Here is a 57,671-nt window from a genome sequence, read left to right on the forward strand (position 1 = left end):
TGGCCAGGAAGGCAGCGGCCTGGGCTACGGCATCTACGCCCAGCGCTACAACTCGGCCGGCGTCGCCCAAGGTGGCGAAGTCCACGTCAACACGGCGACGGCGGGCAACCAGCGCTTCCCGACCACGGCCGCGCTTGAAAACGGCGGCTATGTCATCGCCTGGCAGGACAGCACCTCGACCGAGATCCAGTTCCAGCGCTACAATTCCAGCGGTGTGGCCCAGGGAACCAATACGGTGGCCAGCGCCAGTGCGCCGGGCAACCAGTCGGATCCGGCGATCGCAGGCTTAAGCACCGGCGGCTTCGTCGTCGTCTGGACCAGCAGTGACGATGGCGGTGGTTCCGGTATCTACGCCCAGCGCTTCACCGCCAGCGGCACGGCTGACGGCAGCACCATCCTGATCAACACCACCACCTCGGGTGAACAGGTCGCCGCTTCGGTCAGCACCCTGGTCAATGGCAGCTTCGTGGTCACCTGGACCTCGGCCGACGCCGCCAACAACGGCATCTTCCAGAAGATCATCGAAGCCAATACGGTTCCGTATCTCAGCGGCGCCCAGGCCGAACTGTCGGCCGGCAGCGAAGATCATAACTATCAAGTTACGCCTTCGACCCTGCTCCAGGGCGTCACCGACGATGAAGGCCACAGCCTGACGGTCACCGGCATCACCGGCAGCAACTTCACCGCCGGCTACAATGATGATGACGAGGTCTGGGTCATCACACCCACCCACAACTACAATGGCCCTCTGGTCCTGAACTACACGGTCTCCGACGGCCACGGCGGCACCCTGAACCTGACCCAGGAACTGACGATCAACGCCGTCAACGACGCCCCGATCCTGACCGGCACCCTCAGCGCCTCGGCGACCGAAGGCGGCTCGTCCGTCACCGTCGACGCCCTGAGCAATGCCAGCGACGTCGAAAACAGCAGCCTGTCGGTCTCGGCCACCGGCCTGCCCTACGGCGTCACCAAATCGGGCAGCGTCTTCACCTTCGATCCGACCAACAGCGCCTACGACTACCTGGCGGCCGGCGAGACCGCGAGCGTGACCGTCGGCTACGTGGTCACCGACGGCAATCTGGGAACCAGCGCCTCGTTCACCATCACCGTCACAGGCACCAACGACGCCCCGGTGTTCGAGGTCAGCGGCGATACCTCCGCCAGCCTCACCGAAGACACAGTCGCCACCAGCCTGACCTCTTCCCCGCCGGTGCTGGAAGAGCTGACAGCCACGGGTTCCATCGACTTTACGGATGTCGACCTGCTCGACACCCATACAGTTACGGTCACCCCGGGCAATGTCATCTCCAGCGTCACCGAGTACTATGGCGCGCTTACCGCCGAGGTCAGCCCCGACTCGACCGGCGACGGCAGCGGCACGGTCAACTGGAGCTTCAGTGTCGATAACGCCGACATTCAGTTCCTGGCCGCCGGCCAGACCTGGACCCAGACCTACACGATCCAGATCAGCGACGGTCATAGCGGCTACGACACTGAAGTCGTCACCATCACCCTGCACGGCACCAATGACGCGCCGACCCTGAGCAGCAGCCAGGCCACGCTGGGCAGCGGAACGGAAGACCAGACCTATACGGTAACGCTGGCGCAACTGCTGACCGGCTTCTCGGATGTCGACACCCTCGACGAACTGGCGGTGTCGAGCGTCACCTCCAACCATGGCTCCGTGAACAACAACGGCAACGGCACCTGGACTGTCACCCATACGGCCAACTATAACGGCAGCGTCACCCTCAGCTATACGGTCTCGGACGGCGAAGGCGGTTCCCTGCCGGCGACGATCTCCTACAGCCTGACGGCGGTCAACGACGCCCCGATCGGCAACGACAGCGTCTCGATCAGCGGCACCGAAGATCAACCCAGCAACATCGACATCGCCGACCTGATCTCGGACGTCGATCATACCGATGCCCAGTTGACCCTTTCAGGCACCAGTGCCAACGGCACGGTCACGGCCAACGGTACGGTCCTGACCTTCACCCCGACGGCGAACTTCCAGGGCTCGACCACCATCAACTATACGGTTTCCGACGGTACCCTGTCCGATACCGGCACGCTGTACATCTTTGTCGCCAACGTCAACGACGCGCCGACCGCCGATAGCTTCAATGGCGGCACGACCGACGAAGAAACGCAGATCGTCATCGATGTCGCCGGCCATATCGCTGACATCGACCCGTCCGAATCCCTGACCATCAGCGCCGCTGTCAGCGACCAGGGCTCGGTGTCGATCAGCGGGACCAACCTGACCTTCACCCCGGCGAGCAACTTCTACGGCAACGCCACCATCACCTATACGGTGAGCGATGGCGACACCACGACCCAGGGCACGATCACGGTCGCGGTCACCAACACCTACGACGCCCCGACCGTCATTCCGGGCGCCACGATCCACATGCAGGAAGACACGGTCAAGACTCTCCATGTTTCGGATCTCCTTGCCGGCGTTGAAAACCCCGACGATGCCGATATCACGGTCTCGGACGTCTTCGCCTCCGAAGGCACCATCACCCTCAACCCGAACGGCACCTACCGCTACAATCCGCCGAACGACTACTACGGCCCCGTCACCATCAACTTCACGGTATCCGACGGCACCACCGACGTCCTGTCCGAGATCACGATCATCATCGAGAACGTCAACGACGCTCCGATCGCGCCGACCAGCCCAGGTTCGCTCGGCTCGGTGAACGAAGACGCCGTCTTCACCGGATCGGATGAGGCCCTGCTGACCGGCTGGACCGATATCGACTTCGAACGCGACGAGGACAACGTCCTGCCGGACCTGGTCGTGTCGGATATCTCGGTCAACCACGGTACGGTCGTCCGCGACGGCCACGGCGGCTTCACCATCACGCCGGACGCCAACTATAACGGCACAGTCACCGTCACCTACAAGGTGTCGGACGGCACGACGCAGGTCACCGCCACCCGCAGCCTGACCGTTACGCCGCAACCCGATGCTCCGGACCTGACCGGCGAACCGGCCGACCTGACCGGCGCCCTGGAAGACCAGACCTTCAACATCACCACCGCCAGCCTGCTGCAGGGCGTTACCGATCCGGACGGCGGCAGCCCCAGCTTCACCATCACCGCGATCGAGGTCGATGAAGGCGCCATCAACCTCGTCAGCGGCAACTATGTCTATACTCCGGATGCCGACTTCAATGGCGATGTCACCATCACCTACACCGTCTCCGACGGCAGCCTGACGCGTGTCCTGACCAACACCTTTACCGTCGGTGCCGTCAATGACGCGCCGCGTGGCACCGCTATGACCTTCGATCCCATAATGGAAGACGGCATGGTGGCGTTCGAAGTCAGTGACTTGCTGGCCAACATCGTCGACCCGGAGGACGACCTGAACACCTCGGGTTGGTCCTTGAACCTCTACAACTCCGAAAACGGCACCTTCACAGTTAATACCAATACCCTGCTGTATGAATTCCGGCCCAATGCCGACTTCTACGGCGTGGCGAGCTTCCGCTACACCGTCAGCGACTTTTACGGTGGCACGACGGAATTCACCGGTTCAATCACAGTTACGGCCGTCAACGACGCGCCGACCGGTACGGCGGGGACCATCACCGGCGCCAGCGAAGACACGGTGACGAACATCAGCCGCGACACCCTGCTGTCGGGTATCAGCGATGTCGACAACCCGACCAAGTCGGGCTGGACCATCCACTGCCTGAGCGCGACCAACGGCACCTTTGCTTCGGATGGCAGCGGCGGCTTCACCTTCACGCCGACCGCCAACTATAACGGCAGCGCCTCGATCACCTACAAGGTATCGGACGGTTCGGGTGGCTCGACCATCTTCACCAGCACCTTCTCGGTCGCCGCGGTCAATGACAACCCGACGGCGCCGGAAGATCCCATCGACCTGGGTACCGCCACGGAAGATCAGCCGATCACCATCGACGCGGAGGACCTGCTGGCCGGCTGGACCGATGTCGACGGACCGACCACCTTCACGGTCCACAACCTGGATGCCGGCGACGGCTTCACGGTGGTCGACAACCACGACGGTACCTTCACGGTGACCACGCCGGACGACTACACCGGTGAGATCGCCTTCACCTACGAAGTCCACGACGCCACCACCGGCGTCGGCTACGGCGAAGCCACCATCGAGGTCCAAAACGTCTATGACGCGCCGGAACTGGATACCCCGGTCGAACTGGACAGCATCGACGAAGACACCTCCACCACGGTGTCCACTGAGGAACTTCTTCAGGGCTGGAGCAGTGCCGACGGCCTGAGCCTCACGATCTACTCGATTAGCGCCAGCCATGCCTCGGTCACCGAGGAGGATGGTATTTACACCGTCACCCCGGACGCAGATTACAATGGCACCGTGGTTTTAACATACTGGATCTCTGACGGCGAAACCGCCACCCCAACGACTCTGGAGGTAACGGTCAACTCGGTCATCGACCTGATCTGTTCCAGCACCTCCACCACCCTGGCGGCGGGCAAGGACAATCTGAAGCTGACCGGCAGCGACGACATCGACGGTACCGGCAACAGCCTGAACAACGTACTGACCGGCAATTCGGGCATGAACCGCCTCAACGGCAGCACCGGCGCCGACACCATGTACGGCAAGGGCGAGGATGACCTCTACATCGTCGACAACATCGGTGACGTGGCATCGGAGCAAAGTGTGACAGGCATCGACGACGGCGGCTTCGACACCGTCCGATCCTCGGTCTCCTACACCATCGGCGCCTTTATCGAAAACCTGCGCCTGACCGGCACGGGCAACATCAACGCCACCGGCAACTCGCTGGCCAACTACCTCTACGGCACGTCGGGCGCCAACATCCTCGACGGTTCGTATGGCGGCGACATCATGGACGGCGGCGCCGGCAACGACACCTACTATGTCAATGTCGCCACCGACGAAGTCATCGAATATGTCGGCGGCGGCACGGCCGACACTGTTATCTCCCAGGTCAGCTACACCCTGGCCGACAACCTGGAGAACGTCGAACTGGCCAGCTGGGGTACAGCAGCGACCAATGCCTGGGGCAACGCGGTGGCCAACCACGTCACCGGCGGCCGCGGTTCCAACCAGCTCTACGGCATGGACGGCAACGACACCATCTCTGGCGGTGAAGGCAACGACACCCTCGACGGCGGTGCGGGCGCCGACTCCATGGCCGGCGGCCTCGGCTCCGACGTCTACTATGTCAACGACACCAACGACGTCGTCTTCGAAGACACCGGCACCGGCACAGGTACGGACACGGTCATCTCGACCGTCACCCGTACCCTGGCCGCCAACGTCGAGAAGCTGGAACTGTCCGGTTCGGGCGCCATCGACGGCACCGGCAACACGCTGAACAACACCATCACCGGCAATATCGGGGCCAATGCCCTGGACGGCGGTGCGGGTGCCGACACCATCTCCGGCGGCGCGGGCATCGACCGCATCACCGGCGGTACGGGCAACGACAACCTGACCGGCGGTACCGAAGCGGATACCTTCGTCTTCGCCAAGTCGGGCGGTGGCACCGACCACGCCACGGACTTCCAGGTCGGCATCGACCACCTGGCGTTCAACGCGTCGGAGTTCACCAACAGCCTGGCCAACACCCTGTTCACCAGCAACGCCAACGGTACGGCGGTCGGCAATGTCGGTCAGTTCATCTACAACACCACGACCCACACCCTGGTCTGGGACAGCAACGGCACGGGCAGCGGCGGCGTTACGGCCACCGTCGTCTTCGACAACAATGTCACCATCACCAAGTCCGACCTCGTCTTCCAGTAACACCGGCCAAACCCGGAAAAATCAAGGTTCAAATCAGCCTTCGTGCGCCATCACATCCGTGCGGCCATATGGAGCCGGGACGGAACTTGACCTCGCGGCGCGAAGCAGCACATAGGATTTGCAACCTTGATCCGGGATGGCAGGTTTTCGCAGCATGGACACCGCCCTTTCGGAGGCGCTAAACCGGATCGTCGGCCTCGGCCAGGCTGGCCGCTTCGCCGAAGCGCAAGCCCTGGCGCAGAGCCTGACGGCTGATCGCCCCGATGACGCCGCGCCCCACCATCTGCTCGGGCTGGCATTGCAGCAGGGTGGGGAGCCCGAAGCGGCGCTCCTCCCGCTTCGCCGGGCGATGGACCTGGAACCGCAGACGGCGGTCTTCCATATGCATTTCGGGATCGCAGCGGCCCAGGCGGGTCAACTGGACGCAGCCGAGTCCAGCCTGCAGCGGGCACTGGACCTGGCGCCCGGTCATGTCGAGGCCCGTTACAATCTCGCCCTGATCCTCGAACGGCAGGGCCGTCTTGCCGATGCGGCCGAGGTTTTGACCGCACTGGTCGCCGCCGCGCCCGACCACGTCGCGGCCCGGATCCGCCTCGGCACCCTTCACCGCAAGAACGGCCGGCTGCCTGAATCTCTCGACATGATCGAAGGCGCTCTGCAACTGGCGCCGGGCCATGCGGACGGCCATTTCGCCCGCGCCATGACCCTGGTCGCGCTGGAGCGCAAGGATGAGGCCGAAGCGGCCTACCGTCAGGCGATTCGGCTGCAGCCCAACCTGCAGATGGCGATCAACAATCTCGGTATCCTGCTGGAAGGTCGCGGCCAACCCAGGGAGGCCATGGCGGTCTATGAGGCCGCCGTGGCGCGTGACCCGACCCAGTCCGCGCCGCGGCTCAACCTGGCCCGGCTATTGGCCGACAGCCGCGAAACCCGCCGTGCCATCGATCACTACCGCTTTCTGCTGGCGCGCGACCCCGACAACCTGGCCGTCCTCGATTCTCTGGTCTTTCACCTGCGCGAACTGGCCGACTGGAGTGAGATCGACACCCTGATGGACCGCCTGGTCAAGGGCATTGAGGCGCGTGCCGCCGCCGGTGAAGAGGTCGCGGTGCCGCCGTTCAGCGCCCTGTCCCTGCCCCTGACGTCACAGGTCCAGCAGGCCGTTGCGCGTTCGCACGTCCGCAAGCTGGCCGGCAACATCGCGCCCTTGGCACCGCGCCCCCTCTCCGCGTCGGGGCCGCTGCGCATCGGCTACCTGTCGGCGGATTTCCGCGAACATCCGGTCGCTCATCTGGTCGCAGGGCTGATGTCCGCCCACGATCGCCACCAGGTGTCCGTCACTGCCTACGCTCTGGGGCCGGCGGACGACAGCCAGTGGCGCCAGCGGGTCATTGCCGGCTGCGATCGCTTCGTCGCCCTGAAATCCGGCCAACCCCATGCCTCAGCCCAGCGTATCCGCGACGACGGGATCGACATACTGGTCGATCTGACCGGCTACACCCGGTTTGGCGAGCCCGAGATCCTGGCGCATCGGCCGGCGCCGGTTCAGGTCAACTGGCTGGGCTTTCCCGGCACCTTCGGTGCACCATGGGTCGACTTTGTCCTGGCCGATCCGGTCGTGGTGCCACCGCAGGACGATGTCTGGTTCGATGAGACGGTGATACGCCTGCCGGGCTGTTATCTGATTCACGACCGCAACCAGCCGCTGGCGGAGTGGACGCCGACGCGCGCCGAACTTGGGCTGCCGGAACATGGCTTCGTGTTCTCGTGCTTCAACAACGCCTACAAGATCACGCCCGAGGTTTTTGCCGACTGGATGGCGATCCTTGCCGCAGCTCCGGACAGCGTGCTGTGGCTGCTGAAGGGCCCTGATGAATCCCTGACCCATTTCCGCATGTATGCGCAGGAACACGGCATCGACCCCGACCGGCTGATTTTTGCCAGCCATGAGCCCAAACCTCGCCACCTCGCGCGTTACCGGCAGGCTGACCTCATCCTCGACACCCCGATCTACAATGCCCACATCACCGCCAGCGACGGCATCTGGGGTGGCGTTCCGGTCCTGACCCGACCGGGCGACACCTTTGCCGGCCGGGTGGCAGCCAGCCTGGCGCGCAGTGTCGGCCTCGACGACATGATCGTCTCAAGCCGCGCGGACTATGTCGCGCGCGCCGTCGCCCTGGCGAAGGACCCTGACGCCTATGGCGAGGTCCGCCGACGGATAAGCCAGGCCCGCTTCAACAGTCCCTTATTCGACGTCCAGACTTTCGCCCGCCATCTTGAGGCGGCCTTTCGCGACATGCGCGCGGCCAGAGGTGGATGACCTGACGTGAAGGCCATGCGCGCCATTCTCAAGGCGGTCCTCCCCGGGCCGGCGGATCCGATCCGGATTGTCGATATTGGCGCCAGCCCGATCGACGGTGACCCGCCCTACGCGCCGCTTCTGGCCATGGGACGGGCGCAGGTTACGGGCTTCGAACCCGATGCCGCGGCGTTGGCGGCGCTCAACCTCAAAAGGGGCCCGGCGGAAACCTATCTGCCGCATGCGGTGGGCGATGGGGGGCGTCATATCCTGCATATCTGCAAGGCCCCAGGCATGACCTCGCTCCTGGAGCCGAACATGCCGCTGCTGGAACTATTTCATGGTTTTGGCGCCTGGGGCAGGGTCATCGCCACCGAGGCGGTCGACACCGTGCGGCTCGACGACGTACCGGAGGTTCGAGGCGTGGAATACCTCAAGATCGACATCCAGGGCGGCGAACTCATGGCCCTGCAAAACGCCATGCAATGCCTGCAAACGGCGCTTCTCATCCATACTGAGGTCGAATTCCTGCCCATGTATGTCGACCAGCCACTCTACGCCGATGTCGACCGCTTCCTGCGCACCCAGGGCTTCATGATCCACCGGTTCGCCCCGCTCACCAGCCGGGCGATCAAGCCGCTCATGATCGGCAACGATCCCCGTGCGGGTTTCAGCCAGGTTCTGTGGGCGGATGCCGTATTTGTGCGCGACATCACGCGCCTGGACCTGATGACGGCGGACCAACTGCTGCGGCTCGCCGAGATACTGCACGATGTCTACCGTTCGTACGACGTCTCGCTGCACCTGCTGAAGGCCTATGACCGGCGTTGCGGTACTGCGTGTGGCGACATCTATTTGCAGGCCGTAACGGCCCGGCAGCCGTCATAGGTCAAAGCGCCACCACCGCCTCGGGTCGCGCCTGGCGCAGGATCGAGTCGGGCAGGGACGGCCCCTGACCCATCGAGTGTTCGAAGAAGACCGAACTGCTGGCTTGATTGAACGGAATGTTCAGCGCCTGGCGTACCTCCGCCTCGATCCGGTCGCGCAGGCTCACCAACTGGTCTGAACTGAGATAGTCGGTGAAGACGAACGACTGATAGCCGCCACCGGGGATGCCCTTGTAGTAGTCGGCCGTCACGGCGTAGTCGACGGTGCGGGCATGCAGCCGGTCGCCGGTCTTCGGGTGGCTATAGGTCCAGACATCGGGCAGGCTGTCGTGCGGCACGGCCAGGTCGTGATAGGGCGTACCTGGATAGGGCGTGATCAGGGTGACGTCGAAGTCGTCGACCCGATGCCCGATCAGCCAGTCGCGGATGGCCAGCGCCGTCTCTTCACTGTCACCCGGATGGCCCATCGACATCAGTGCCTTGACCTTGAGCCCGTGGCGTCTGGCGATCGCCATCGCGCGGTTATTGTCGTCCAGCGTGGCGCGCTTGTCGATATTGGTCAGAATGCGCGGCGCCGCGGCTTCGAAGCCGCACAGCAGCCAGCGGAAACCGGCCCGGTACATGGCCGCCGCCTGAGCATCGCTGAACAGCTCCGCCTTGATGAAGCCGCGCAGCCGGAACTCGACGCCCAGCCGTTCCTGCAGGGCCGTGAGTTGGTCCATCAACTCGACCAGGCGCGGATTGACGTTCAGTTCGTCGTCATAAAACATGAAGCCGCAATAGCCGTACTCACGGTGCAGGAACTCGATTTCCTGCACCACGGACTCGCTGGACCGGGTGCGGATCAGGCGCAGGCTGCGGCTGTTGCGGCCGCCGCAAAAGCCACAGTTGAACGGGCATCCCAGCTGGGCAATCAGGTTGGTCGCCGGCCGGCCTTCGATCTGGTAGCGGTAGCTCTTCATGTCGATCAGGTGCCGCGCGGGGAGCGGACTGGCCTCATAGTCGGCATTGGACATGAACAGCGGGCTGTGATGGTCGTCGCCGTCGATATACTTCGGCGGCGCCTTCGCCATGGCGGCAAAGATGGCGCTTTCGCCGTCGCCGGCGCACAGCACGTCGAAGGCGGTTTCCAGCAGGTCGACGCCGCGTGCGCCGCGTCCGCCGACGGTTCCGCGTTTCTGTTCCACCTTGCGCGCCGCGTACATCAAGGTGGTGTGGGGCCCGCCCAGGATCAGCCGCGCCTGGGGCCAGCGATTGCGCAGAACCTCGCGGACCTTCATCACGGCGGGTAGTTGCGGTGTTGTCGCGGTCAGGCCGACGACATCATGCGTCGTGCCGCTGCAATAGTGCTCCAGCACATCGAGATAGTTCTGCACGCCGGACAGATCGACAAAATCGACGGTGCAGCCGGCGGCTTCGAGCACGGCGGCGACCTTCAACAGACCCAGATTAACGAACACCCGTTCATCCAGCAGGAAGGCCGACGGCGGGTTTATCAGGCATATTCGCGTGAAGTGAGGCGCCATCGCTCTTGGGTACCGCAGGGTGATCGGGAGGTCGCGATTCGACCGGACTATTCCTACCACGCGCCGCTGGCCTCTCAAAACCCGTGGCTTACAGATCGCGCCGCCGGTGTTAGACGATGACGGGCCTGCGCCGTGATTCTGCCCGCGGCCGCCGCAAAAAGGGAACCGCCCCATGAGCCTGTCTCGCAAACGCGTCCTGGTAACGGGCGGCGCCGGATTTCTCGGATCGCACCTGTGCGAGCGGCTGCTGGCGCGCGGCGATGACGTGCTGTGCGTCGACAACTACTTTACCGGCCGCAAGGACAATATCACTCACCTGCTGGGGCTGCCGCAGTTCGAGGCCCTGCGCCACGACGTCACCCTGCCGTTGTTTGTCGAGGTCGACGAGATCTACAACCTGGCCTGTCCGGCCTCGCCGGTCCATTATCAGTTCGACCCCGTACAGACGATCAAGACCTCCGTTGTCGGCGCCATCAACATGCTGGGCCTGGCGCGGCGGCTGAAGGTGAAGATCCTGCAGGCCAGCACCAGCGAGGTCTATGGCGATCCGGACGTTCACCCGCAACCGGAAAGCTATCGCGGCAATGTCAACGTCCTGGGGCCGCGGGCCTGTTACGACGAAGGCAAGCGGGCCGCCGAAACCCTCTTCTTCGACTATCACCGCCAGCACAAGGTCGCGATCAGGGTCGCGCGCATCTTCAACACCTATGGTCCGCGCATGCAGCCCAATGACGGGCGTGTCGTGTCCAGTTTTGTCGTTCAGGCCCTGCGCGGTGAGCCCATCACCCTCTACGGCGACGGCAGCCAGACCCGGGCCTTCTGCTACGTCGACGACATGGTCGAGGGGCTTATCCGCCTGATGGACACGGGCCCCGAGGTGACGGGCCCGGTCAATATCGGCAATCCGCATGAGGTCGAGGTGCGCGACCTGGCCCAGCGCATTATCCGCCTGACGGGGTCGTCGTCCCCGCTCGTCTATCGGGACTTGCCGCAGGATGATCCGGCCCGCCGCTGTCCCGACATATCCCTGGCCCGGCAGGTGCTGGAGTGGCAGCCGGCTGTCTCGCTGGATGAGGGGTTGCGCGCCACCATCGCGCATTTCCAGAGCCGCCTGGCGGCTGGGCGCGAGCCGGCAGCCGGGTGAGAAAATACGAGGTCAATCAACGTATTTGTGCGCAGGCCCGGCGGGGCGCAGACGGAAATCGTTAACCTTACCCATGATATCACAACCAACGGTAAGGGCTGACTTTTCATGATCGATGCGGCTGAGCGTAGGCGAGCTGTGTCCGGCAACGCGACCGCGTCCGGATCGTCCGCACCTGTGCTCCCGATTCAGGTTCAGGCGACCGGCGACATGGCGGCCGTGTTGCAGGAGCTCGGCATAGCCCTGGCCGTCGCCAGCTACCAGGCGTCCCGTGTCATCGTCATTTCGGCCGATACCGCCGGCCTCACGGTCCTGCCACGCAGCTTCGACAAGCCGATGAGCCTGGCCAGTACCGACGGCCGGCTCGCTATCGCGACCCGCAACGAACTGGTCGTTCTGTCGGCATCAGACGCTTTGGCGGCCGGTTACCCCCGCGCGCCGGACACCTATGCCCGCCTGTGGTTGCCGCGCAGCGTGCGCTTTACCGGCGAAATCGATCTGCACGACATCGCCTTTGCCGGCGACACGGTTGTGGGCGCCGCCACGCGCTTTTCATGCCTGGCCAGGCTGGACGACAGGGCCAGCTTCACGCCGCTCTGGCGTCCGCCCTTCGTCTCGGACCTGGTCCCCGATGACCGCTGCCATCTCAACGGCATGGCGCTGGATGCCGCCGGTGCCCCGCGCTTCGCCACCGCCCTGGGCGCGACCGATACGGCCGAGGGCTGGCGCGCCGGGCGCACCGGGGGCGGCGTGCTGATATCCGTCCCCGATGGCGGCATCGTCCTCGACGGGCTGTGCATGCCGCATTCACCGCGATTGTTCGGCGGTGTCCTGCATGTGCTGAATTCCGGCGCCGGCGAGGTCATTCGTGTCGAAAGCGCGGGCCGTGCGACGGTCCTGGCGCGCCTGTCCGGCTATACCCGGGGTCTGGTGGCGCAGCGGGATATCCTGTTCGTCGGCCTGTCGCGTCTGCGCGATCGCCACGGCGCCGGGCGCGATCCCCTGCCCGTGGAGGCCGACACCGTGTCGTGCGGCGTCGTCGCGCTTGAGGCCACAACCGGCCATGTCCTTGGCCGTCTCGATTTCGCCGGTGGCATCGATGAGATTTCCGATCTCGCCGTGCTTTCCGGCGCCGGCCGTCACGGCATTCTGAACCACAGCGAGCCCGGCCACCGTGCCGCGCTTGCCCTACCTGAACAGGGCTTCTGGGCCCAACCCGGCCCTGGCGGCCAGGCCTTACCATCGGATAACACCCCATGAGCGACAACGCTAAGACTCACCTCGACAAGGCCCTGCTGGCCAACAACGGCGACGGTGATTTCGGTATTGCGGCGGATGGCGCCGGCCGCGGTCAGGTCTACCTCCAGGCCCTGGCCACGCCCGACCTGATGCCGGTCCAGGCCTCGGGTCCGGTGGTTGCCGGCGACGGCGATACCGGGGGGAAGTTCGCCGCCTACGGCTTCGAAAGCGTCTCCGCCGGCAGTGGCCTGATGCAAGCCGCGCCGACAGGGGAGTTCCAGGTCAACACCTACACGACGGGGACCCAGGCGAGACCTTCTGTCGCGGCCGATTCCGACGGCGACTTTGTCGTCGTCTGGCATTCCAACCTCCAGGACGGCAATGGCAACGGCATCTTTGGCCAGCGCTTCAATGCGTCCGGCGTCGCGCAGGGCTCGGAATTCCGCGCTAACACCTACACGACCAGCGCCCAGCAAAATCCGGATGCCGCCATGGACTCGGACGGCGATTTCGTCGTGGTCTGGGATGCCGCCGGCAATCAGGACGGCAACGGCGTCGGTACCTATTTCCAGCGTTATAACGCTTCAGGCGTGGCGCAGGGAGGCGAGACCAAGGTCAACACCTACACGACCGGCGCCCAGGGGGCGCCATCGGTCGCCATGGACACGGATGGCGACTTTGTGGTGGTGTGGCAGTCGAACGGCCAGGATCTCAGCGGCTATGGTGTTTTCGGACAGCGTTACAACGCCTCCGGCGCTGCCCAGGGCGCCGAGTTCCAGATCAATACCTATACGACCGGCGCCCAGAGCAATGTCCAGATCGCCATGGCCGATAACGGCGACTTCGTCGTCACCTGGACTTCCAACCTCCAGGACGGCGACAGTTCGGGCGTCTTCGGACAGCGCTATAATGCTTCAGGCGCCACGCAAGGCAGCGAATTCCAGGTCAACACCTACACCACCGGCGTGCAGAACAACGCCAAGGTCGCCATGGACGCGGACGGCGATTTCGTTGTGGTATGGCAGTCGAACGGCCAGGATGGCGACAACAACGGTGTTTACGGCCAGCGCTTCAATGCTTCCGGCGTCGCACAAGGCTCGGAATTCAAGGTCAATACCTATACCACCTCGGGCCAGGGATCTCCGTCAGTCGCCATGGATGCGGACGGCGATTTCGTCGTGACCTGGGCCTCCAACTTCCAGGACGGTGATGTGTACGGCGTTTACGGCCAGTATTACACCGCCGCCGGCGTCGCAGTCGGCAGCGAGTTCCTTGTCAATACCTACACCACCAACACCCAGATACGCACCGATGTGCGCATGGATGACGATGGCGATTTCATTGTGGCCTGGGACTCCGCAGGTCAGGATGGCAACGGCACCGGCATCTATGCCCGCATAATCTCGGCGCCGTCCACGGCGCCGGTCCTCGCCAACCTGGCCGGCGACAGCTTCGCCCTGGCGTCGGCAGGCCAATTTACCGCGCTCGACGGGGGCACGGCCGCAACCATAACCTCCGCCGCGCTCACGACCGCCACGCTCGCCGTCAACCGGGTCAAGGCCGGGGTCGCTGACGGCAACGCGCACGACACTTACAGCCTGCTGAGCAGCAGCCTGTTCAGCGTCGATATCAGCGGCGGGGCGTTCGGCGGCGTTTCGGCGGGCGCCCTTGCCGGCGCCACCGGCGACGTCACCGGCACGCTGGTCAGCACGGCCAGCGGTCTGGCTTTCGCGCGCTATACCTATGTCTACGCGACCGGCACCCTGACCATCGCGTTCGGCGCCGCGTCGGGCGACAGCGGCGTCACCGGCACCCCGACCGAGGCGCTAATCGCGGATGTCCTGGCCCATATCGGCTACGGCAGCGCCAGGCCCTATGGCGACGGCACCCTGCGCGTCACCCTGCATGACAGCGGCGGCGATGCGACGGCCGATGTCACCTTTACCAGCGCCAACATCTATGTCGACCGCAGCGATGACGACGCCGGCGGCGACGCCTCCGACGGCTTCTCTCTGCGCGAGGCCCTGGCGCGCGGTGTTGCGCAATCCGGCGCCGATACGATCCATCTGGGACAGCTGACGGCCGACACCACGGTGACCCTGGCCGGCAGCACCGCGACCCTGGGCGCGGGCGATACGCTCAAGGCCGACACCAACAACCTGACCATCGCCGGCAGCACGGGCGGCGGACTGGTCCTGGGCGGCGCGGCAACCGTCGAGACCGCAAACGGTGCGGTGCTGACCGTGACCGCCGCCCTGTCGGGTGGAAACGTTCTGCTGACCAAGACCGGTTCCGGCACGCTGGTGTTGACTGGTAACAATTCCGGCCTGACGGGTGGAATGACGATTTCCGAGGGCACGCTTTCGGTGGCAGGCGATGTCAACCTGAGCACCGGTTCGCTGAGCATGGGCGCCGGTACGACGCTGGAGGCGACGGGATCGACAACCATCGACAATGACATGGCCATGGGCGTAGGCGGTGAATTCACGGTCGAGGTCGGGGCGGACGTGGAGTTGACCCTGACCGGAGAGACGACGGGAACCTGGTTCAGCTATATCAAAACCGGCGCCGGCACCCTGGTGCTGAACGGCAATGGAGAAGCGGCGAGCTCTTCCATGATCGTCGAAGCGGGTACGGTCGAGATCGATACCACCGTCAACCTGGGTTCGGGCGCCGTCACCATGAAAGATGGCACGACGCTTGTCGTGACAGGTGACACCACCATTGAGAAGGAGTTTTACCTGGAAGGCGCAACCACGATCAGCGTGGACCAGGACGTAACCATAACGATGATCCTAACCAGTAGTTCGGGCCTGACCAAGGCCGGCGCGGGTACGCTGACCGTGAGCGCTCCCGATCTGACTGGAGACCTGATCGTGTCCACGGGGACTCTGGTCATGGGGGGGATTGGCAGCAACAGCAATGTCTACCTGGCCGAGGGCACGACGCTGTCGTTCGCGGGCGGCGGGGGTATCGACGGCACCGTCACCCTGGGCGGCGCGGCGACGATCGCGGTGGCGCAGGACGCGACGCTGAGCGTGAACGGCAGTCTCATCGGGTCGGCGAACCTGACCAAGGACGGCGCGGGTACGCTGGTCCTAGCCTCAGGGGACAATGAAGCGAATCTGACCGGCGCACTGATCGTCGCTGCAGGTACGGTGTCCGTTGAGCAGGACAACAACCTGGTCGGCGGTACCGTCACGCTCAAGGCCGGCACGACGCTGGCCGTTACCGGCACCGACGCCGAAATCGACAATGCGATCGTGCTGGACGGCGCGGCGACGCTTGAAATCGGCAACACCGCCACCCTGTCAACGGCGTTAACGGGTTCAGGCGGGCTGACCAAGACGGGCTCGGGCACCTTGGTGCTTTCGAATACCGGCAACGAAACCAACTTCACCGGTGGCGTGATCGTGTCCGAGGGCACGCTGTCCGTGACGGATGACGATGCCCTGGTGGGCGGCACCGTGACCCTGGCCGAAGACACCACGCTGGACATTTCAAGTTCTTCGATCGACAACGCCATTGCGGTGACGGGCGCGGCGAAGATTGCGTTTTCCGGTTCCGCGGAATTGAGCGGTAATCTGACCGGTTCGGGGGACCTGAGCTTCGAAGGCCCTTCAAGTGCGACCCGGCTCACCCTGAGCGGGTCGAACGCGGCTATGACTGGCGGCCTGACCGTTACCAGAGGCCGGCTGAATGTGGCCAGTGACGACAACCTGTCAGCCGGGACGGTTACGCTTGGCCAAGGCGCGACGCTGGTCGTCACCGCCGATGCGGAGATCGACAATGCCGTCGTCCTGGACGGATCGGCGAAGGTCGAGGTCGCGGAGAACCTGTCGGTTACCCTGAGCGGCATCATCAGCGGGGCGTATACCCTGGACAAGGAGGGCGACGGCGCCCTGATCCTCTCGGGTAACAATTCCGGCCTGACCGGCGGGCTGACGGTCTTGGCCGGCAGCGTCATGGTGAGCGATGACACCAATCTGGGCACGGGCACGGTCAACCTGGAAGGCGGCGCGACGCTTTGGGTGACGGCCGATACGACCATCGACAACGCCATCGCCTTGAATGGTGCGGCGACGATCGCAATTTCGCCGGACCTGACGGTCACCGTGAGCGGGAGCCTTTCCGGCGCGTCGGATCTGACCAAGGCCGGCGAAGGCACGCTGGTCCTGACCGACACCGACAACGAAATCAACTTCACCGGCGGGGTCGTCGTGTCCGAGGGCACGCTCTCCGTGTCGAACGATGACGCTCTGGCGGCCGGCCCCCTGACCCTGAACGAAGGCGCGACGCTGGCGGTGACCGGCGCGACCGATATCGACAATGACATCGTCGTGACAGGCGATGCTTTTCTGGCATTGGGCGCAAACGTCACCGTAAGCGGCGGCCTGAGCGGCGCAGGGGGGCTGCAAGTCACAGGCTCGGGCAGCGAAACCCTGACCCTGACGGACACCGGCAACGAAGCCAATATGAGCGGCAGTATCACGGTCTCGGCCGGCACGCTGGCCGTGGCGGATGACAATGCGCTGAGCAGAGGGCAACTCATCCTGGCAACGGGCGCGATCTTGTCGCTGACGGGTTCGACCACCATCGACAACACGATTACCCTGAACGGCAACGCCAACGTTTCAACGGCAACGGGCGTCGCGGCGACCCTGAGCGGTGACCTGGGCGGTTCCTCGACCCTGACCAAGGCGGGGGCAGGCACCCTCACCTTGACCGGCAGCAATTCCAGCATGGGCGGCGGACTGTCCATCACGGCCGGTACGGTGTCCGTCGCAGGTGACGGCAATCTGACCGGCGGTACGGTGTCGCTGGCCGGCGGAAGCCTTGCGGTCACCGGCAGCACGACCATTGACAACGCCATTGCCATGACCGGCGTCGCGACGGTCGATGTCGCCACCTCCACCACCACCTTCGTGACCCTGAGTGGCGCGCTGACCGGAGCCTTCGATCTCACCAAGACGGGCGTGGGCAAGCTGACCCTCACCGGCGACAATTCCGGCCTGAGCGGTGGCCTGACGGTTTCGGGCGGTACTCTGTCGGTGGCCAGCGACGGCAACCTGGGGACGGGTGCGGTCACCCTGGGCGCCAACACCACCTTCAATGTCGATGGCACCACGACGATCGACAATTCTGTCGTCCTGACCGGCAATGCGATCCTGAGCACGACCAACGCCACCTCGGTCACCTTGTCCGGCGCCCTGTCGGGTGACGGCTTCAAGCTGACCAAGACCGGGGGCGTCAAGCTGGTCCTGACCAACACCGGCAACGAAGCCGGCTTTACCGGCGGATTGCAGATCAACGGCGGCACCGTGGACGTCGCAGCCGATGACGCCCTGGTCGGTGGCACGGTAACGCTGAACGGTGGTACGCTGGGGGTCACCGCAGCGACGACCATCGACAACGCCGTGGTTGTGAGCGGCGCGTCGACCGTGCGGACGGATGCCGCCGTCACCCTGAGTGGCGCCCTGACAGGTTCGTCGACCCTGACCAAGTCCGGTGCGGGAACCCTGACCCTGTCGGGCAGCAATTCCAGCATGAGCGGTGGGCTGACCGTATCCGCCGGCACGGTCTCGGTGGCCGGTGACAGCAACCTGGTCGGGGGTTCGGTGTCCCTGGCGGCCGGCACGACCTTGTCGGTGAGCGGCGCCACGACGATCGATAACGCCGTCGCCCTGACCGGTGCGGCCACGATCTCGGCCGGCGCGGCGGTAAGTCTGAGCGGAAACCTGACCGGATCGTCGATCCTGACCAAGGCCGGCGCCGGAACCCTGACACTGTCGGGCAGCAATTCGGCCATGAGCGGCGGGCTGACGGTTTCGGCCGGCGGGGTCTCGGTGGCCGGCGACAGCAACCTGACCGGAGGTACGGTCACCCTGGCCGGCAGCACGACGCTGTCGGTGACCGGGGCCACGACGATAGACAATGCCATCGCCTTGACCGGGAATGCCACGATCGCCGCAGACGCGGCCGTGACGCTGAGCGGTAGTCTGAGCGGCACGTCCGGCATAGGCGGGGCTCCGGTTTTGGCGAACCTGACCAAGACCGGTTCGGGCACCCTGACCCTGACCAACACCGGTAACGAAGCTGGCCTGACAGGCGGCGTGACGGTGTCTGCCGGTACGCTGGCTGTTTCAGACGACGATGCTCTGGTGGGGGGCACTGTGACCCTGGCCGCCAGCACGACGCTGTCGGTGACGGGTGCGACAACGATCGATAACGCCATCGCCTTGACCGGCGCAGCGTCGATCGCCACGAGCGCGGCGGTTACCCTGAGCGGCGCCCTGACCGGGTCCTCGACCTTAAGCAAGACCGGCAGCGGCACCCTGACCCTGTCGGGCAGCGGCTCCGGCCTGAGCGGCGGTCTGGCGGTCTCCGCCGGCACCTTGCAGGTCAATTCGACCTTCGCGAATGTGACCACGGTCACCGTCGGCGGCACGCTTTACGGCAGCGGCACGATCGGCACGGCGGCCACTTCGGGCGCGGTTTCCGTCGTTTCCGGCGGCACGATCGGCGCCGGTACCGGCACGGGTGTCGGCCTTCTGACGCTCAACAACGGCCTGACGATTGCCAGCGGGGCGACCCTGGGCGTGAACATTGCGGGTACCACGGTGGGTACGCAATATGATCAGATCTCGGTCACCGGTGCGGTCGATCTCACCGGCGCCAACCTGTATTTCAACGTCGGCTTTACCGCGACGATCGGCGACAGCTTCGTCCTGATCGCCAACGACGGCACCGACGCCATCACCGGCACCCTGGCCAGCCTGGCGGAAGGCACGCTGCTGTCGGAAGGCGGCAGGACCTTCCAGCTCAGCTATATCGGGGGAACCGGCAATGACCTGACCGCGACCGTGGTCAATCCGGCGCCGGCATTCACCTCTGGCGCGACAGCCGATTTTGCCGAAAACGACAGCGGCACGGTATACCAGGCCGCGGCCTCGACCGTGACCGGCAGCCCCATCGTCTGGACTCTGTCCGGCACGGATGCGGCGCTGTTCGAGATCGACGATGAGACCGGCGTCGTCACCTTCCTGGCTTCGCCGGACTATGAGGCGCCCGAGGATTCCGACGGCAACAATGTCTATAACATTGCGATCCGCGCCTCGGCCGGCGGTTATTCCACCGACCAGGCCGTCGCCATTACCATCACCGACATCGGCGAAGCGCTGATCGGCACCGAGGCTGCTGACAATCTCACCGCCACCGGCACCATCCGCCGGGTGGAAGGCCTTGGCAACGACGACACCCTGACCGGCAGCGCCGGCAATGACGTCCTGGTGGGCGGCGCCGGTATGGATCGCCTCAACGGTATGGCCGGCGTAGACACCCTGGAAGGCGGCGCGGACAGCGATATCTATTATCTCGACAACGGCGAGGATACGGTGACCGAAGAGGCCGACGGCGGAGACGGCGACTACGTCGTCCTCATCGGCGCCGCGACAAGCTATACCCTGGCCGCCAATGTCGAGAACCTCTATGTCAGCGCGACGGTCGCCGGCACCTTCTCGGGTAACGAACTGGCCAATGTCATCGTCGCCCGGAATGACGCCGCGGCCACCCTCATGGGCGGCGCCGGCAACGACACCTACCGGCTTGGCGACGACCAGGATGTCGTAAGCGAAGATCTGAACGAAGGTATCGACAGCGTCGAGGTCGAATTCACCTATACCCTGACCGCCCATGTCGAGAACCTGGTTCTGGGCGGGAGCGACGATATCTACGGGACGGGCAACGCCCTGGCCAACGTGATCACTGGCAATGACGGCGACAATCGCCTGGACGGTGGCGTCGGAGCCGACACCCTGTACGGCGGCGCCGGTGACGACATCTATATCGTCGACAACGAGAACGACCTGGCGTCCGAACAGAAGATCTCCGGCACGGACGACGGCGGCTTCGACCAAGTCCGGGCCTCGGTCTCCTACACCCTGGGCGCCTATATCGAAGCCCTGCGCCTGACCGGCAGCGTCGGCATCAGCGCGACCGGCAATGCCAGCGCCAACTATCTCTATGGCAATGGCGGCAGCAACGTTCTCGATGGCAAAGGCGGCGCCGACATCATGGACGGTGGCGCCGGCAACGACACCTATTATGTCGATGTCGTCAATGACAACGTGATCGAGCAGACCGGCGGCGGCACCGATGAGGTCATCGCCTCCGTGACATTCGCCCTGGCGACCGACGTCGAGAACCTCACGCTTTCCGGCAGCGCGCACATCAACGCCACCGGCAACAGCCAGGCCAACCACCTCACCGGCAACAGCGGCAATAATCGCCTGGACGGCGGTGCGGGCGCCGACACCATGGCGGGCGGCACCGGCAACGACACCTACGTCATCGACAACGACGACGACTCCGTGACCGAGGCCGATGGCGGCGGCACCGATACGATCGAGATCGGCAGGACCTACACCCTGGCGGCCTATTTCGAGAACCTGGTCCTGACCGGCACCGGGCATATCGACGGCACCGGCAACAGCGACAACAACAGCCTGAGGGGCAATGACCACAACAACAGCCTGGACGGCGGCATCGGGGCCGATAGCCTGGCGGGGGGCGCCGGCGACGATGCCTACTTCGTCGACAATGCCGCGGATACGATTACCGAGACCCTGAACGCGGGCATCGACCGCGTCTACAGCGGTATCACCTTTACCCTGAGCGCCCATGTCGAAAACCTGTATCTGACGGGCAGCGACGACATCTACGGAACCGGCAATGACGGCATCAACGTCCTGACAGGCAACACCGGCGACAACAGGCTCGATGGCAAGGGGGGCGCCGACATCATGTATGGTGGCGCCGGCGACGACGTTTACATCATCGATGACAGCAACGACCTGGCATCGGAAGACTCGACCGTGGGCCATAACGACGGCGGGTTCGACACCGTCCGGTCCTCGGTCTCCTACACCCTGGGCGCTTTTATCGAGAATCTGCGCCTGACCGGGTCGGGCAACATCAACGCCACCGGCAACTCGCTGGCCAACTACCTCTACGGCACCGCCGGCGACAATGTGCTCGACGGTTCCTATGGCGGCGACATCATGGCGGGCGGTGGCGGCAACGACACCTATTATGTCAATGTCGCGACCGATAATGTGATCGAAGAGTTGGGAGCGGGTACCGACAAGGTGATCTCACAGATCAGCTATTCCCTGGCCGACGGTCTGGAAAACCTCGAACTGGCCAGCTGGGGCACGGCAGCCACCAACGCCTGGGGTAACGCGGTGGCCAACACAGTCACTGGCGGCCGCGGTTCCAACCAGCTCTATGGCCTGGGCGGCAACGACAACATCACCGGCGGTGAAGGCAACGACACCCTGGATGGCGGCACAGGTGTGGACACCCTCTCGGGCGGTGTCGGTTCGGACGTCTATTACATCGACCCGAGCGACACCATCGTCGAAGACGCTGGTGCGGGTACCGATACTGTCTTTACCAGCCACACCTACACCCTGCTGACCAACTTCGAGCGTCTGACCCTCGAAGGCAGCAGCAACATCAACGCTACCGGCAACACCGTCGGCAACATCATCACCGGCAACTCGGGCAACAACGTCCTGGACGGCGCCGCAGGGGCCGATACCATGAACGCTGGGGCGGGCAACGACATCGTCATCGGCGGCACGGGCAACGATCTGCTGACAGGCGGTGACGGGGCCGACACCTTCGTCTTCGCCCGGAACGGCGGCGGCACTGACCACGTGGCCGACTTCCAGGTCGGCGTCGATCACCTGGCGTTCAATGCGTCGGAATTCACCAACACCCTGGCGAACACCATCTTTACCAGCAACAGCACGGGTACGGCGGTCGGAAACACCGGTCAGTTCATCTACAACACGACCACCCATACGCTGGTCTGGGACAGCAACGGTACCGGCGCCGGCGGCATCACGGCCACCGTCGTCTTCGATACCAACGTCACCGTCACCAAGGCCGACCTCATCTTCCAGTAGGATCCAGGTCCACGCCAAACGAGGAAAGGCCGGCGGAAAGCCGCCGGCCTTTCTTTCATGGGGGAAGCTACCAGGAAGCGCCTCAGAACGGGCTGAATTTGTCCATCAGGTTCTGCGCCACCGGCGCCTGCTGCATATTGGTGATATCGCCCTTGCCGCCGTACGAGATGCGCGCCTCGGCCAGTTGCGTGTGCTTGATGGTGTTGGTCGAGGAAATATCCTCCGGACGCACGATCCCGGCAACGCTCAGCACCCGCATTTCGCGGCCGGTGCGGACCTCCTGGTGGCCCTGGATGACCAGGTTGCCGTTACGCATCACGCCGGTCACGGTCGCCGCCAGGGTGACGGAAATTTTTTCCGACCGCTTCACCTGGCCATTGCCCGAGAAGGTCGAATTACCCTCGGCCTGCAAGGCATTGGCCGGGTTATATTCGGACGGCAAAATTTTCCCCAGCGACGACTCCAGCCCGAAGATACTGGGCGTCGATGCGTCATACGAATTGTTGCGCGACCGGTCGGTCGAATTCTGCGTCTGGGCGCTGTCGTCGATATCGACCTGCACGGTCAGAATATCACCGACATTGCGCGCGCGCTGGTCGTTGAAAAAGGTGCGCGCTCCCGTCCGCCACAAGGAGTTCGACGAGGCCGGCGCTGGCTGGATCACGGCCTGCTGGGCCGGGATGACGGCCACCGGATAGGCCATGGCGGTCAGTTGCGGCCCGTTGACAGTTTCGGACACGGTCCCACAGGCGGAAAGCGTAACAGCAGTCAAAGCCAAGGCGGCGAGGGCGATCTTTTTCATGGCGAGGTACTCTTAACGCGAAGACAGAAGTTGATTGCGGGTTTGCATGGCGTTGGGGCCGGCAACGGCCTGGCCGGACCCGATCACAACGGCATCGATCATCTTTTTCGACGACGGGTTCTGGATCTGGATCAGGTCGCCGACGGTGGCATCCTTTTGCGCCACGCCGGTAACGGTCAGGGTCAGGCCGCCCGAGCTCCAGGTCACAGCCACAGCCTCGCCACGGCGGACGGCGGCAGTGCGCGGCGCCACCGCAACGGCCGGCTGGGCAAACCCGGCTGCGGGAATAACCGCCGACAACGGGACGCCATCCATGCCGGCGGTGACGATGATCCGGCGCAGGCCACGCGGATTGTCCCAGTAGGCGCCGTTGCGGGCGGCGATCGACTGGACCGCGCCGGCATCCAGAACGGCGGTCTGGCCCTGGCGGACCCCGACCGTGACGTCGGAAGCGGCGCCGGCATTGTCGAACAGGTCGCCCAGGGTGATGCGGCCGTCGCCATCGCTGGTCGCAGCCTTGAGCACCATGGGGACGGCAGCCTGACCGACGGCGGGAACCGCAAAGGCGAGCAAAGCGATAAGGGCAAAGGTTTTCATCTACTTAGCCTCTCGCGAGTTGGCTGGCGGTCTGCAGCATCTGGTCGGACGTGGTGATGACCTTGGAGTTCATCTCGTAGGCGCGCTGGGCGACGATCAGGGCGGTGATTTCACCGACCGCGTCGACGTTCGACGCTTCGGTATAGCCCTGCAGCAGGGTGCCGAAACCGACATCGCCCGGCGTCGAGACATTGGGCGCGCCCGAGGCGCCGCTTTCCAGAAACAGGTTGTCGCCAATGGCGTCCAGGCCGGCTTCGTTGAAGAAGGTTGCCGTCTGAAGCTGGCCGACGGTGGTCGGCGCCGTCTGGCCCTGCTGGGTGACCTGGATCTGGCCGGTTTTGGAGATCGAGACGTCGATGGCGTCCTGAGGGACGGTGACGCTGGGCTGGACCAGGTAGCCGTCCTCGGTGACCAGGCGGCCCTGGTCGTCGACCGAGAAGTTGCCGGCGCGGGTATAGGCGGTTTCACCCGACGGCATCAGGATCTGGAAGTAGCCCTTGCCCTCGATGGCGACGTCGTACTGGTTCTGGGTCAGGGTCAGGCTGCCCTGCTGCATAATGCGATATACCGATCCGGCCTTGACACCGGCGCCGACCTGGATGCCGGTCGGCACGACCGTGCCGGCGTCCGACGACTGCGACCCCATGCGCTCGATGTTCTGGTACAGGAGGTCCTGGAACTCGGCGCGCTGCTTCTTGAACCCGATCGTGTTCATGTTGGCGATGTTGTTGGAGATGACTTCGACGTTCAGCTGCTGGGCAGCCATGCCGGTAGTGGCGGTACGGAGCGCTCGCATGGTTCGCTATCCTTAAGTTACGCGGCCAAGCCGTTCGACGGCGGACTTGTTCAAATCGTGTTGCTGCTGGATGATCCCGGCCAGGGTGGTGTAGGCGCGGTTGATTTCGATCAGCTTGGTGACTTCGATCATCGGGTTGACGTTGGACGCCTCCAGGAAACCCTGGCGGAGGCGGGCATCGGTGGCCGGCACCGGGGTGGCGTTGGATTTCAGCGTGTAGGTGCCGTTGCCGGCCTTTTCCAGGTCGCTCATGTCGGCGATGCGGACCAGGCCCAGCTTGCCGACCCGTTCCGACTGGCCCTGGTAATCCTGGGTGATGATGCCGTCTTCAGAGACCGAAGGCTGGCCCTTCTTGGGATCCAGCGTGATCGGCCCGCCGTCGCCCATGACCGGATAACCGTCCTGGGTCATCAGCATGCCCTCGGCGTTCATCGTAAAGGCGCCGTCGCGGGTATAGGCCTCGCCCTGGGCGGTCTGTACGGTGAAGAAGACGCCTTCGCCGTCGATGGCGAAGTCCAACGGCGCACCGGTGATCTGGAAAGTGCCCTGGGCGAAGTCGCGGCCGACCTGGTTGTCGTAGGCAAAGTTGGCCGGCGTGCGGATCGGCGAATTATAGGCCGGGGCGCCGTATTCCTGATGGACCAGCAGTTGCTCGAACTTGTAGCCGTTGGTGTTCATATTGGCCATATTGTTGGCCGTGATGTCGAGTTCGCGCCGAAGCGTCAGTTGCCGCGACAGTGCGATATAGCTGGCATTATCCATGGCCGCGGTCCTTTCCGGTCTGAATCAGGGGATTAATCGGTTAACGGCAGTGCCTTCGGCGGGCGCATTAACGACGTGTTTTTACCATTGCAATCGCCGTGCCAGATTGCCAAGTCTTTGATTTATATAAATTTCACGTTTTTGACCGCTGTAAACTTATCCACAGCAGGCGGCAAAAAATGCCGCGTTCACCGTAACGGCAAACGGATCGTTAACCATGTCGCCCGATAGTGGCGGGATATCCGGCGCCTAAGTTGCGTCCATTTTTCTGCGTCAGGTGTCGTTTGGCCAAAAAGGAAAAAAAGAAGGAAGAACCGCCCGTCGACGGTGGTGATGGCGAAGGCGGCGAAGCTCCCAAGAAAAAGGGCCTGCCGATCATGCTGATCGCTATTGCTGGCGGCGCCGTGCTGCTGCTGGGCGGCGGTGGGGCCGCGGGCTATTTCTTCTTCCTGGCGCCCAAGCCGGCGGCCGACGCCGCCCATGGCGCCGAGGCCGGCAAGGACGGCCACGGCGAGGAAAAGAAAAAAGAAAAAAAGAAGGAAGAGAAGGGCGGCGGTCACGGCGGCGGCGGCGAAGCCAAGGTCGACCCCAAGACCCAGCCGGTCCTGTCCGAAGGTCCCGACGGCACCATCTACCTGACCCTGCCCGACACGATCGCCAACATCCAGTCGGCCGACGGCCGTTCGTCCTACCTCAAGCTGAAACTGACCTTCGAATGCGCCGACGAAGAAACGGCCGACCTGGTCAAGGAAAACCTGCCCCGGGTCAACGACATCCTGCAGGGCTTCATCCGTGAACTGCGTCCGGAGGATCTGAAAGGCTCAGCCGGCAACCACCAACTGCGCCTGGAGATCCTGCGCCGCATCAACCTGGTCCTGGCCCCGCACAAGGTCAACGCCGTCCTCATCGAGCAGATGCTGATCACATGACGGGAGACGTCGATCAGGAAGCCATGATGGCCCAGTGGGAGGCGGAACTCGCCGCTGAGGCGCAGGCCGCTACCGCGGGTGTGACCGCAGACGGCGGGGATCTGGCCGCCGAATGGGAAGCCATGGTCGGCGGTGGCTCGATGGGCGAGCGCTTCAACATGCCCGCCGGCGCCGAACGCATCCTGAATCAGGATGAAATCGACAGCCTGCTGGGCTTCGACCTGTCGGAAGACGACTACAACGAACGTTCGGGCATCCGGGCGATCATCAACTCGGCCATGGTGTCCTATGAACGCCTGCCGATGCTGGAAATCGTCTTCGACCGGCTGGTCCGCCTGATGACGACCTCCCTGCGTAACTTCACCTCCGACAACGTCGAAGTCTCGCTCGACAACATCTCGTCGATCCGGTTCGGCGACTACCTAAACTCCATCCCCCTGCCGGCCATCCTGGCGGTGTTCCGCGCGGAGGAACTGGACAATTACGGCCTGCTGACGGTCGACTCCAACCTGATCTATTCGATCGTCGACGTGCTGCTGGGCGGCCGTCGCGGCACGGCGGCGCTGCGCATCGAAGGCCGTCCCTACACCACCATCGAACGCGTGCTGGTGCAACGGATGGTTGAGGTCGTGCTGAACGACGCCCGCCAGGCCTTCGAGCCCCTGACGGCGGTCAATTTCAACCTCGATCGCCTGGAAACCAACCCGCGCTTCGCCGCCATCGCCCGGCCGGCCAATGCCGCCATCCTGGTCAAGCTGCGCATCGACATGGAAGACCGCGGCGGCCGCATCGAGCTGCTGCTGCCCTATGCCACCCTGGAACCGATCCGCAAGATGCTGCTGCAGCAGTTCATGGGTGAGAAGTTCGGTCGCGACAACATCTGGGAAAGCCACCTGGCCACGGAACTGTGGACAACCCAGATGGAGGTGCGCGCCGTGCTCGATGAACAGCAGGTACCGCTGTCGCGGGTCTTGAATTTAAAGGTCGGGGAAACGATCGTGCTGAATGCACAGGCTGATTCTCCGGTGCAGTTGAGGTGCGGCGCCATTCCCCTGACCACGGGGCGGATGGGCCGAAAGGGGCATTCGATCGCCGTGCGGGTGGATACGCCCCTGGCTTCGAGTACCAAGCGGCGGCTTACGCAGATGAGGAAGAAGTAGAAGGGACTGTTCACGCGTCGTGTCGATGACGAACATCATTATGGATGTTGTACTCATGGGGCTGCTTATTGCGGCCCTATGGTTCGGCGTGCGCCTGGACAAGAAGCTGAAAGCCCTGCGCGCCGCCCATGAGGGCTTCGCCAAGGCGGTCGGTGAGCTGGACGACGCGGCCATTCGCGCCCACATGTCGCTGAAGGAACTGCGCGGCCACGCCGACGACAGCCAGGAATTGCTGCACGGCCGTATCCTGGCGGCGCGCGATCTGCTGCAGAAGCTGGAAGGCCAGGTCAACCGCGCCGAAAAGGCCGGCCGCGACCTCGACCGCGGCATCGAAGCCGCCGAAACCGCCCGCCAACTGCAGATGCAGGTCCCCGTGACGCGGCGCAAGGACTTCGACGATCCGGCGCTTATGCTGCGCAATATCGTGGCCCAGGCGCCGCAGCGTGAACCGGCGCCGACCGCTCGCCGCGGCCCGTTCGACCGCGATGTCGTGCGTGAGGACGACCCGATCCCGGCCCCGCGTAGTGCCATGCGCCCTGAACCGCGCCCAGAAACGCGAAACGGCTACATGTCGCGTCTTCCCGCCGAAAAGCCCGAGGACGAGACCGAAATCCTCGACAAGGTGCAGATGTCGGAACTGGTGGTGGCCAATCTCAACGAGATGATGCGCACCCTGACCCTGCCCAAGCGCCAGCCCTTATCCGTCGAGGACGACCTGTTCGGCCCCGACTCCAGCCGCAAGTAGAGTAACACCCCATGGCGATGCCCCGTCTTTTGCCCATCGTTTTCGTCGCCGTGGGCGGCGTTCTGGCCCTGAAGGCCCTGACCAGCCTGGAAGTCATGCCCGACATCTTCAGCCAGGCCACCGCCTTTGCCGCCGACGCGGTCAAGAAGGATGAACCGAAAAAGGCCGGTGCCGCCAAAAGCGAAACGTCCAAGACCGACGACCCCACCGAAAGCTACGCCATCGCCTCGTCTCTGCTGACGGCGGAACAGGCGGGCAGCGATGCCGCCGCCGCAGTGCCGGCGGCCCCCGTCTGCGCCACGTCGCTGGACCAACTGGCGTCCGACGCCGGCATGTCGACCAACGAGATGCGCATCATCCAGAACCTGGGCCAGCGCCGCAAGGAGCTGGACGAACGCGAAGCGGCGCTGAACGCGCGCGAGCAACTGATCAACACTGCCGACTCCAAACTGGACAACCGCATCACGCAACTGACCGACCTGAAGGGCCAGATCCAGGGCCTTCTGGACCAGGCGACCAAGGTGGCGGACGACGACACCAACCGCCTGGTGGCGGTCTATTCGGCGATGAAGCCTAAGGACGCGGCGGCGGTCTTCGCCACCATGGACGACGATGTCCGCCTGCCGATTGCCGCCAAGATGAAGGAGCGGACCCTGGCTGCCATCCTGGGCGCCATGCCGCCGCTGGCCGCTAAGGAGCTGACCGAAAAGCTGTCACGCCGCATGAGCCAAGCCGGCGGTCTGCAGCAGAAACTGGACAAGGCCACGGCGAACGGTCCGACGGCCTCGGCGCCTGCCGCCGCAGCCCCGCAACAGGCCGCCAAACCCGCCGCTACGCCGGAGAAGAAGGGCTAAGAATAGCTATCCTCCACCGCTTGCGGGGGAGGTGTCGAGCAAGGGAGCCTTCTTCAGGCGACCGCGTCGAGACGGAGGGGGAGCGGGGAGCGCGGAATACCGGCCACGCTTCAACATTGTCGGCAGGCAATAAGATTCTCCCTCCATTAACCTTGATTAAACCCTCATTAGCCAAAATTAACCGGCCATGAGTCGCAAGCCGCAATCCCCCATGCCTGCGCGAACCTCGCCGCTGAAGCGCGAGGTCGACCGCGCGCGCGACCTGCTCGGCCGTATCCACCATCCCACCGCCAAGCCGCTCAGCTTCGGCACGGCCATGAAGACCACCGCCGCCCTGGTGGCCATGGCCAGTTTCGGCTTCGCGGGCCTGGCGATCGGCGATCCCACCCCCATCGATACCGTCGCGCCGCGCTCGGCCATCGACATCCGCGTCGGCCGCAACGCCAAGTCCGGCCGCGTCGAAATCTACGGCTCGGTCGGTTCGCGCGCCTCGGTGCGCCGCGACAAGGACCAGGTCGTCATCCGCCTGCCGGGCCAGCAAAAGCCCGACCTCGGCGATATCCGCGCCAATCCCCCCGTCGGCGTCACCGGCGTGGACCTGCGCAGCGACAGCCGCGCCAGCGAAATCGTGCTCAAGGTCGCCGAAGGCTACGACGCCCGCTTTGGCCGCTCCGATGGCGCCGTCTATGTCCAGTTCGACGCCAATGCCAAACCCGACACCAAGGTCCTGGGCGTCAATCTCCAGGACCTGACCAAGCCGGCCGAAAAGGAAGGCGAATCCGCCACCGGCCAACCCAATGTCAGCAAGGCCGCCAATGTCCCGGTAGTGGCACTGAACGTCGAGACGATCGACGGTGGCAAGGACATTGCCTTCCCGTTCGAAGGTCCCGTCGCCGCCGCCGTCTTCCGCCGCGGCGATTCCGTCTGGGTGGTTTTCGATTCCGAAGTCGACCTGCGCCTGCCACCGGAACTCAACGACGGCATGTCGGTCCAGGACGCGCAATGGACGCGTAATGACGGCTTCACGGCGCTACGTCTGAAGGCACCGGCCATCGGCTCGCTGTCGGCGATCAATGACGGCCTGGTCTGGCGCGTCCGCCTGGGCGGCAAGGCGTTGAACACCAAATCGTCCGAAGTCGCCATCATCCGCGATGAATCGACCGGCGTCCCCGGCGTCAATGTCAACATCGCCGGCGCCACCAAAATCGCCTGGATCAAGGACCCCAGCGTCGGCGACCGCATGGCCATCGTCACCGCCCGCGCCCCGATCAAGAACCTGACCGCCGGCCGTACAATGGTCGAAGCCTCGATCGCCTCCACCGCCCAGGGCGTGGTCGTCACCCAGATGACGCCGGACGTGAAGGTCGAACTGGTCGGCGATCTGGTCCAGATATCGCGCCCGGGCGGCCTGACCCTGTCCGCGGCCGATCCCAATGCCCGCCCCAACGAAGCCCGCCTGGAATACAAGTCGTCCCTCTATCCCTCGCTGATGAATGCCGACTGGTCGAAGACGCCGGAGGAAGGCTTCCTGCCCCGCTATAACGCGCTTCAGGCTGCCGCCGCCGACGAAGGCGAGCAGGGGCCGGGCGCCCCGACCAAGGCACGCCTGGCCCTGGCACGCTTCCTGATGGGCCAAGGCCTGACCTTCGAGGCCCAGGGTGCCATCGACATGCTGGTCCGCCAGAGTCCGCGCGCCCTGGAAGATCCCCAGGTCCGTGGCCTGAGAGTCGCCGCCAAGATGCAGTCCGGCCGCTTTGCCGATGCCGCCGGCGACCTGTCGTCACCGCAGATGCTGATCGATCCGGCCGCCCGCCTGTGGCAGGGCTATGCCGACTACCAGGCCGGCCACTATGCCGAGGCCGCCAAGGCCTTCAAATCCGGCCTTAAGGCCATGGACGCCTTTCCGCCGGTTTGGCGGGCGAAGTTCGGCGCCGCCTACGCCTATTCGGCCCTTCAGGAAAAGGACATGACCACGGCTCAGGCCATGATCGGCTATGCCGTCTCCCAGGACGTGCCGCCGCTGGACAAGCTGGCTGCCTACCTGATCGACGCCCAGATCATCGAGGCCTCGGGCGACAAGGAACGCGCCCTCAAGGTCTATCGCGCGGTGGCCAAGGCTTCGGACGCCGGCGTCTCGACCCCGGCCCAGGTCCGCGCCGCCATGCTGGCCTTCGAACTGAAACAGGCCAAGCCGGAAGAAACCCTGGCGGTGCTCGATTCCCTGCGCTTCCGCTGGCGCGGCGACGCCACCGAGATGGAAATCGTCGGCAATATGGGTCAGATCTACCTGTCCATGGGCCACTACCGCGAAGCCATGCAGGTGCTGCGATCCGGCGGTCAGCAGTTCATCAACACGCCCGAAGGCCTGAAGATTCACGCCTCGCTGAACAACACCTTCCGCGCCCTGTTCCTCGGCGGCCAGGCCGACGGCCTGCAGCCGGTGGAAGCTTTGGGTCTGTTCTACGACTTCCAGGACCTGACACCTCAGGGATCGGACGGTGACGAAATGGTGCGCAAACTGGTGCGGCGGCTGGTCGATGTCGACCTGCTGGACCAGGCGGCCGAGCTGCTGGAACACCAGGTCAATGAGCGCCTGGACGGAGTGGCGAAATCGGCCGTGGCGGCGGATCTGGCGGCCATCTACCTGATGGACCGCAACCCGCAAAAAGCGCTGCAGACCCTGTGGAACACGCGCACCACCCTGCTGCCGAAAACCATCATGGCCGAACGCCGGGTGATGGAGGCGCGCGCTTTGACCGAACTGAACGAGCCGGACAAGGCGCTGGACGTGCTGGGCGGCGATACCTCGCCGGACGGCGACGATGTCCGCGCCGACATCTACTGGCGTAAGCAGGACTGGGCCAAGGCCGGCGCGGTGCTGGAACGCCGCTTAGGGGATCGCTACAAGGGCGACGGCCCCCTGGCACCGGGCGACGAAGGCCGGCTGATCCGGGCGGGGATCGCCTACAGCCAGATGAAGGATGCGGCGGGCCTGAAACGCCTGTCGGACCGCTGGGGCAAGTTCATCGAAGGGGCGTCGTCACCGGACGCGCTGCGGGTGGCTCTGGCGCCGCTGGACGGTGGCGAGGTCAGCGCCAAGGACTTCGCTTCGGCGGCCACCGCAACGGACACCTTTACGGGCTGGGTGGGCAGCATGAAGAAGCGCTTCCGCGACAAGGATAACGCCGCCAACAAAAAACCGGCAACACCCCCTGCGAAGACGGCGTAAAGAACAGGGAAGCGGCCTTAAATTACCTCTCCCCGTTTACGGGGAGAGGACGAGAGCGGAACGAAGTGAACGCGATCGGGTGAGGGGCTTTTTCTGAATGTTCAGTCGCAAAGGAACTTTCAGAAAATAGCCCCTCACCCTAACCTCTCCCCGTGAAGAACGGGGAGAGGGGTTCTACAGCGTTCCCCGCTAACTTCAGCGTCTTCGCCGGCTGCCCTTCCGGCCGCAAGGTTACCTTCTGCGCTCGCTCATCAATACCCCTTAACGACACCACCTGACCATCCTTCCGCGTCACCAACCGCGCCGTACCCTCGACCCGGCCCAGCCGCTTGCCGGACACCCTTAACTCCGCCCCCTTACCATCATACATCATCTCCGCCGACCCACCGCCATCCAGCGGCAACCGGAACCGAGCCCCGATAGACGCCGGATGACCCGGCCGCACGTTCCATTCCAGAACATCGGCCTCCTCGACCACGCCGGCCAGCCGCCAGCTATAATCGACCATCACCAGCGCACAGGGCGAATAGTCCGGCTCATCGCCCTGCTTGGTGAAGGTCCCGTCCACCGGATCGATCTGCTGACGGAAGGTCATATCGGCGATGATGGCCTCACACCACTTGGTCATCATGCCGCTGAACTCGGCCGAACGGCCATAGTGATCCATCCACCGCGGCGCCCGCAACGCGGTCAGGGCCTGAGACGGCCCGCCCCAGCTGTTCTTGGGGATCGGCCGCACAAAGGTAGGATCATCCAAAGCGATCGACGGCAACGGATACGGCGCCCAAAACGCTTTCGGATTATGAATTTGCCGTTCCCACAAGGTATCGAACAAAGTTTGGTCAGGCACCCTTTCGCTGCACACCCGCGTCAGGATGTCGCCGCGCACCCGCACGAACTTGCCGTTAGCATCCAGATCATAAAACGCAGCATCCTCAGCCACATACAACTGGTTCAAAATCTTCCCACGGATATCCGCCGCGCTTTCCGTCCAGCGATCGGCCTCACCGCCCTTACCCAAAGCGCGCGCCATATCCGCCAGGGCCAATCGCGCGCCATAGGTCGTCGCCGACAGGTCCGGCGACAGCCGCGGCACGCCCAACCCGGGCACAAACGCCTTGGCATCCTTGTTCGGACATTGCGGCGGAATGCCTTCCCAGCGCGGACTATTGTCATGCCCGGTATCGTAGGTGCAGAACCCTTCGGTCAGCCCCGTCCCCCGCGTATTTCGATACGTAAGAAGCCACGCATCCCACGCCGAACAGGCGCTGTAGGCGTGGGCCAATAACGCCTCGTCACCGGTCGCCCGCGACAGCTCCCAGGCGGTGGCGGCGATCGGCACCACCATCTGGATCTGACCGAAGCCTGTCTCGGTCACCTTGTTGTTGCACGGAATCTGGCCGTCCATGCGCTGCAGTTCGAAGAAGACCTCGTGCGAATTGCGCGCCACATCCGGGCGGAATTTGCGATAGACCAAGGCCTCATGCGGGCCGCACTCCATCCAGATGCCGGCATAGTCGGCCCCTTCGATCAGCACCGGCTTGGAATAGCGTGGCACAACCTGCACATTTTTATGCAGCACGGCCAAGGCCTTATCATAGGCGGCCTGCCACTTGGCGTTGCCGGTCGTATAGTGCGGCGCCGACTCCTGCGCAAAAGCCGGCCCGGCAAAGGCGGCGGCGGCCGAAGCGGCCATGAAGGTGCGGCGGTTCATGGCATGACCTCATGCGTCACGCGGAACCAGTCGACATCGATGTGGTTGGCCGGCGCAGCATCACCCTTCACGAAGGTGAAAACCCCCGGCCGCGAGCCCTTCCACCATGAGAATTTCGCCAGCATCACCGGCTCGCCCAAAGCCGTAAAACCACTGCCGGCATCATATTCGAACCGCACCATCTGGTCGGGCGTAACAAACGCCTTCAGGTCGATCGTCTTACCCGTGATCACTGGCCCCGGTGTCTCGACACCGGCCGAGGCGTAGGTCACCCGCGTCACGCCGGCCTCTTTCACCGCACCGATCCACACCGGCTTGACCCCGAACAGTGTCAATCCGGCGCGCTGGCCATCGACCATGCCGGAAATATCGATCCGCGTGGTGGCCTGCATATGCGGCCCCTGCAGGATCTGGGTCAATGTGTTGCGCGACGTTGTCAGATGTTGCGCCGGTCCGGCCTTCAGCCGCAGGAACCCCGGCCGTTCGCTCAGCGACCACCGGGCATTGTCGGGATTGTGGTTGAACGACCACTGCAGGCCCAGGGTCGAACCCGAGAACTCATCCGACTCCTGCAGCCGGTCCTGAGGTCGCCATTTCCCGGTATCCGGCGCGACATGGGTCAGGACGGGCAAGGTATTGTCGCCCATGATCGGCCAGTCTTCGACCCACTGCACGGGTTGCAGATGATCGATCCGCCCGAAAGCACCGGTCGAGTTGAAATGGATGAACCAGCCCTGGCCCGACGGGGTTTCGACATAGCCGCCCTGATGCGGCCCCAACAGGCCGTTGCCGGGGACCAGCACGTCCTTCCATTCATAGGGACCTTCGATGGTGCGCGCGCGGCCGACCGCCTGTGGGCCGGTACCGACCCCGGCGATCGGCGCGAAGATGTAGTACCAGCCGTTGCGCTTGTAGAACTTCGGCCCTTCCAGGATCGGCAAACGCGCCTTGTCCTCAGCGATCACCTTGCCCTCATCCAGCACCTTGGTGCCGTCCCAACTCATGCGATGCAGCACCAACGGCCCGGCGCCGACCTTGCCGTGAACCAGCCAGGCCTGGCCGTCCTCCTCCCAGTAAGGGCAGGGGTCTTCCAAGCCTTTTTGCGCAATAACCGCGACCGCCGGCGTCCACGGCCCAGCGGGATCAGTAGCCGTGGCCATGAACACGCCTTCGTCGGGCGTTGCCCAATAGACGTAGTACCTGCCTTCATGATGCCGGATCGACGGCGCCCATACCCCGGAGGCATATTTGGTGCCGGTGACCGGCTTGGATTTGGTGTCGTCGAGTTCGTACGGCCCGGGCATGTCGTAGAGCGGCCCGAACGGCAGCCTTGGCAAGACATGGCCGATGATTTTCCAGTGGACGAGGTCTTTAGACTTCAGCACCGGAATCCCGGGCGACCAGTGAAAACTCGACGCGACCAGATAGTAGCTCTCCCCGACCCGAATGACATCCGGATCGGAGTAGTCGGCATACAGGATCGGGTTGTTATAGGTGTGCGGCTGCGCCTGGGTCAGGGCCGCGCAACCTGTCAGGGCGAGAAAGGCGGCAAGCGCCAGAGCGGCACGGATTTTTGGCTCAACCACGTCCTCCTCCCCTGTTTACGGGGGAGGTGGCATCGAGCGAAGCGAGATGACGGAGGGGGCTCTTCCTATGGTGAACCTGTTCCCACAACCTCGCTAAAAAAGTAGGCAACATAAATAACTCATCCCTCCCCGTTATACGGGGAGGTGGATTATTTGCTGGAAGCAAATAAGACGGTGGGGGATTTGGCCCGCCGCTGTTTCCGTCTTCATCAAACCAATTCTGCCGGCGTTGGCACAACGATAAAACTACTGTGCGCATCATCTATCCTCGGCAGAAACGGGTGACACCGGTCTTGGCAACAATCTCGGGACGCGGATCAGGCCCTGTCGGAACCACCTTGTAATCGATCAAAGTCAAACCGCTGACGTTGCGCGCCCACAAACCATAGGCCGGCGCATCCCCGCCGATCGCCTTACCCAAATCATCCTTACCCACGCCGCCCCAATGGGCATCGATCATATGCGCATCCGGATAAACCCCGCGCAGATCCGGGATCTGCTCTTCCGCCAGCCACGCCGTCGATGGCCGCTGGCCGATCCGGATATTGCGCAACACGACATCCTCGATCGGCTGCTCCGGCACACTCAGAAAATACGATCCGCGCGAACCATTATCCTCCCCGGTAATCCGGTCGAACACGATCCGCCGCAACCGTCCGATCCCCGGCTTGGACTGCTCCGGCCTTACCCGGCCGCGGTTCTCCAGCCGCAAGAAGAACGGGCTCCTGGCGCGGACGATATGGATGTCGTGGGCCAGCAGGTTCTCGGCCAAACCACCGTCGACCATTTCCCACGAAAAACCGCTGTCGGCATCGACCGTCTTGATCCGCCGCATGGCTTCCGACACGCCGCCGATCTCGCAATGACGAACCAGCACATTGCGCAGGACGCTCTGGCTGTCTGTGCCGTACTTGACCGCATTACACGACGTATAGAGCTTGCACCGCTCAATCAGGATGTTCTCACCTGGCCGCTGGGCGGCGCCCTTGAAGCAGATGGCGTCGTCGCCCGAACTGATAAAACAGTCGCGCACGATCACACGGCGGCAGCCATCGATATCGATGCCGTCATTGTTGAAATTGGCCTGGTTCTCGACCGTCATATGCTCGACCAGCAGGTCGTCGCAATTCAAATAATTCTGCATCCAGCACGGCGAATCCTTCAATGTAATGCCGTGGATATGGATGCGCCTACAGTCGATCACCCGGATCAGGAAGGGCCGGCCGGGCGTACCGTGGATGGTCTCGTCGCCTTTGAAATTATGGCCGCGACCGTCGATTTCGCCTTCGCCGCACAGGGAAATATTCTCACATCCCTCGGCGAAGATCAGTGACTGGTTCATCCCCATATTGCTGTCCATCACCGTGGGACGCTTGGCCATCCGTTCGGGATAGTCTGTCAGATCGAGACTCCCCAGCAACCGTGCCCCCTTGGCGACCTCCAGCCGGACGTTGCTCTTGAGATCCAGAGTCCCGGAAACATAATCGCCCTGGCTCAGCCGCACAGTCCCACCCGAAACGGCGGCGGCATCGATCGCCCCTTGAATGGCTTTCGTCGCCAGGCCCTTGGTGTCGCCATAGTCCTCCGGCTTGAACACCGTCTCCGGGCCCGACCACGGCTTCAAAGTCGCCGTCAGTTCCACCGCCATGGCGTCCAGGTCGCGACGTAGATCATCGGCCCATTGCGGATAGGTACAGGTGGCGGCCCGGACCTGGGTCGCCATGGCGGCAAATCCCAGACCCGCGCCAAAGGCACGTCTCGATAACTGTGGCATCTTCTCAACCTGTTTTTGTTTTTGAGGACGTTAACCTATCACCTGTCTCCCGAAAAGAGGCCCGATGGAGGTGAGCCATCGGGTCTTAAGCCTCATGCCAAAAAGTGGACGCCACTTTTTGGATAAACATGAGGCGTCAAAAAAATGAGATCAGAATGACGTCTCTATCCGACGTCATTCTGATCTAAGGTACGCCGGCCACGGGAGGAGCCGGCGTGGGTCGAAAAGGGCGCCGGACGGAACCCGTCCGGCGCAAGTCAGCGCGCTCGGGGACGCGCATCACGGGTACCACGATCAGAAATTGACCTTGGCGCCCAGGAAGAAGACCCGGCCTTCGACATCATAGGTCGCGGCCCAGGTGTTGGCATTGGCCTGGGACGAGCCAACAACCGGCGGATCCTTGGCGGTGATATTCTGGATACCGCCGTAGACCTCGACGTGGCTGGGCAGTTCATAGGCGAAGCTGAGGTCGAAATAGTGCTGGCCCTCGATCACCGGACGGGTCAGGGCTTCCAGTGCTGGCACCGTACCGTTGGCGCGCTTGGGCAGCAGGTAACGGTCGATCATCACCTTGCCGATATAGCGGTCACGCAGGGACAGGGTCAGCGGGCCGTTCCGCCAGGTGACGCGTGAAACGCCCTTCCATTGCGGGATCGGCTGGCCACAGGTCGGACCATAGGCGCCGACGCAGTAGTTCTTCAGGTGCGGCAGGGCCTGGACCGGGGTCGAGGTAAACTCGTCCGTATAGGTCCAGGTGGCGCCCAGGTCGAATCGGCTGCCGCCGTCGAACAGGCCCCAGTCGGTGCGGAAGCTGTAACGGCCGTCGAAATCCACGCCGCTCGTCTTGATCCCGCCGGTATTGGCATTGGTGGTGACGACATAGTTCGGGCTGGTGATTTCGCCGGTGGTGTTGCTGCGCGTGATCGCCTTGCAGAACTCCGAATTGGCGTCGGCGATGATGGTGTAACACAGGTTCAGCGTGTTCTGCAGACCGCCGCCCAGGGGCGCGATGGCGCCGTCCAGCTCGATGCTGTACCAGTCGATCGCCACGGCCAGGCCGGGGACGAAGCTCGGAGTGAACACCGCGCCGAAGGTGTAGGTATCGGACTGTTCTTCACCGACATTCGGATTGCCGCCGATGGTGTTGCCGATGATGGTGTTGGGCTGGACGCCGGTGCCGAACACCGCCGCCGAAGGCACGCCGGTGGCCTCGCAAAGGGTGCGGACCGCGGCCGTTTGCTGGGCCGACGGGGCGCGGCTGGAGCAGGGATCAGTGGCCGACGCGAACTGCAGCGACTGGCCGCCGTACAGCTCGCCGACATTGGGGGCGCGGATGGCATGCTGGAACTGGCTGCGGAAGGTGATCGACTTGTTCACCGACCATTCGCCGCCCACCGAATAGGTCCACACCCCGCCGACACCCTTCAGGTCGTATTCCGAATAACGGAAGGCGCCGTTGATGTTCAGCCGGCGCGCCAGGGGCAGGTCGGCCAGGATCGGCGCGCGCACTTCGCCATAGACTTCCTTGACCGCCACACTGCCGCTGGTCGGCTTGGCGGCGTTGAAGCCGGAGACATCGCCAGAGCTCAGGAAGGTATCGGGCGTGTACTTGGCCTCGTTGTAGCGCCACTCGAAACCGGCGTTGAAGTCGACAGGACCCGCGGGCAGGTCGAAAGCCTCGCCGCTCAGGTTGGCAACCACCACCTGCTGCTGGGCCGTCTGGATGTTGGTCGAGTTGATGGCGATCGCCGCGGCGCCGGCCGCCGAGATGCTGTCCTTGCCGAAGACGTCCAGCACCGGCGCCTGGCCGTTCTGCGACAGCAGGGCCTGGGCGTAACGCGACCGCGAGGCGCTGCCACGCTGGCTGTCGGTGTTCTGGGTGCGGGCATAGGAGTAGTAGAGGTCGTACTTCAGGTCGCGCAGGAAGCTGTCCGACGCATTGCCCAGATTGCCACGGATGCCAAACGCCGTGCGGAAGACATTGCGCTCAGACGAATTGAAGCGGTCGCCGACCTCGACCAGGCGACGGCCGATCCCCAGAACGGCCAGGCCGTCATTGGGCGTGGTGGTCAGGGTCAGGGTGCCCTGGGTGATGGATTGCGGTCCGGTCTCGCGCATGTCGAGCTGATGCAACACTTCCCGCATTTGCGAACTGACATGCGGATTGTTCACGTTCAGCAGAAAGTTGCCGTTGATGTTGGTCGGCGCCAACTGCATATTGACGACATTGTTCGAGAAGTGCGCCTCGAGGTACGCCGTGACCTTCTCGTTGAAGTCGTAATGGATGAAGGTATTGGCCATCCACCGCGTCTGCGGGATGATGAGATAGTTTTCCGGCCCCAGGTTATAGTCGTCCTGAGGCGTCAGGGCCGGGCGGGCCTGGTCGCCGTCGAACGTAAAGCCGCGCGCCCCGGCATTCTGCAAACCTGCCGCCAGCAAAGCGGCGTCCAGACCCGGATTGGACTGGGCGGAACCATAGGTCGGGATGCCGAAGAACCGGCCGGCGGGGATATCGCCGGAACCGCCGGCGATCAGGCCCATGCGGCCGCCGGCGCCGACGCAGGTCTGGCCCGACGGCACTGACTGCGGCGTGCCGGGCTTGTCGTCGCTCCACGAGGCCGAGGTAACGCAACCGTCCGACAGCGAATAGAAGGCATAGTCACCACGCTCGCCGCGCGTGATCGATCCCCGATTCAAATAATCCAGCGACACGACGGCATTACCCCGGCCGTCGGCGAAGTTACCGCCCACCGTCAGGTCGACCGTATAGGTCGGCGTGCCGGTCGGCTCGTCCCAACGCTTCTGGGCGGCGATCTCGACCCCGTCAAAATCGTCGCGCATGATGAAGTTCACGACCCCCGTAATAGCGTCCGAACCGTAGACCGCCGACGAGCCGCCGGTGACCACTTCGGTGCGCTTCAGCAACGCCGCTGGGATGGTGTTGATGTCGGTGGTGCCATCAGTTCCAGCTATTGCGAAACGTCGGCCATTGACCAGAACCAGGTTGCGCTGGGCGCCGAAACCGCGCAGGTTCAGCGTGGCGGTGCCGCCCGGAACCGTATTGGCGGTCGGGCCGTTGTTCTGCGATCCGATGAACTGCGGATTCTGGTTCAACAGGGTTTCGACGTTCTGCGTCCCCGACAGTTTCAGCTCTTCGGCATCGACAACCGTGACCGGGGTAGGGGCCGTGAAACCGCGCTTGGCCAGGCGCGAACCCGTCACCACGACCGGCTGGTCGGGCTCGACGACGGCGGCAACGGGCGCCACGCGCAGAGCGATGATATTGCCGTCGTCGGAAGCGATCTCCAGCCCCGTGCCTTCCAGCAGTTGCGCCAGCGCGGCACGGACGTCGATATTGCCCTGGACCGGGCGTGTCCGAACTCCTTGCAGCGTACCGGCGGGGGCGACGATCTGAACGCCGGCCTGACTGGCGAACTGCGGGATCGTCCTGACGGCATCGGCGGCCGGAACATTGAAGCTCTTGACCTGGGCCATGGCGCCGGTGGCCAGGCTCAGCCCGATCAGGGCGGCGCCGGCGAACAGCATCATTTTTCTGGGATTGCGACTGTGGCGTAGGGTGGGCATCTGTTTCTCTCCTGCTTGCGCCCGCTTTCTTTCTGTGCGGGCTTCTGCAGACCTAGACGCATGGGGCGGAAAATTTCCTCTATCCGGTTAACGAAAAAATATCGCGGGTATGCGGTGAGCTACATATCTACCTTGTAAGCCTTGTTCACGACGGACACTTTTGGCGCAACCCGGCGTTGTTCGAAATCATCGTAAGCCGGTTTTAAAGACTGCCAGAAACCGCGCCACGGAGACGACTGGTGCCGATCCATGTTGTCCTCGGTCATGCGAAAAGGAAAGCTGTGCACCTGAAACGCGGACTGGCCGCCTTTCAGCGCTTCGTCCGCGATAAGCCATATCTCCTCAATGCCGGTATCCGTCATGGCATAGCAGCCGATGGACACGCAGTTGCCATGAACCATCAGGAAACTTCCGGTTCGCCCGTTGGCGCGATCATAGGCGTTGGGATAGCCGAGATTGAAAGCGAGATGGTATTGACTGTCCGGCTTCATCTGCGCCCTGCCGACCGTATACAAACCTTCGGGGGCCTGACCATCACCTTCCTTCAGCTTGGGGCCAAGCTCACCGGACCAGGCACAGATCGGAAAGGTCTTGTAGAGCTGGAATGTCTCACCTTTTTTTATCCAGAGTTCCAGCTCATCGGATTGCTTGAAGATGCGGATCAGGATGGGCGACCCAAGGGTCAGGCCTCTCTGTGCCAAGTCGGCCTTTACGCCGCTTAACCGCTGAGCGCGAATCGTTGACAGATCCGCCGCGCGAGACTCCCACGGCCGTCCAAGTCCTATCGCGCCTGCGACCAGACAGATCGTGATGATCATCAGCCCGAGCAAAGCTTTTTTGCCAACCATCATTTGGAAACTCTCCCCCTGCCAGCCCGGCTGCGGACATAGTCTATAGCAGGTCAACCTTGATCCGCTACGGAAAGCCGTGCCGCCCTCCAATCGGCTCGCTTCTACCTCACCTCACCGATACAGCCGGACCTGCTTTTCGCTGATTTTGGCGCGCAGCCCAAAACTGACGGCAACCGCTTTCGAGAAGCCCACCGGATCATTGGCCTGGAACAGTCCGGTCACGGTTTCGCGCGCCACCGCCGGATCCTCGATGACGATGCGCGTGTCGCTGTAGCGGGCGAATTCCGTTGCCGCCTGGCTCAGCGTATCACCTTCGAACGAGATGCGACCCTCGCGCCAGGCCATGGCGCGTTCGACCTCGGCTTCCGCAATCGCCAGCCGTTTGATCACCCCGCCATCGCCTGCCTCGGCGCGGTTCATCGCCGGCAGACGCACCGCCGGTGCCTCAGCCTGCGAGATTTGGCGGACGTCGACAATGCCCTCGCGGACCAGGACCTGAACCGGCAAGCCGACCAGCCGGCGGACCACGAAACTGGTGCCGACGGCCGTCACCTCGGTGTCGCCGGCGACAACGACAAACGGCCGTGCCGCATCCTTGACGACATCGAACAGCGCCTCGCCGGCATCCAGGTGGATAGTTCGGCGCTTGCCGTTGAAGGCGACGCGGATGTGCGAAGCCGTGTTCAGGCTGACCACCGAACCGTCGGACAGCGGCACCACCTTCATCTCGCCGACATGAGTCAGTTGTTCCTGGCCGCGCGATGTCAGGCCTAAGCCCACCCACGCCGCGCCGCCCAGTCCAGCGGCTATGGCCCCGCCACCCATCAGCCATTCGCGCCGGGTAACGACGCGTTTTCGGCCTTCGAAGCGTTGCGGATCATAGGCCGGGCCCAGCGCCGCGGCACGTTCGGACCACACGGAAACCGCCCGGGCGCGGGCATAGGCGCCCGCCCGGCGCGGCTCTTCGGCCAGCCAGGCTTCCAGCTCGGCATCCTCGGCAGGCGTCAGTCCGCGATCAGCCCGCGCCGCCCAGTCGGCGGCCGTGGCGTCAATCTCGCTCGCCGTCTGATGTTTCGGCACGTTTCCGGGCACTCTGGGCATGGCCTTTATTCAACTTACTTCCCCACGCCTTAGACGCTCGGGCCGTGTCGTTTCCGCTATGTGAAATCAAATTCATCAGCAAATTAATGCCACGGCTCATATGTTTTTCAACAGTGCTTTCCGACAGGCCCAGCTGTTTGGCCACATCGCGCTGCGACAGGCCGTTGACCCGGCGCAAAACGAAGACGTCGCGGATCTTGCCGGGCAGGCCGGCTATGGCCTGGGCCAGGCGCTGCAGCTCGTCGCGGCCGATCACCTGTTCCTCCGGCGAACAGGCGTCGGCCATGGCCCCAAGCTGGTCCAGGTCGCTGACCGTCTGGAACGATACGATCTTGCTGCGGCGAACATGGCTGACCAGGACTGACCACGCCGTCTGGAACATATAGTTGCGTACATTGGCGATGCCGGAAACGTCCTCGACCGTGATCAGCCGGGCATAGGTCTCCTGCACGATGTCGTCGATATCCAATCCATGGATGCGGCGATGGCTGAGCCAGGCGCGCAAGGCCGGCTCATGCTGAAGGACGTGCCGTGACAGCCACAGAGTGCGTTCGTCGCTTGCCCGCATGGTGCGTTTTCCTATCGCAGGACGATCGCACCGGGCCGGCTGGGTTCGTTGGTCATGAATCCGTGCCCCGGTTGCCGCTTGCGTGCGGCTTTGGATTATGAAACGCAGTACTAGGTAGTGAGATTATGATACCGGTATCATGAAAGCGGCCCTACGGCAATCCGGGTGCGAAAGATTCCGGAAGCGCCGATGCGTTTGGATCACATTCTTGTTATAAATATCCGGTTTCGCTTTAAACCTTTTCGGCTTGGCGGTAATATATCCGCGTTCCCAAGACAAACGGGAATTTTGAAACAAAAGGAACCGGATCGCTTAAGTAAAGTGCTAACACAGCCGCAAGTCTATGCGCGGCGATATGTCGAAATCTCGGCACCAGCCCATATTTGCTTTTTACGCGATCAAGCCCCCGAACCGTGACATTTCGTTCTTCCGTTAAGGGAGTGCGCATCTTCTTGGGTTATTTTCTGCCAACTCTCAGAATGGGGCGCGGGGACAACCCGCGTGAAGAACGTCATGAACAATCTGAATCCGCGGTTCGCTTTGCCGGGCCGCATCAAGCTTTTTGCCGGTATCGGCGTGATCGTCGTGCTGAGCCTAATCATGCTGGTCTCGTGCGGCCAGACGATCCAGCCCGGCAATGTCGGTGTCAAGATTCGTACCCTTGGGCCTCAGGCCGGGGTCGACAAGACTCCCATGCCGTCGGGATACCACATCAACCTGATCGGCGAACGCATCGTCGAGTTCCCTCAGATCCAGCGCACCTACACCTATACCAAGGAAGAGGATGAGCGCGGACGCGAGAACGAGGAGATCAACTTCTCGGACAACAACGCCCTGCCGATGACGGCCGACGTGCAACTGGTCATGCGCATCGATCCGGCCAAGGCGCCGTCGCTCTATACCCGTTACCGCCTGACCTTCGACCAGTTGTTCGAGGGGCCGATCCGCAACGACGTCCGCACGGCGATCGCGGCGGAGACCGAACTGGTCAGCGTCGAGTTCCTGTATCGCGGCGGCCGCCAGCAGGTCATCCAGAAGGCCTTGGCGCGTGTTCGCAACAAGTGGGAGTCCCAAGGCGTGAATATCAGCCAGCTCGACTGGATCGGCACCATCCGCTACCCGCAGGTCATCCTGGACTCGATCCAGGCCAAGACCAAGGCCGACGCCGACGCCTCCGCCGCCCAGGCCCAGGTCGCGGTGGCCAAGGCCCAGGCCGACGCCCGGATCGAAGAGGCCCGCGGCCAGGCCGAGGCCAACCGGCTGATCGCCCAGTCAATCGCCGCCAGCCCCGAAGTGGTTAAGCTTCGGGCCATCGAAAAGTGGGACGGCAAGTTGCCCACGACGACCGGTGGCGCAGTACCCTTCATCGATGTCGGCAATCGATAACTATCGAGGCGGCCGCGGATAGACAAATCCGCGGCCGATTTCGTTCAAGCCGTAATCGATGCCCTTGCCGCTCAACACGACCGACAACCGGTTCATCCGGCCCAGCTTCAGGTCGGTGCGGAAGAAACAGTCCAGCCGCGTTGCCGCCAGAACGACACAGACCGGAGCGCCCGTCACGATATAGGGTGTGGCGATGGCCTGCCGTGTCCACCGGCCGTCGCTGTAGCGCAGGAAGGTGACTTCGCGCTCGCCCGTCACTTGGACGCAGGTGAACACCAAGTCCTCCACCGGCGACAGGTCAGCGCGTGATGCAGGCGGGTTCATGACCTGACAGTTGGGTGCCTGTTCGTCGCCGGTCAGAACACCCGAACCCGGCGACAGGTCGACCGGCGTGTCCGCTACCGGAGACCAGGTCATCTCGCGGGGACCGCGCGCCACCAAACTGCCGAAATAAAGCTGACGGGTGTCGGTAAGGGCGGCGCAATGCTGGCTGAAGGCGTATTCCCCAACGGACGGGTCGGGCCTGACCAGGACATGCAGGCACTGCAGCCCACCCGACAGGTGCGGATAGGCACCGGTGCTGTCGCGGGGGCCAACCAGGGGAGTCGTTCGCACCAGGCCCGCCAGAGGCGCTTCGCCCGATGGGAAGACCGGACCATAATCATGCGTCGAAGCCAGGATATGGCGTGTTATGCTTTCCGCCGCGTCGAAACGGTGAAGGGTGCAGTAATCGAGGCTGGTGCCCGTCCAGCGGCAATTTCCGGTGCGCCAGCCGACACCCATGGACTGCCAGGCCGACCAGCCGCCAATGGACGTCAAGTAGCGGCGGACATAAAGACCGGGCTCGCCGTAAAACCGGCCATCCGGTGCCGCGACGGTCTGAACCATGCAGGCGATATTGTTATCGCCGGATTCCATGCAGGTCAGTTCATTGGCCATGTGGTCGACAAAACCGGGCCGGATCAAGGCACCGGGGGCGGGCGAGAGGGGAACGCCGCCGATGGCCTCCAACGTGGCGGCGCGTGGCGCATCGGGCAGCCAGCGCCGGTGCCAGATCTGGCCGTCACGCCGCACATAGAAACAATGCAGATAGCCGTCGCGGGTCTTCAGGCAACTGACCGACCGGCTGACGTGTGAGACGGGGCCCAGACTGGCCCAGGATCCGGCGCCGGACCACTGGCGCAGTTCCGACGCCTTGTCGATGGCGAAACAGTCGATGCGGTCGGCCGCGGCACCGTCGGCCACCCGCGCCGTCGCGACACATGAGGGCCGGGGCGAGACCTCAGCCTTCGCGCCGCCGGCCACCGCCGTCACAGCTAGCATCGCCAAAAGCGCGATTATCCGCATATCCGCCTCCGCCCATATGGATAGCGTCGTTATATCAAAATTCGTGTGCTGAGTCCCTGGCTGATTGCTTCCGGGGCCGGTTTGGGATTTGATAGGCGGACATCCACGGGAGAACGTCCCATGTCCAGCCTTCATCGCCGCACCTTCCTGTCCGCAGCCATTGCGGCCGTCGCCGCCGGTTCCACCCACGCCGGCACCAAACCCACGCCCATCATCTTCGACACCGATATCGGCGGCGATGTCGACGACACCTGGGCCATACTGCAACTCCTGCGCCGGCCGGAACTGGACTTAAAGCTGGTCAGCACCGAAGCCGGCAACGCCGTCTACCGCGCCCGCCTGACCGCGAGGCTGCTGGGCCTGGCCGGCCGCAACGACGTCACCATCGCCATGGGCCATGACGCCGGCGATGGTCATGGTCCCCAGGACACCTGGATCGGCGATTTCGGCCTGGACGCCTACCCGGGGCAGGTGCGCAGCGACGCCGCCCAGGCCATTGTCGACACCGTCATGGCCTCAAAGGACCCGGTGACCATCATTGCCGTCGGTCCGGTCACCGAGCTGGCCGCCGCGCTGAAGCTGAAACCCGAACTGGCGAAAAACGCCCGCTTTGTCGGCATGCACGGCGCCGTGCGCGTCGGTTACGGCGGCGCAGCCAAGGTCGAGCCGGAATACAATGTCCGCGTCGATCCGGCCGCACTGCAAACCGTGTTCGATGCCGACTGGATTTCGTGCAGCATCACGCCGCTGGACACCTGCGGCCTGGTCTATCTCGAAGGCGAAGAGATGCACCTGGTCCGCGGCAGCACCGACCCCTTCGCCCGCGCGGTCATCGCCAACAGCGAAGCCTGGCTGCCCAACGCGCCGTGGATGCCGAAAGATTTCGACCTGACGCAAAAGAGCTCGACCCTGTTCGACAGCGTCGCCGTGGTCATGGCCAGCGACGAAAGCGACCTGGTCATGGAGACGCTGAAACTGCGCGTGACTCCTGAAGGCATGACGGTGATCGATGAAGCCAACGGCCGCCCGGTGCGGGTTGCCTCAAGCTGGAAGGACCTGGCAGGCTTCAAACGCAAGTTGATCGTCGACCTTACGCGGCTTCCCGATTCATCGATCAAAACCTGACCCTGCCGTTCACGAAGCGCCAGTTGCACAGCCGGCATCTGGCGCAGAATCCGCGACCGACGGCGAAGTCGGCCGGGCGGGCGCGCATCCGGTATGACATGTCTTTCTCATCGCCCCAAACGAGAGGAAGACATCGATGTTCAAATCCCTTATCGCCGCCGCCCTGCTGGGTCTGGCCGCTACTGCCGCCAACGCCGAAACCGCCAGCCTGACCATTGTCTGCGACAACCTGAAGCCCCAGGGCAAGGTGCTGATCGCCATCTTCAACAGCGAAGCCGGCTATGACGGCGACAAGGCCGTGCGCTATGCCGCCGCCGATGTCACCGGCCCGCAGGCGACCGTGACCGTCGACGGCCTGGTGCCCGGCGAGTATGGGCTGAAGATGTTCCATGACGTCGATGGCGATGGCAAGATGGGTATGAACCCGTTCGGCATGCCGACCGAGCCCTTCGCCTTCTCCAACAATGCCAAGGGCACCATGGGCCCGGCCGGATGGGATGCCGCCCATTTCACCGTTGTCGCGCCGGTCACGACGCAAAACATCGCGTTCTGAGGGTGGCGATCATGACAGACTTCGACATCTCCCGCCGCGGGCTGCTGGGCGTTCTGGCCGGCGCCGGCGCCGCCGCCTTCGCGCCGAAATCTTGGGCCGCAGCGGCGGCCGACTGGACCCTGGCCGTCACCAATGCCCCGGCGGAAGGCTATGCCGACAGCGCCATGACCCGCCTGCATGGCCGCATGCCGCAAGGCTTGCGCGGTCAACTCTACCGCAACGGCCCGGCCTGGTTCCGCTACGGCGATGACATTACCGGCCACTGGTTCGACGGCGACGGCATGATCCAGCGCTACGACTTGACCAGTGATGGCGTCCGTCACAGCGGCCGGTTCGTCGATACCTTCAAGCGCCGTACCGAACAGGCGGCCGGCAAAATCATGATGCCGGGCTTCGGCACTCCGGCGGCCCCCGGCGCGCCGGTCAGCGGGCCCGATGACGTCAATGCCGCCAACACCTCGGTTATGCGCGTCGGCGACGAATTGTGGGCGCTGTGGGAAGGCGGTTCGCCCTATCGTGTTGATCCGCACAGCCTGGAAACGAAAGGGCCGCAGACCTTCCGCGACGACCTGAAGGGCATGGCCTTTCTCGCCCACCCCAAGGTCGAGCCCTCCGGTCGTATCTGGAGCGCCGCCTTCCTGGGCAACCGCGCCTGGATCTGGCAACTGGACCCGAAGGGCGGACTGGAACGCGGCGAGCTGGTCGAACTGCCGTTGGCGGGCTATGCCCATGACTGGGCAGTGACCGAGCGCCACCTGATCTTCCCGATGCAGCCCTGGGTGATGGACGGCCTGGCGCTGCCGATATCCGAAAACATGAAATGGAAGCCGGAACTTGGCTTGCAGATCCTGGTCGTCGACAAGGCCGACTTCACGAAGCGCCGCGTCTATGAACTGCCGGCGGCCTTCTACTTCCACACCGGCGACGCCTGGGAAGACGCCGACGGCACGCTGCATTTCGATGTCTGCCTGACCGGCACACCGGAATTCGGCGCCAAAGGCGGCCATGACATCGTCCGCGGAAAATTCGACCGTACGGCCTACGCGGCCTCCGAACTGGCGCTGGTCAGCCTGTATCCCGACGGCCGCGCGGTTTCTCGTCCGACCGGAGTGACGGCGGAGTTCCCGCAGACCGATCGCCGCCGCCAGGGTCTTCGCCGCGACCGCGTCGTCCATGTCCATGGCGAAACCCCGGGTCATCCGGGTGCCCGCGCCCTGGCCCTGTTCGACTGGAAGACCGGAAAACGCCAGACCCATGATTTCGGCGACGCCGCCCTGGTCGAGGAGGCGCTGTTCGTGCCGCGCGGTTCGGGGGAACTGGACGGCTGGCTGGTCGGGACGGTGCTGGACCTGAAGGCGCGGGCGACGCAACTGCATGTCTTCGATGCGCAGCATCTGGACGACGGCCCGGTGGCGTCCTGGCAAGGGCAACACGCCACGCCGCTGGGCTTCCACGGGACATTTGCGGCGACTTGATCTGAGCCTGCGGCACTTGTCCCGCCGCAGGTTTTTGAATCCACAGATAAGCCAGATAAGCCAGATAGGCAGCGCCAAAACGCGCTACATTTTGCTTTTATTTTCAGTCATTTCGACGAGCTTCGCTCGTCATGAAATCGCGCAGGATGTGGCACGGCGAGGTGCCAAAAACACCGTCCACCTGACTTACCTGGCTTGTCTGTGGACAACCCTTTTTACGGACCCAACCACCGCACTACAGCCTCAGGATAGCCTTCACATTCAGGTCGTAGATTAAGACCACAACCCCGATCAGCGCCGTCTGCGCGACATCGCCCAGATACAGCAGAACCGGATCGAACGGCAAGGCCGGTTGGGCATTGGGGAGCACGGTGGTGATGAGGAAGGTGACGGCGATGAAATAGGTCAGCCCGCCGATGGCCATGACGGTGATAAGCGCCGTGGCCATCAGGGTCGCCATGCGCAGCTTGTTTTCCTGGTCGCGGGTGACGGGATGCGGGGCGCCGCGATTGCCGAACCGGTAGAAGACCGTGGCACCGCTGGACCCTGTTCCGAAAAACACCTTGTCAATCATGTAGTTACTCTGTCCCCGAAAGAGCAAGTGTGCGCCCGTTTCCCGGGCTTGGCAAGAGGCGGACTACCCCCCGCCTATGGCTGGCCGGAAGCTTTCAACCAAAGACCCGGCGACCAGCCGCCAGCCATCGACCAGCACGAAGAAGATCAGCTTGAACGGCAAGGACACCACTACGGGCGGCAGCATCATCATCCCCATGCTCATCAGCACGGACGCCACGACCAGATCGATCACCAGGAAGGGCACGAACAACAGAAAGCCGATCTCGAACGCCTTCTTCAGCTCTGAAATCATGAAGGCCGGCGTTATCACCCGCACCGGCAGCTCCATCTTGTCCTGCGGCATTTCCATCTTGGACAGGCGCACGAACAGCCCCAGATCGTCATTGCCGACCTGGCCCAGCATGAAAGCCTTGACCGGCTGCGACGCGGCGTCGAACGCCTGGGGCAATTCCATCTCCTGATCCATCAGCGGCCGGATGCCCTGGGAGTAGGCGGCTTCGTAGGTCGGCGCCATGACGATGGCGGACAGAAACAGCGACAGCGAGATGATGACGGCATTGGGCGGGCTCTGCTGCAGGCCCAGCGCGGTGCGTAGCAGCGACAGAACCACCACGATGCGGATGAAGGAGGTGGTCATGATGACAATCGACGGTGCCAGCGACAGCACCGTCATCAGCCCGACCAGTTGCACGACGCGCGACGACAGCCCGCCGCCGGTACCGAGATCAACATTGACCGACTGGGCGACGGCGTCGATCGGGAAGATCATCATCGCAAAACCGCAGATGAAGGTCCCCAGGACGATCAGGTTCATCTGGGTTGCGGTCAGCGTTTTTTTGATTTTCACGACGGGATACTCAGAACAGGTCGTCATCTTGGCTCACCGGAGGGGAGGCGGACGGTGCGGCTTTCGGCGCGGCGGGCCGGGGCGCCGGCTTGTGGCGCGGCTCGATCAGCTCGCGGCCTTCGCCCAGCAGGATCAGCCGCTCTTCGTCGTCGAGCCGAACCAGAACCAGGCGGCGCGCCGGATCCAGCACCAGGGTCTCGACGACCTTTAGCCGGCGTTCCCCGCGCTGAGCCTGCAGCCGCGCCATGATCTGCGGCGCATAGCGGCGCAGTCCGTAGGCCAGGCCCAGGATCAGCCCCAACACGATCGACAGGGCAAAAACGGCTTTTAAAATACTGAGGAAGTCCATCGGCCACCCGCGGGTACACCGCGCACCCTTTACGCCGTTCTGCGCCGGCAATGGTTAACGCCCGATTTACTTAAAGCCTTCATTAACCAAAAGGTGGGAATATTTTGCCTGTCTTAGGAGGACTGCGTCATGAGTTTGACGGACATACCGCTGATGGGCGCGTTGAAATCCCGCATGGGCTGGCACAGCGACCGGCAGAAGATCGTCGCCGAGAACGTCGCCAACGCCTCGACGCCGGGCTATAAGCCGCACGACCTGTCGCCCCAGGATTTCGAAGCCCTGGTCCGCGGAGACACGCCGCAGGGTAATCTCGGCCTGACCATGACCAACACCCAGCACATGGCGCCGCAAACCCCGTTCTCGCCGGGCGCCAAGGTGGTGCTGTCGCCGGATTCGGAAACCACGATGGATGGCAATTCGGTGGTCCTGGAAGAACAGATGCTGCGCATGGCCGAAAGCCGGATGCAGTTCCAGGCGGCGGTCGGTTTCTACGAAAAGTCGATGGCCATGATGCGCATGGCCGTCAAAGTGCCTGGCAAGTAAGGAGTAAATCATGGTCAAGGAAATCCGTTCCGATTCTGCCATGGCGGTCGCCGCCTCGGCCATGAAGGCCCAGCAGGCCCGCATGCGCATCACGGCCGAAAACATCGCCAACGCGGACTCGGTCGCCACGACTCCGGGCGGGGATCCTTATCGCCGGCAGATTCCGGTGTTCCAGTCGGCCAATATCGACGGCGCCACGGGCGTGCGTCTGGCCCGGGTCATGCCGGACATGAAGGACTTCGCCACCGAATACGATCCGTCCAATCCGGCGGCCGACGCCCAGGGCTATGTCAAACGGCCGAACGTCGACACCCTGGTTGAAACCATGGACATGCGCGAGGCCCAGCGGGCCTATGAAGCCAACCTCAACGTCATTGAGACGGCGCGCGACATGAACCAAAAAATCCTCAACATCCTGCAAAAGTAAGGGTTTAGGCCATGATGACTCCGCTCGCCGCCGCCCGCGCCTATGGCGCCGCCATCAAGCAGGCCGACACCCTGGGCAAGGGCAGCGGCGGCGAAGCCGTGCAGGCGCCGGACTTCGGCAAGATGCTGCAGGGCGCCATGGAACAGACCATGAAGAGCACGCAGCAGGCCGAACACATGATGGTTCAGCAGCAGGCCGGCCAGGCCGAGCTGATCGACGCGGTCACCGCGGTCTCCAGCGCCGAGCTGCAACTGCAGAGCGTCATCGCCATCCGCGACCAGGTGATCTCGGCCTACCAGGAAATCATGCGCATGCCGATCTAAAGGCGGGTCTTAGCCCATGAATTCTCGGTCCCTTAATCTGATTTTAACCACGTACCCGGCAAAATCCGCCGGGTAAAAGCCGGCAGGAATTGCCGGGTGTAAGACGTGAGGTGGACGATGAGTGGTGCTGAAGTTCTGGGCGTGGGCCGTGACGCGATCTGGCTGACCATCCAGCTCTGCACGCCGATCCTTCTGGTCGGCCTGGTCGTCGGCGTCGCCATCGGTCTGTTTCAGGCCCTGACCCAGATTCAGGAAGCCACCCTGATCTACGCCCCCAAGATCATCGCCATCTTCCTGGCCCTGCTGCTGCTGCTGCCGCTGATGGGCACCCTGCTGGCCGGCTTCATGCACGAAGTCGTCAACAAGATCGCGGCGATGTAGGCCCATGCTGCTGCAGGAACTTGCCCTGCGTGGCGTGGCCGGACCGGCCACCGAGGTCACCTCCTTTTTCGGCACCTCGACCCAGCTGTGGGCGGTTGGCCTGATCCTGCTGCGCCTGGCCAGCATGATCATGCTGATGCCGGGTCTGGGCGATCAGGCCGTGCCGGCGCGCTTGCGGATCGGCCTGGCCCTGATGCTGGCTCTGGTCATTACGCCGATCGTCGGCAACACCCTGCCGCCCCTGCCCAATTCCCTGGGCGACATGCTGGGCATCGCCCTGCATGAGATCATCATCGGCCTGATGATGGGCACCCTGATGCGGGTGCTGATCTTCGCCATGGTGATCGCCGGCGAAGTCATGTCGCTGCAGACGACCTTGTCCTTCGCCCAGACCGCAAACCCCGCCCAGGCCCAGCCCTCGACCTCGGTGGGCACCTTCCTGGCCATGTTGGGCATGGTGCTGATCTATTCGACCAACCTGCATCACCTGTTCATCCGGGCCATGGTCGATTCCTATCAGGTGTTCGCGCCGACGCGGGACGTCATGGTCGGCGACGCCACCACGTTGATGCTGGAGACGGTGGCCAAGACCTTCATCCTGGCGCTGCAGATGTCGGCGCCGCTGATTGCCTTTGCGTTGGTGTTCAATGTGGCCACCGGCTTTATCGGTCGGATGATGCCGAACTTTCCGATCTTCTTCGCCGCCACGCCGGTCCAGGTGCTGGCGGGGCTGAGCATCCTGGCCCTCGGCCTGGGCGCCACCGGCATGGTGTTCATTGAGCACTACGAAGAACTGCTGGCCTACTTCATCAAGGGGGTGAGGTAAGCCATGCACATTTGGCGAGATCCTTCCTTTCTTATACTCCCCCGCTATGCGGGGGAGGTGGATCAGTTGCGGCAGCAACTGAGACGGAGGGGGGATTTGGCCCGCCGGTGTTTCAACTGGCGCCCCGCTCACTACGCCAGGAAATCCCCCCTCCGACTGCGCGCTGTCGCTTGCAGCCACCTCCCCCGTATAACGGGGGAGTATAAGAGAGCGGATGTCCGCCTTGTCTTGTCCGCCCTAAACCATCCGGAGGCCGTCCATGGCTGAGGAAGCGGATGGCGAAGACAGGACAGAAGAGGCCTCGGCCCGAAAACTACAACAGGCCCGTGAAAAGGGCGATGTTGCGAAATCCGGCGACTTACCCCAGGCGCTGTCCCTCATCGGGGCATGCGCCGTTGTCGCCATTGCCGGTCCTACCCTGGCCCGCGGCCTGGTCGGCGACCTCGTCCCCTTCCTGGCCCACCCGCAGCAACTGCTGGGCTCGCTGGAAGGCGATGGCGGCGTCACCATCCTGAAGGAACTGGTCTTCGGCATCCTGCCGATCCTGGCTGTCGTCATGGGTGTCACCCTGCTGTTCGGTGTCGGCGGCCACGTCATGCAGACCGGCCTGATGTTCACCACGGAAAAGATGAAGCCCAGCCTGGAGAAGCTGAACCCCATGTCCGGGTTCAAGCGTCTGTTCGGCTTCGACGCCCTGATCCAGTTCGCCAAGACGGTGGTCAAGCTGATCATCACTGGGGCCATCGTCTGGTCGGTGCTGAAGGGCAAGCTCTATGAGATCCTGGCCCTGGCCAAGGCCTCGCCCCTGCTGATCCTGCCCTATGCCATGGACGTCTTCATCGCCCTGGCCATGGCCGTCTGCATCTTCCTGTTTATCGAAGGCGCCGGCGACTACATGTGGCAACGCTTCCGCTTCATGCAGCGCATGAAGATGTCCAAGCAGGAGCAAAAAGAAGAATACAAGCAGATGGAAGGCGACCCGCACGTCAAGGCCAAGCTGCGTCAGATCCGGATTGAGAAATCTCGCCGCCGCATGATGTCCAACGTCAAGGACGCCACCGTGGTCATCACCAACCCGACCCACTACGCCGTGGCGCTGCAATTCGAGATGGGCCAGATGCAGGCGCCCCTGTGCGTCGCCAAGGGGGTCGACACCCTGGCCCTGAAAATCCGCGAAGAAGCCGGCAAGCACAATGTGCCGATCGTCGAGGACGTCCCCCTGGCCCGGGCCCTCTATGCCGCCATCGATATCGACGAGACCATCCCCGAAGAACACTTTGCCGCGGTGGCCAAGGTGATCAGCTTCGTCCTGGCGAAGAAACGCCGTGGCTTCTGAATAACCCACGGATTCTTATAAATTTTGAATCAGCGCGTACTTTCATCAAATGGGATACACTCAGTGTGTGATTCGCTGGTCGGGCGATTGCCGCCCGTACAGCCACGCGTTGTGTGAGGATACCGCTTTGCCCGATAGCCAAGGTGCCGAGATCAAACCCGCTGCGGAAACCGTAGCCCAGCCTGCCGCTTCCAAGCCAGCCGCCTCCAAACCGACGGCCAAGGGCAAGTTGGCGCGGCTCGAAAAGATCGCCAGTCCCATGAGCCTGGCCATCGTCGCCGGCGTTGTGGCCACGGCGTGTCTGGGCGTGTGGCTGGTGGCGGGCAAGCTGCCGATCGGTGTCGTCCTGGCCATCATCCTGGTCGCCTTCGCCGGCGTGATCTTCTTAGGCATGTTCGCCTTCAACACCGAAGAGGAAATCCTCAGTGCCGAAGGCTTCACCGGTGCCGACATTGTCGGCGCTCTGGAAGAACCCGCCGCGGTCGCCGGGTTCGACGGCCATATCATGGCCGTCAACGCCGCCTGGCGCGATGCCGGCGGCGGTCAGCGCCGCCTGCCCCAAGGCGACGAAGCGCCGGCTCTGTTTGTCGCACTGCGCGAAGCCAAGTCGCAAGGCCAGGGCCGCGCCCTGGTCCGTCTCGGCGGTTTCGACTACGAAATGGTCGCCTCGCGCCTGGGCGAAGACCTGGTCCTGGTCCGCGCCGCCTCTCAGGGCGTGCTGGGCAATGGCCTGATGCTGCACCACGAAGACCTCAACCCGATCAAGCAGGCCGGGTTCCTGCCCGACGAAAGCGAAGCCGAAGTCAAGGCCGAGATGCCGCCGGCCGAGATGGACGCCTTTGCCGGCTCTGCGCCGTTCGGCGCTGCCCTGGTCATCGACAATGCGGGGAATGGCGACCTGTTCGCCTCGCGCGTCACCGACTACAACACCGTCTTCGCCGCCCTGGTCGAAAAGACTCCGGACGACCTGAAGGGGCTGGATTTCGGCACCCTGGTTACCGAAAACTCACGCGCCGACCTGACCGAGAAGCTGCGCACCGGCAAGGCCGGGCCGTTCGACATCCAACTGACCGTCAAGGCCACGCGCTCGGTCCAGATCTATGTCTCGCCGGTCGCCGGCGGGTTCAGCCTCTACCTGTTCGACGTCTCGGAACAGAAGAAGCTGGAACAGACCCTGGTTCAGTCGCAGAAGATGCAGGCCATTGGCCAGGTCGCCGGCGGCATGGCCCACGACTTCAACAACCTGCTGACCGGTTTCAAGTTCCGCAACGACCAGCTTCTGCTCAACCACCCGCTGGGCGATCCGTCCTATGAGGACCTGAACGGCATCAAGCAGATCATCGTGCGCGCCGAGGACCTGGTGCGCAACCTGCTGGCCTTTGCCCGCAAGCAGACGGTGAAACGCGTCACCATGAATGTCGGCGAGATGGTCAGCGAGGCCGAGGTCCTGCTGCGCCGCCTGGTGCGCGAAGACGTCAAGCTGGAAACCGACTACGGCCGCAACCTGCCCAATGTCCACGTCGACAAGGGACAGATGGAAATGGTCATGATGAACCTGGTCGTCAACGCCCGCGATGCCATGAAGGCTCAGGGCGGCGGCAAGGTGATGATCGCCGCCAAGGCGCTGACCCAGGCCGAGGCCAAGTGGCGCGGCTGGGACACCGCCCCGGCGCAAGGCGCCGCCCTGATCGAGGTGTCCGACACCGGTCCGGGTATCCCGCCGGAAATCATCTCCCAGGTTTTCGAACCCTTCTTCACCACCAAGCCGCTGGGCGAGGGAACGGGCCTGGGCCTGTCGACCGTGCACGGCATCATCGCCCAGGCCGGCGGCCATATCCAGATCGACTCCAAGCTGGGGCAGGGCGCGACCTTCCGCATCTTCCTGCCGGTGTGGGTCGAGGAAGAAAAGACGGCCGAAGCGCCCAAGCCGCAAGCCGAAGCCAAGCCGGTTCCCAAGGACCTGTCGGGTGTCGGCCGCATCCTGTTCGTCGAGGACGAGCAGATCGTGCGCGGCATCGCGGCCCATCTGCTGCGCCAGCGCGGATACGACGTCATCGAAGCCTGTGACGGCGAAGAGGCGCTCGACATCATCGAGGCCGAGAACGGCAAGTTCGACCTGCTGATCTCGGACGTCATCATGCCGGGGTTGGACGGACCGTCGATGCTGAAACGCGCCCGCCCGATGATCGGCAATGTGCCGGTGATGTTCATCTCGGGCTATGCCGAGTCGGAATTCTCGGACCTGCTGGAAG

38 protein-coding genes (1 of these 38 running past the window's edge) are annotated in these 57,671 nt (G+C 63.7%); 22 read left to right on the forward strand and 16 right to left on the reverse strand.

Going from position 1 to position 57,671, the window contains the following annotated elements:
- From ABAC460_RS44050 to ABAC460_RS44065, 3 genes are all read left to right on the forward strand, one after another.
- Positions 1 to 5,803: cadherin-like domain-containing protein (locus ABAC460_RS44050; protein ID WP_023455246.1), on the forward strand; the 5,803-nt coding region annotated here is incomplete at its 5' end.
- A gap of 154 nt (positions 5,804 to 5,957) precedes the next feature.
- Positions 5,958 to 8,126: a tetratricopeptide repeat protein gene (locus ABAC460_RS44060; RefSeq protein ID WP_162150344.1), complete on the forward strand. Its 2,169-nt coding sequence runs from the start codon at positions 5,958 to 5,960 to the stop codon at positions 8,124 to 8,126.
- Between the two features lie 15 nt (positions 8,127 to 8,141).
- Entirely contained in the window at positions 8,142 to 8,993 is an 852-nt protein-coding gene (locus ABAC460_RS44065) for an FkbM family methyltransferase (protein WP_052012808.1), read from the forward strand.
- Between the two features lies 1 nt (position 8,994).
- Here the strand turns inward: ABAC460_RS44065 and ABAC460_RS44070 are convergent, their stop codons facing one another.
- Positions 8,995 to 10,518: a B12-binding domain-containing radical SAM protein gene (locus tag ABAC460_RS44070; RefSeq protein WP_023455250.1), complete on the reverse strand. Its 1,524-nt coding sequence runs from the start codon at positions 10,516 to 10,518 to the stop codon at positions 8,995 to 8,997.
- 172 nt (positions 10,519 to 10,690) lie between these two features.
- Between ABAC460_RS44070 and ABAC460_RS44075 the strand changes: the two genes are divergently transcribed.
- From ABAC460_RS44075 to ABAC460_RS44085, 3 genes are all read left to right on the forward strand, one after another.
- Positions 10,691 to 11,662: a UDP-glucuronic acid decarboxylase family protein gene (locus ABAC460_RS44075; RefSeq protein WP_023455251.1), complete on the forward strand. Its 972-nt coding sequence runs from the start codon at positions 10,691 to 10,693 to the stop codon at positions 11,660 to 11,662.
- Positions 11,663 to 11,770: 108 nt separating this feature from the next.
- Complete coding sequence (locus tag ABAC460_RS44080) at positions 11,771 to 12,922, forward strand: TIGR03032 family protein (RefSeq protein WP_081716666.1); 1,152 nt, start codon at positions 11,771 to 11,773, stop codon at positions 12,920 to 12,922.
- On the forward strand, positions 12,919 to 22,872 hold the full coding sequence (locus ABAC460_RS44085; protein WP_023455253.1) for a beta strand repeat-containing protein: 9,954 nt from the start codon (positions 12,919 to 12,921) through the stop codon (positions 22,870 to 22,872). Before ABAC460_RS44080 ends, ABAC460_RS44085 begins: the two co-directional genes overlap by 4 nt.
- Before the next feature lie 82 nt (positions 22,873 to 22,954).
- Here ABAC460_RS44085 and flgH read toward each other — a convergent pair whose 3' ends face one another.
- Genes flgH through flgF form a run of 4 tightly spaced genes read right to left on the reverse strand, consistent with a single transcriptional unit; the run spans position 22,955 to position 25,829 of the window.
- Positions 22,955 to 23,674, reverse strand: coding sequence for a flagellar basal body L-ring protein FlgH (gene flgH / locus ABAC460_RS44090; protein WP_023455254.1), 720 nt, complete (start codon positions 23,672 to 23,674; stop codon positions 22,955 to 22,957).
- Between the two features lie 12 nt (positions 23,675 to 23,686).
- Positions 23,687 to 24,271, reverse strand: coding sequence for a flagellar basal body P-ring formation chaperone FlgA (flgA, locus tag ABAC460_RS44095; RefSeq protein WP_023455255.1), 585 nt, complete (start codon positions 24,269 to 24,271; stop codon positions 23,687 to 23,689).
- Positions 24,272 to 24,275: 4 nt separating this feature from the next.
- Complete coding sequence (gene flgG, locus ABAC460_RS44100) at positions 24,276 to 25,067, reverse strand: flagellar basal-body rod protein FlgG (RefSeq protein WP_023455256.1); 792 nt, start codon at positions 25,065 to 25,067, stop codon at positions 24,276 to 24,278.
- A gap of 12 nt (positions 25,068 to 25,079) precedes the next feature.
- A complete protein-coding gene (gene flgF, locus ABAC460_RS44105; RefSeq protein WP_023455257.1) occupies positions 25,080 to 25,829 on the reverse strand; it encodes a flagellar basal-body rod protein FlgF in 750 nt (249 codons plus the stop codon).
- Positions 25,830 to 26,113: 284 nt separating this feature from the next.
- Here flgF and ABAC460_RS44110 point away from each other — a divergent pair, with 284 nt between their 5' ends.
- The 5 genes from ABAC460_RS44110 to ABAC460_RS44125 all read left to right on the forward strand — a co-directional run bounded on the left by ABAC460_RS44110 (position 26,114) and on the right by ABAC460_RS44125 (position 32,746).
- Positions 26,114 to 26,758 (forward strand): flagellar basal body-associated FliL family protein, encoded by a 645-nt coding sequence (locus ABAC460_RS44110; protein WP_023455258.1) that lies wholly within the window; start codon positions 26,114 to 26,116, stop codon positions 26,756 to 26,758.
- A gap of 122 nt (positions 26,759 to 26,880) precedes the next feature.
- A complete protein-coding gene (gene fliM / locus ABAC460_RS44115) occupies positions 26,881 to 27,918 on the forward strand; it encodes a flagellar motor switch protein FliM (protein ID WP_369794144.1) in 1,038 nt (345 codons plus the stop codon).
- Between the two features lie 40 nt (positions 27,919 to 27,958).
- Entirely contained in the window at positions 27,959 to 28,663 is a 705-nt protein-coding gene (locus tag ABAC460_RS48615) for a DUF6468 domain-containing protein (protein ID WP_155914736.1), read from the forward strand.
- Positions 28,664 to 28,674: 11 nt separating this feature from the next.
- Positions 28,675 to 29,517, forward strand: coding sequence for a MotE family protein (locus ABAC460_RS44120; protein ID WP_023455261.1), 843 nt, complete (start codon positions 28,675 to 28,677; stop codon positions 29,515 to 29,517).
- Between the two features lie 211 nt (positions 29,518 to 29,728).
- Positions 29,729 to 32,746: a tetratricopeptide repeat protein gene (locus tag ABAC460_RS44125; protein WP_023455262.1), complete on the forward strand. Its 3,018-nt coding sequence runs from the start codon at positions 29,729 to 29,731 to the stop codon at positions 32,744 to 32,746.
- Positions 32,747 to 32,885: 139 nt separating this feature from the next.
- Here the strand turns inward: ABAC460_RS44125 and ABAC460_RS44130 are convergent, their stop codons facing one another.
- The 7 genes from ABAC460_RS44130 to ABAC460_RS44160 all read right to left on the reverse strand — a co-directional run bounded on the left by ABAC460_RS44130 (position 32,886) and on the right by ABAC460_RS44160 (position 43,925).
- Entirely contained in the window at positions 32,886 to 34,460 is a 1,575-nt protein-coding gene (locus tag ABAC460_RS44130) for an MGH1-like glycoside hydrolase domain-containing protein (protein ID WP_023455263.1), read from the reverse strand.
- Entirely contained in the window at positions 34,457 to 36,046 is a 1,590-nt protein-coding gene (locus ABAC460_RS44135) for a glycoside hydrolase family 43 protein (protein WP_023455264.1), read from the reverse strand. Before ABAC460_RS44135 ends, ABAC460_RS44130 begins: the two co-directional genes overlap by 4 nt.
- A gap of 262 nt (positions 36,047 to 36,308) precedes the next feature.
- On the reverse strand, positions 36,309 to 37,820 hold the full coding sequence (locus tag ABAC460_RS44140) for a glycoside hydrolase family 28 protein (protein ID WP_081716667.1): 1,512 nt from the start codon (positions 37,818 to 37,820) through the stop codon (positions 36,309 to 36,311).
- 294 nt (positions 37,821 to 38,114) lie between these two features.
- A complete protein-coding gene (locus ABAC460_RS44145) occupies positions 38,115 to 41,405 on the reverse strand; it encodes a TonB-dependent receptor (RefSeq protein ID WP_155914737.1) in 3,291 nt (1,096 codons plus the stop codon).
- A 119-nt stretch (positions 41,406 to 41,524) separates the two neighbouring features.
- Positions 41,525 to 42,256 (reverse strand): L,D-transpeptidase family protein, encoded by a 732-nt coding sequence (locus ABAC460_RS44150; RefSeq protein WP_023455267.1) that lies wholly within the window; start codon positions 42,254 to 42,256, stop codon positions 41,525 to 41,527.
- A 111-nt stretch (positions 42,257 to 42,367) separates the two neighbouring features.
- A complete protein-coding gene (locus tag ABAC460_RS44155; protein ID WP_035426456.1) occupies positions 42,368 to 43,357 on the reverse strand; it encodes a FecR family protein in 990 nt (329 codons plus the stop codon).
- Entirely contained in the window at positions 43,305 to 43,925 is a 621-nt protein-coding gene (locus tag ABAC460_RS44160; protein WP_023455269.1) for an RNA polymerase sigma factor, read from the reverse strand. Before ABAC460_RS44160 ends, ABAC460_RS44155 begins: the two co-directional genes overlap by 53 nt.
- A gap of 513 nt (positions 43,926 to 44,438) precedes the next feature.
- Here ABAC460_RS44160 and ABAC460_RS44165 point away from each other — a divergent pair.
- Entirely contained in the window at positions 44,439 to 45,311 is an 873-nt protein-coding gene (locus tag ABAC460_RS44165) for an SPFH domain-containing protein (RefSeq protein WP_023455270.1), read from the forward strand.
- Here the strand turns inward: ABAC460_RS44165 and ABAC460_RS44170 are convergent, their stop codons facing one another.
- Positions 45,312 to 46,658, reverse strand: coding sequence for a hypothetical protein (locus ABAC460_RS44170; RefSeq protein WP_023455271.1), 1,347 nt, complete (start codon positions 46,656 to 46,658; stop codon positions 45,312 to 45,314). It lies immediately after the preceding gene.
- Between the two features lie 120 nt (positions 46,659 to 46,778).
- On the opposite strand from ABAC460_RS44170, the gene ABAC460_RS44175 reads away from it, so the two are divergent.
- The 3 genes from ABAC460_RS44175 to ABAC460_RS44185 all read left to right on the forward strand — a co-directional run bounded on the left by ABAC460_RS44175 (position 46,779) and on the right by ABAC460_RS44185 (position 49,811).
- Positions 46,779 to 47,783, forward strand: coding sequence for a nucleoside hydrolase (locus tag ABAC460_RS44175; protein WP_023455272.1), 1,005 nt, complete (start codon positions 46,779 to 46,781; stop codon positions 47,781 to 47,783).
- Between the two features lie 136 nt (positions 47,784 to 47,919).
- Positions 47,920 to 48,336, forward strand: a complete 417-nt coding sequence (locus tag ABAC460_RS44180) for a DUF2141 domain-containing protein (RefSeq protein ID WP_023455273.1) — start codon at positions 47,920 to 47,922, stop codon at positions 48,334 to 48,336.
- Positions 48,337 to 48,347: 11 nt separating this feature from the next.
- Positions 48,348 to 49,811, forward strand: a complete 1,464-nt coding sequence (locus ABAC460_RS44185; RefSeq protein ID WP_023455274.1) for a carotenoid oxygenase family protein — start codon at positions 48,348 to 48,350, stop codon at positions 49,809 to 49,811.
- Positions 49,812 to 50,046: 235 nt separating this feature from the next.
- On the opposite strand, the gene ABAC460_RS44190 is transcribed toward ABAC460_RS44185, so the two are convergent.
- The 3 genes from ABAC460_RS44190 to ABAC460_RS44200 all read right to left on the reverse strand — a co-directional run bounded on the left by ABAC460_RS44190 (position 50,047) and on the right by ABAC460_RS44200 (position 51,583).
- On the reverse strand, positions 50,047 to 50,385 hold the full coding sequence (locus tag ABAC460_RS44190) for a hypothetical protein (RefSeq protein WP_023455275.1): 339 nt from the start codon (positions 50,383 to 50,385) through the stop codon (positions 50,047 to 50,049).
- 63 nt (positions 50,386 to 50,448) lie between these two features.
- On the reverse strand, positions 50,449 to 51,201 hold the full coding sequence (fliP, locus tag ABAC460_RS44195) for a flagellar type III secretion system pore protein FliP (protein WP_052012810.1): 753 nt from the start codon (positions 51,199 to 51,201) through the stop codon (positions 50,449 to 50,451).
- 43 nt (positions 51,202 to 51,244) lie between these two features.
- On the reverse strand, positions 51,245 to 51,583 hold the full coding sequence (locus ABAC460_RS44200; protein WP_023455277.1) for a FliO/MopB family protein: 339 nt from the start codon (positions 51,581 to 51,583) through the stop codon (positions 51,245 to 51,247).
- 129 nt (positions 51,584 to 51,712) lie between these two features.
- On the opposite strand from ABAC460_RS44200, the gene flgB reads away from it, so the two are divergent.
- The 7 genes from flgB to cckA form a co-directional block, all read left to right on the forward strand.
- Positions 51,713 to 52,126 (forward strand): flagellar basal body rod protein FlgB, encoded by a 414-nt coding sequence (gene flgB, locus ABAC460_RS44205; RefSeq protein WP_023455278.1) that lies wholly within the window; start codon positions 51,713 to 51,715, stop codon positions 52,124 to 52,126.
- A gap of 10 nt (positions 52,127 to 52,136) precedes the next feature.
- Complete coding sequence (gene flgC / locus ABAC460_RS44210; RefSeq protein ID WP_023455279.1) at positions 52,137 to 52,553, forward strand: flagellar basal body rod protein FlgC; 417 nt, start codon at positions 52,137 to 52,139, stop codon at positions 52,551 to 52,553.
- A gap of 11 nt (positions 52,554 to 52,564) precedes the next feature.
- On the forward strand, positions 52,565 to 52,876 hold the full coding sequence (locus ABAC460_RS44215) for a flagellar hook-basal body complex protein FliE (protein WP_023455280.1): 312 nt from the start codon (positions 52,565 to 52,567) through the stop codon (positions 52,874 to 52,876).
- 117 nt (positions 52,877 to 52,993) lie between these two features.
- Positions 52,994 to 53,257, forward strand: coding sequence for a flagellar biosynthesis protein FliQ (gene fliQ, locus ABAC460_RS44220; protein ID WP_023455281.1), 264 nt, complete (start codon positions 52,994 to 52,996; stop codon positions 53,255 to 53,257).
- 4 nt (positions 53,258 to 53,261) lie between these two features.
- A complete protein-coding gene (gene fliR / locus ABAC460_RS44225) occupies positions 53,262 to 54,083 on the forward strand; it encodes a flagellar biosynthetic protein FliR (RefSeq protein ID WP_023455282.1) in 822 nt (273 codons plus the stop codon).
- A gap of 259 nt (positions 54,084 to 54,342) precedes the next feature.
- A complete protein-coding gene (gene flhB, locus ABAC460_RS44230; protein WP_023455283.1) occupies positions 54,343 to 55,419 on the forward strand; it encodes a flagellar biosynthesis protein FlhB in 1,077 nt (358 codons plus the stop codon).
- A gap of 127 nt (positions 55,420 to 55,546) precedes the next feature.
- Positions 55,547 to 57,671: the 5' portion of a cell cycle histidine kinase CckA gene (gene cckA, locus ABAC460_RS44235; RefSeq protein ID WP_023455284.1), read on the forward strand. 83 nt of this gene lie beyond the right edge of the window; 2,125 of the gene's 2,208 nt are visible here — the first part of the coding sequence; its start codon is at positions 55,547 to 55,549; its stop codon lies beyond the right edge, outside the window.

Origin of the sequence: Asticcacaulis sp. AC460 (genome assembly GCF_000495795.1) — a bacterium.
Taxonomy (GTDB): domain Bacteria; phylum Pseudomonadota; class Alphaproteobacteria; order Caulobacterales; family Caulobacteraceae; genus Asticcacaulis.

Bases quoted from the DNA above. Each gene is read 5' to 3' on its own strand.
- ABAC460_RS44060 (WP_162150344.1), top strand. From the start codon at position 5,958: ATGGACACCGCCCTTTCGGAGGCGCTAAACCGGATCGTCGGCCTCGGC.
- ABAC460_RS44065 (WP_052012808.1), top strand. From the start codon at position 8,142: ATGCGCGCCATTCTCAAGGCGGTCCTCCCCGGGCCGGCGGATCCGATC.
- ABAC460_RS44070 (WP_023455250.1), bottom strand. From the start codon at position 10,518: ATGGCGCCTCACTTCACGCGAATATGCCTGATAAACCCGCCGTCGGCC.
- ABAC460_RS44075 (WP_023455251.1), top strand. From the start codon at position 10,691: ATGAGCCTGTCTCGCAAACGCGTCCTGGTAACGGGCGGCGCCGGATTT.
- ABAC460_RS44080 (WP_081716666.1), top strand. From the start codon at position 11,771: ATGATCGATGCGGCTGAGCGTAGGCGAGCTGTGTCCGGCAACGCGACC.
- ABAC460_RS44085 (WP_023455253.1), top strand. From the start codon at position 12,919: ATGAGCGACAACGCTAAGACTCACCTCGACAAGGCCCTGCTGGCCAAC.
- flgH (WP_023455254.1), bottom strand. From the start codon at position 23,674: ATGAAAAAGATCGCCCTCGCCGCCTTGGCTTTGACTGCTGTTACGCTT.
- flgA (WP_023455255.1), bottom strand. From the start codon at position 24,271: ATGAAAACCTTTGCCCTTATCGCTTTGCTCGCCTTTGCGGTTCCCGCC.
- flgG (WP_023455256.1), bottom strand. From the start codon at position 25,067: ATGCGAGCGCTCCGTACCGCCACTACCGGCATGGCTGCCCAGCAGCTG.
- flgF (WP_023455257.1), bottom strand. From the start codon at position 25,829: ATGGATAATGCCAGCTATATCGCACTGTCGCGGCAACTGACGCTTCGG.
- fliM (WP_369794144.1), top strand. From the start codon at position 26,881: ATGGTCGGCGGTGGCTCGATGGGCGAGCGCTTCAACATGCCCGCCGGC.
- ABAC460_RS48615 (WP_155914736.1), top strand. From the start codon at position 27,959: ATGGATGTTGTACTCATGGGGCTGCTTATTGCGGCCCTATGGTTCGGC.
- ABAC460_RS44120 (WP_023455261.1), top strand. From the start codon at position 28,675: ATGGCGATGCCCCGTCTTTTGCCCATCGTTTTCGTCGCCGTGGGCGGC.
- ABAC460_RS44125 (WP_023455262.1), top strand. From the start codon at position 29,729: ATGCCTGCGCGAACCTCGCCGCTGAAGCGCGAGGTCGACCGCGCGCGC.
- ABAC460_RS44130 (WP_023455263.1), bottom strand. From the start codon at position 34,460: ATGAACCGCCGCACCTTCATGGCCGCTTCGGCCGCCGCCGCCTTTGCC.
- ABAC460_RS44140 (WP_081716667.1), bottom strand. From the start codon at position 37,820: ATGCCACAGTTATCGAGACGTGCCTTTGGCGCGGGTCTGGGATTTGCC.
- ABAC460_RS44145 (WP_155914737.1), bottom strand. From the start codon at position 41,405: ATGCCCACCCTACGCCACAGTCGCAATCCCAGAAAAATGATGCTGTTC.
- ABAC460_RS44150 (WP_023455267.1), bottom strand. From the start codon at position 42,256: ATGATGGTTGGCAAAAAAGCTTTGCTCGGGCTGATGATCATCACGATC.
- ABAC460_RS44155 (WP_035426456.1), bottom strand. From the start codon at position 43,357: ATGCCCAGAGTGCCCGGAAACGTGCCGAAACATCAGACGGCGAGCGAG.
- ABAC460_RS44160 (WP_023455269.1), bottom strand. From the start codon at position 43,925: ATGCGGGCAAGCGACGAACGCACTCTGTGGCTGTCACGGCACGTCCTT.
- ABAC460_RS44165 (WP_023455270.1), top strand. From the start codon at position 44,439: ATGAACAATCTGAATCCGCGGTTCGCTTTGCCGGGCCGCATCAAGCTT.
- ABAC460_RS44170 (WP_023455271.1), bottom strand. From the start codon at position 46,658: ATGCGGATAATCGCGCTTTTGGCGATGCTAGCTGTGACGGCGGTGGCC.
- ABAC460_RS44175 (WP_023455272.1), top strand. From the start codon at position 46,779: ATGTCCAGCCTTCATCGCCGCACCTTCCTGTCCGCAGCCATTGCGGCC.
- ABAC460_RS44180 (WP_023455273.1), top strand. From the start codon at position 47,920: ATGTTCAAATCCCTTATCGCCGCCGCCCTGCTGGGTCTGGCCGCTACT.
- ABAC460_RS44185 (WP_023455274.1), top strand. From the start codon at position 48,348: ATGACAGACTTCGACATCTCCCGCCGCGGGCTGCTGGGCGTTCTGGCC.
- ABAC460_RS44190 (WP_023455275.1), bottom strand. From the start codon at position 50,385: ATGATTGACAAGGTGTTTTTCGGAACAGGGTCCAGCGGTGCCACGGTC.
- fliP (WP_052012810.1), bottom strand. From the start codon at position 51,201: ATGAACCTGATCGTCCTGGGGACCTTCATCTGCGGTTTTGCGATGATG.
- ABAC460_RS44200 (WP_023455277.1), bottom strand. From the start codon at position 51,583: ATGGACTTCCTCAGTATTTTAAAAGCCGTTTTTGCCCTGTCGATCGTG.
- flgB (WP_023455278.1), top strand. From the start codon at position 51,713: ATGAGTTTGACGGACATACCGCTGATGGGCGCGTTGAAATCCCGCATG.
- flgC (WP_023455279.1), top strand. From the start codon at position 52,137: ATGGTCAAGGAAATCCGTTCCGATTCTGCCATGGCGGTCGCCGCCTCG.
- ABAC460_RS44215 (WP_023455280.1), top strand. From the start codon at position 52,565: ATGATGACTCCGCTCGCCGCCGCCCGCGCCTATGGCGCCGCCATCAAG.
- fliQ (WP_023455281.1), top strand. From the start codon at position 52,994: ATGAGTGGTGCTGAAGTTCTGGGCGTGGGCCGTGACGCGATCTGGCTG.
- fliR (WP_023455282.1), top strand. From the start codon at position 53,262: ATGCTGCTGCAGGAACTTGCCCTGCGTGGCGTGGCCGGACCGGCCACC.
- flhB (WP_023455283.1), top strand. From the start codon at position 54,343: ATGGCTGAGGAAGCGGATGGCGAAGACAGGACAGAAGAGGCCTCGGCC.